This is a genomic window from Flavobacterium sp. KS-LB2, assembly GCF_036895565.1.
Classification (GTDB): domain Bacteria; phylum Bacteroidota; class Bacteroidia; order Flavobacteriales; family Flavobacteriaceae; genus Flavobacterium.
Genome location: NZ_CP145904.1, coordinates 3,287,270 through 3,344,940, shown reverse-complemented (window position 1 = coordinate 3,344,940; position 57,671 = coordinate 3,287,270). Strand labels below are relative to the sequence as shown.

The 57,671-nt window shown below is 35.0% G+C and carries 51 protein-coding genes and 1 pseudogene (2 of these 52 running past the window's edge); 22 read left to right on the top strand and 30 right to left on the bottom strand.

Going from position 1 to position 57,671, the window contains the following annotated elements; all coding sequences use genetic code 11:
• The 10 genes from V5J73_RS14345 to V5J73_RS14300 form a co-directional block, all read right to left on the bottom strand.
• Positions 1 to 202: the 5' portion of a CoA transferase subunit B gene (locus V5J73_RS14345; RefSeq protein WP_338646664.1), read on the bottom strand. 458 nt of this gene lie to the left of the window's left edge; only the first 202 of its 660 coding nucleotides appear in the window; its start codon is at positions 200 to 202; the stop codon falls past the left edge of the window.
• Between the two features lie 2 nt (positions 203 to 204).
• Positions 205 to 906: a CoA transferase subunit A gene (locus V5J73_RS14340; protein ID WP_338646663.1), complete on the bottom strand. Its 702-nt coding sequence runs from the start codon at positions 904 to 906 to the stop codon at positions 205 to 207.
• 162 nt (positions 907 to 1,068) lie between these two features.
• Positions 1,069 to 3,378: a penicillin-binding protein 1A gene (locus V5J73_RS14335; protein ID WP_338646662.1), complete on the bottom strand. Its 2,310-nt coding sequence runs from the start codon at positions 3,376 to 3,378 to the stop codon at positions 1,069 to 1,071.
• A 9-nt stretch (positions 3,379 to 3,387) separates the two neighbouring features.
• The gene (locus tag V5J73_RS14330) at positions 3,388 to 3,867 is read right to left on the bottom strand and encodes a gliding motility lipoprotein GldH (protein ID WP_338646661.1); all 480 of its coding nucleotides are present in this window, start codon (positions 3,865 to 3,867) and stop codon (positions 3,388 to 3,390) included.
• Positions 3,851 to 5,155 carry a PSP1 domain-containing protein gene (locus V5J73_RS14325; protein ID WP_338646660.1) on the bottom strand — a complete coding sequence of 435 codons (1,305 nt, stop codon included), beginning with the start codon at positions 5,153 to 5,155 and terminating at the stop codon, positions 3,851 to 3,853. The genes V5J73_RS14330 and V5J73_RS14325 overlap by 17 nt, the downstream gene beginning before the upstream one ends.
• 185 nt (positions 5,156 to 5,340) lie before the next feature.
• The gene (gene trhO, locus V5J73_RS14320; protein WP_338646659.1) at positions 5,341 to 6,708 is read right to left on the bottom strand and encodes an oxygen-dependent tRNA uridine(34) hydroxylase TrhO; all 1,368 of its coding nucleotides are present in this window, start codon (positions 6,706 to 6,708) and stop codon (positions 5,341 to 5,343) included.
• Between the two features lie 151 nt (positions 6,709 to 6,859).
• Positions 6,860 to 7,270 (bottom strand): BrxA/BrxB family bacilliredoxin, encoded by a 411-nt coding sequence (locus V5J73_RS14315; RefSeq protein ID WP_091172289.1) that lies wholly within the window; start codon positions 7,268 to 7,270, stop codon positions 6,860 to 6,862.
• Positions 7,271 to 7,371: 101 nt separating this feature from the next.
• Positions 7,372 to 8,523: a lycopene cyclase family protein gene (locus tag V5J73_RS14310; protein ID WP_338646658.1), complete on the bottom strand. Its 1,152-nt coding sequence runs from the start codon at positions 8,521 to 8,523 to the stop codon at positions 7,372 to 7,374.
• A 36-nt stretch (positions 8,524 to 8,559) separates the two neighbouring features.
• Positions 8,560 to 9,027 (bottom strand): thioredoxin family protein, encoded by a 468-nt coding sequence (locus V5J73_RS14305; RefSeq protein WP_338646657.1) that lies wholly within the window; start codon positions 9,025 to 9,027, stop codon positions 8,560 to 8,562.
• Entirely contained in the window at positions 9,027 to 11,273 is a 2,247-nt protein-coding gene (locus tag V5J73_RS14300) for a TonB-dependent receptor (RefSeq protein WP_338648628.1), read from the bottom strand. The genes V5J73_RS14305 and V5J73_RS14300 overlap by 1 nt, the downstream gene beginning before the upstream one ends.
• A 117-nt stretch (positions 11,274 to 11,390) precedes the next feature.
• Here V5J73_RS14300 and V5J73_RS14295 point away from each other — a divergent pair, with 117 nt between their 5' ends.
• The 3 genes from V5J73_RS14295 to V5J73_RS14285 all read left to right on the top strand — a co-directional run bounded on the left by V5J73_RS14295 (position 11,391) and on the right by V5J73_RS14285 (position 14,478).
• Positions 11,391 to 13,262: an Nramp family divalent metal transporter gene (locus V5J73_RS14295; RefSeq protein WP_338646656.1), complete on the top strand. Its 1,872-nt coding sequence runs from the start codon at positions 11,391 to 11,393 to the stop codon at positions 13,260 to 13,262.
• A 99-nt stretch (positions 13,263 to 13,361) separates the two neighbouring features.
• The gene (locus tag V5J73_RS14290) at positions 13,362 to 14,015 is read left to right on the top strand and encodes a metal-dependent transcriptional regulator (protein WP_338646655.1); all 654 of its coding nucleotides are present in this window, start codon (positions 13,362 to 13,364) and stop codon (positions 14,013 to 14,015) included.
• Between the two features lie 46 nt (positions 14,016 to 14,061).
• Complete coding sequence (locus V5J73_RS14285; RefSeq protein ID WP_338646654.1) at positions 14,062 to 14,478, top strand: hypothetical protein; 417 nt, start codon at positions 14,062 to 14,064, stop codon at positions 14,476 to 14,478.
• Positions 14,479 to 14,480: 2 nt separating this feature from the next.
• Here V5J73_RS14285 and V5J73_RS14280 read toward each other — a convergent pair whose 3' ends face one another.
• From V5J73_RS14280 to V5J73_RS14260, 5 genes are all read right to left on the bottom strand, one after another.
• A complete protein-coding gene (locus tag V5J73_RS14280) occupies positions 14,481 to 14,609 on the bottom strand; it encodes a FeoB-associated Cys-rich membrane protein (protein WP_338646652.1) in 129 nt (42 codons plus the stop codon).
• A gap of 64 nt (positions 14,610 to 14,673) precedes the next feature.
• Positions 14,674 to 16,902: a TonB-dependent receptor family protein gene (locus V5J73_RS14275; protein WP_338646650.1), complete on the bottom strand. Its 2,229-nt coding sequence runs from the start codon at positions 16,900 to 16,902 to the stop codon at positions 14,674 to 14,676.
• A gap of 120 nt (positions 16,903 to 17,022) precedes the next feature.
• Positions 17,023 to 19,122, bottom strand: a complete 2,100-nt coding sequence (gene feoB, locus V5J73_RS14270) for a ferrous iron transport protein B (RefSeq protein ID WP_338646649.1) — start codon at positions 19,120 to 19,122, stop codon at positions 17,023 to 17,025.
• Positions 19,122 to 19,361, bottom strand: a complete 240-nt coding sequence (locus V5J73_RS14265) for a FeoA family protein (RefSeq protein ID WP_338646648.1) — start codon at positions 19,359 to 19,361, stop codon at positions 19,122 to 19,124. Before V5J73_RS14265 ends, feoB begins: the two co-directional genes overlap by 1 nt.
• Positions 19,362 to 19,530: 169 nt before the next feature.
• Entirely contained in the window at positions 19,531 to 20,196 is a 666-nt protein-coding gene (locus V5J73_RS14260; RefSeq protein ID WP_338646647.1) for an SCO family protein, read from the bottom strand.
• A gap of 234 nt (positions 20,197 to 20,430) precedes the next feature.
• Between V5J73_RS14260 and V5J73_RS14255 the strand changes: the two genes are divergently transcribed.
• Positions 20,431 to 22,494, top strand: a complete 2,064-nt coding sequence (locus tag V5J73_RS14255) for a M13 family metallopeptidase (RefSeq protein ID WP_338646645.1) — start codon at positions 20,431 to 20,433, stop codon at positions 22,492 to 22,494.
• A gap of 250 nt (positions 22,495 to 22,744) precedes the next feature.
• Here the strand turns inward: V5J73_RS14255 and V5J73_RS14250 are convergent, their stop codons facing one another.
• The 7 genes from V5J73_RS14250 to V5J73_RS14220 all read right to left on the bottom strand — a co-directional run bounded on the left by V5J73_RS14250 (position 22,745) and on the right by V5J73_RS14220 (position 31,454).
• The gene (locus tag V5J73_RS14250; protein ID WP_338646643.1) at positions 22,745 to 23,215 is read right to left on the bottom strand and encodes a hypothetical protein; all 471 of its coding nucleotides are present in this window, start codon (positions 23,213 to 23,215) and stop codon (positions 22,745 to 22,747) included.
• 10 nt (positions 23,216 to 23,225) lie between these two features.
• Positions 23,226 to 25,133 (bottom strand): hypothetical protein, encoded by a 1,908-nt coding sequence (locus V5J73_RS14245; protein WP_338646642.1) that lies wholly within the window; start codon positions 25,131 to 25,133, stop codon positions 23,226 to 23,228.
• A 275-nt stretch (positions 25,134 to 25,408) separates the two neighbouring features.
• Complete coding sequence (locus V5J73_RS14240) at positions 25,409 to 26,338, bottom strand: DMT family transporter (protein WP_338646641.1); 930 nt, start codon at positions 26,336 to 26,338, stop codon at positions 25,409 to 25,411.
• Position 26,339: 1 nt separating this feature from the next.
• Entirely contained in the window at positions 26,340 to 27,143 is an 804-nt protein-coding gene (locus V5J73_RS14235) for an SDR family oxidoreductase (RefSeq protein ID WP_338646640.1), read from the bottom strand.
• Between the two features lie 12 nt (positions 27,144 to 27,155).
• The gene (locus V5J73_RS14230; RefSeq protein WP_338648627.1) at positions 27,156 to 29,474 is read right to left on the bottom strand and encodes a M28 family peptidase; all 2,319 of its coding nucleotides are present in this window, start codon (positions 29,472 to 29,474) and stop codon (positions 27,156 to 27,158) included.
• 103 nt (positions 29,475 to 29,577) lie between these two features.
• Complete coding sequence (locus V5J73_RS14225; RefSeq protein ID WP_338646639.1) at positions 29,578 to 29,928, bottom strand: hypothetical protein; 351 nt, start codon at positions 29,926 to 29,928, stop codon at positions 29,578 to 29,580.
• On the bottom strand, positions 29,925 to 31,454 hold the full coding sequence (locus V5J73_RS14220) for a bifunctional GNAT family N-acetyltransferase/carbon-nitrogen hydrolase family protein (protein ID WP_338646638.1): 1,530 nt from the start codon (positions 31,452 to 31,454) through the stop codon (positions 29,925 to 29,927). Before V5J73_RS14220 ends, V5J73_RS14225 begins: the two co-directional genes overlap by 4 nt.
• Positions 31,455 to 31,639: 185 nt before the next feature.
• Here V5J73_RS14220 and V5J73_RS14215 point away from each other — a divergent pair, with 185 nt between their 5' ends.
• Positions 31,640 to 31,963, top strand: coding sequence for a single-stranded DNA-binding protein (locus V5J73_RS14215; protein ID WP_338646637.1), 324 nt, complete (start codon positions 31,640 to 31,642; stop codon positions 31,961 to 31,963).
• Between the two features lie 342 nt (positions 31,964 to 32,305).
• On the opposite strand, the gene V5J73_RS14210 is transcribed toward V5J73_RS14215, so the two are convergent.
• The 6 genes from V5J73_RS14210 to metG all read right to left on the bottom strand — a co-directional run bounded on the left by V5J73_RS14210 (position 32,306) and on the right by metG (position 38,959).
• Positions 32,306 to 32,812 carry a ferritin gene (locus V5J73_RS14210; RefSeq protein WP_338646636.1) on the bottom strand — a complete coding sequence of 169 codons (507 nt, stop codon included), beginning with the start codon at positions 32,810 to 32,812 and terminating at the stop codon, positions 32,306 to 32,308.
• 40 nt (positions 32,813 to 32,852) lie between these two features.
• On the bottom strand, positions 32,853 to 33,482 hold the full coding sequence (locus tag V5J73_RS14205) for a chloramphenicol acetyltransferase (RefSeq protein WP_338646634.1): 630 nt from the start codon (positions 33,480 to 33,482) through the stop codon (positions 32,853 to 32,855).
• Between the two features lie 173 nt (positions 33,483 to 33,655).
• Positions 33,656 to 34,921 carry an OmpA family protein gene (locus tag V5J73_RS14200; RefSeq protein WP_338646633.1) on the bottom strand — a complete coding sequence of 422 codons (1,266 nt, stop codon included), beginning with the start codon at positions 34,919 to 34,921 and terminating at the stop codon, positions 33,656 to 33,658.
• Between the two features lie 346 nt (positions 34,922 to 35,267).
• The gene (locus V5J73_RS14195) at positions 35,268 to 35,954 is read right to left on the bottom strand and encodes an HAD family hydrolase (protein ID WP_338646632.1); all 687 of its coding nucleotides are present in this window, start codon (positions 35,952 to 35,954) and stop codon (positions 35,268 to 35,270) included.
• Positions 35,955 to 35,989: 35 nt separating this feature from the next.
• Positions 35,990 to 36,886 (bottom strand): DMT family transporter, encoded by an 897-nt coding sequence (locus V5J73_RS14190; protein ID WP_338646631.1) that lies wholly within the window; start codon positions 36,884 to 36,886, stop codon positions 35,990 to 35,992.
• Between the two features lie 12 nt (positions 36,887 to 36,898).
• A complete protein-coding gene (gene metG / locus V5J73_RS14185; RefSeq protein WP_338646629.1) occupies positions 36,899 to 38,959 on the bottom strand; it encodes a methionine--tRNA ligase in 2,061 nt (686 codons plus the stop codon).
• A 369-nt stretch (positions 38,960 to 39,328) separates the two neighbouring features.
• Here metG and V5J73_RS14180 point away from each other — a divergent pair, with 369 nt between their 5' ends.
• The 12 genes from V5J73_RS14180 to V5J73_RS14125 all read left to right on the top strand — a co-directional run bounded on the left by V5J73_RS14180 (position 39,329) and on the right by V5J73_RS14125 (position 50,629).
• Positions 39,329 to 40,051, top strand: coding sequence for a hypothetical protein (locus V5J73_RS14180; protein ID WP_338646628.1), 723 nt, complete (start codon positions 39,329 to 39,331; stop codon positions 40,049 to 40,051).
• A 123-nt stretch (positions 40,052 to 40,174) separates the two neighbouring features.
• Complete coding sequence (locus tag V5J73_RS14175) at positions 40,175 to 40,345, top strand: hypothetical protein (RefSeq protein WP_338646627.1); 171 nt, start codon at positions 40,175 to 40,177, stop codon at positions 40,343 to 40,345.
• A 68-nt stretch (positions 40,346 to 40,413) separates the two neighbouring features.
• Positions 40,414 to 40,953 (top strand): DMP19 family protein, encoded by a 540-nt coding sequence (locus V5J73_RS14170; protein WP_338646626.1) that lies wholly within the window; start codon positions 40,414 to 40,416, stop codon positions 40,951 to 40,953.
• 718 nt (positions 40,954 to 41,671) lie between these two features.
• Positions 41,672 to 42,451 carry a sensor histidine kinase gene (locus V5J73_RS14165; protein ID WP_338646625.1) on the top strand — a complete coding sequence of 260 codons (780 nt, stop codon included), beginning with the start codon at positions 41,672 to 41,674 and terminating at the stop codon, positions 42,449 to 42,451.
• 178 nt (positions 42,452 to 42,629) lie between these two features.
• Positions 42,630 to 43,901: a serine--tRNA ligase gene (serS, locus tag V5J73_RS14160; RefSeq protein WP_338646624.1), complete on the top strand. Its 1,272-nt coding sequence runs from the start codon at positions 42,630 to 42,632 to the stop codon at positions 43,899 to 43,901.
• A gap of 93 nt (positions 43,902 to 43,994) precedes the next feature.
• Positions 43,995 to 44,678 carry a hypothetical protein gene (locus V5J73_RS14155; protein ID WP_338646623.1) on the top strand — a complete coding sequence of 228 codons (684 nt, stop codon included), beginning with the start codon at positions 43,995 to 43,997 and terminating at the stop codon, positions 44,676 to 44,678.
• A 1-nt stretch (position 44,679) separates the two neighbouring features.
• Positions 44,680 to 46,455 (top strand): tetratricopeptide repeat protein, encoded by a 1,776-nt coding sequence (locus V5J73_RS14150; RefSeq protein ID WP_338646622.1) that lies wholly within the window; start codon positions 44,680 to 44,682, stop codon positions 46,453 to 46,455.
• 92 nt (positions 46,456 to 46,547) lie between these two features.
• Positions 46,548 to 46,859 (top strand): DUF4286 family protein, encoded by a 312-nt coding sequence (locus V5J73_RS14145; RefSeq protein WP_338646621.1) that lies wholly within the window; start codon positions 46,548 to 46,550, stop codon positions 46,857 to 46,859.
• Between the two features lie 198 nt (positions 46,860 to 47,057).
• Entirely contained in the window at positions 47,058 to 47,837 is a 780-nt protein-coding gene (rsmA, locus tag V5J73_RS14140) for a 16S rRNA (adenine(1518)-N(6)/adenine(1519)-N(6))-dimethyltransferase RsmA (RefSeq protein WP_338646620.1), read from the top strand.
• Positions 47,827 to 49,179, top strand: a complete 1,353-nt coding sequence (mgtE, locus tag V5J73_RS14135) for a magnesium transporter (RefSeq protein ID WP_338646619.1) — start codon at positions 47,827 to 47,829, stop codon at positions 49,177 to 49,179. Before rsmA ends, mgtE begins: the two co-directional genes overlap by 11 nt.
• A gap of 147 nt (positions 49,180 to 49,326) precedes the next feature.
• Entirely contained in the window at positions 49,327 to 50,103 is a 777-nt protein-coding gene (gene proC, locus V5J73_RS14130; RefSeq protein ID WP_338646618.1) for a pyrroline-5-carboxylate reductase, read from the top strand.
• A 145-nt stretch (positions 50,104 to 50,248) separates the two neighbouring features.
• Positions 50,249 to 50,629, top strand: coding sequence for a Dabb family protein (locus V5J73_RS14125; RefSeq protein ID WP_338646617.1), 381 nt, complete (start codon positions 50,249 to 50,251; stop codon positions 50,627 to 50,629).
• 109 nt (positions 50,630 to 50,738) lie between these two features.
• On the opposite strand, the gene nhaA is transcribed toward V5J73_RS14125, so the two are convergent.
• Positions 50,739 to 51,902: a Na+/H+ antiporter NhaA gene (gene nhaA / locus V5J73_RS14120; RefSeq protein WP_338646616.1), complete on the bottom strand. Its 1,164-nt coding sequence runs from the start codon at positions 51,900 to 51,902 to the stop codon at positions 50,739 to 50,741.
• A gap of 144 nt (positions 51,903 to 52,046) precedes the next feature.
• Between nhaA and V5J73_RS14115 the strand changes: the two are divergent.
• From V5J73_RS14115 to V5J73_RS14105, 3 genes and pseudogenes are all read left to right on the top strand, one after another.
• Positions 52,047 to 52,985 (top strand): annotated as a pseudogene (locus tag V5J73_RS14115) (2-hydroxyacid dehydrogenase); the annotation flags it as partial.
• Between the two features lie 459 nt (positions 52,986 to 53,444).
• Positions 53,445 to 53,828 (top strand): DUF4234 domain-containing protein, encoded by a 384-nt coding sequence (locus V5J73_RS14110; RefSeq protein WP_338646615.1) that lies wholly within the window; start codon positions 53,445 to 53,447, stop codon positions 53,826 to 53,828.
• The gene (locus tag V5J73_RS14105) at positions 53,803 to 54,267 is read left to right on the top strand and encodes a DUF2752 domain-containing protein (RefSeq protein WP_338646614.1); all 465 of its coding nucleotides are present in this window, start codon (positions 53,803 to 53,805) and stop codon (positions 54,265 to 54,267) included. Before V5J73_RS14110 ends, V5J73_RS14105 begins: the two co-directional genes overlap by 26 nt.
• Positions 54,268 to 54,328: 61 nt before the next feature.
• Here the strand turns inward: V5J73_RS14105 and V5J73_RS14100 are convergent, their stop codons facing one another.
• Positions 54,329 to 56,131 carry a lysophospholipid acyltransferase family protein gene (locus tag V5J73_RS14100; protein ID WP_338646613.1) on the bottom strand — a complete coding sequence of 601 codons (1,803 nt, stop codon included), beginning with the start codon at positions 56,129 to 56,131 and terminating at the stop codon, positions 54,329 to 54,331.
• Between the two features lie 116 nt (positions 56,132 to 56,247).
• Between V5J73_RS14100 and V5J73_RS14095 the strand changes: the two genes are divergently transcribed.
• Positions 56,248 to 57,009 carry an exodeoxyribonuclease III gene (locus tag V5J73_RS14095; RefSeq protein WP_338646611.1) on the top strand — a complete coding sequence of 254 codons (762 nt, stop codon included), beginning with the start codon at positions 56,248 to 56,250 and terminating at the stop codon, positions 57,007 to 57,009.
• A 183-nt stretch (positions 57,010 to 57,192) separates the two neighbouring features.
• Positions 57,193 to 57,671: the 5' portion of an OmpA/MotB family protein gene (locus V5J73_RS14090; RefSeq protein WP_338646609.1), read on the top strand. It continues 463 nt past the right edge of the window; the window shows 479 of its 942 coding nt (coding positions 1–479); it begins with the start codon at positions 57,193 to 57,195; its stop codon lies beyond the right edge, outside the window.

Sequence of the window (57,671 nt, the reverse complement as noted above, 5' to 3'; positions counted from 1 at the left end):
TGATGATGTCCGCATCTTCTTCGCCTTCAAAAGGGAAAGGCCCCATTCCAAGAACGCCGTTTTCACTTTGAAATTCAACGTCAATTCCCTCAGGAATATAATTGGCTACTAATGTTGGAATTCCAATTCCAAGATTCACGTAGTAGTTGTGTTTTAATTCTTTTGCAATGCGTTTTGCAATTTGATTTTTATCTAAAGCCATGGTTAGAAAATTTTTCTTACTGTCAGTTGTTCAATTCTTTTCTCATATTTTTCTCCTTGAAAAATTCTACTTACAAGTATTCCAGGAATATGAATTTCATTTGGATCTAAACTTCCTACAGGCAATAATTCTTCGACTTCTGCGATTGTAATTTTTGCTGCTCCCGCCATGCTAGCATTAAAGTTACGAGCGGTTCCTTTGAAAATTAGGTTTCCAGCTTCGTCACCTTTCCAAGCTTTTACAATAGCAAAATCAGCTTTATAGGCTAATTCCATGATATGCATTTTCCCGTTGAATTCGCGAACTTCTTTGCCTTCAGCTACTTCTGTTCCATATCCTGCAGGAGTAAAGAAAGCGGGAATTCCGGCTTGAGCTGCGCGACATTTTTCAGCGAGTGTTCCTTGTGGAGTCAACTCTACGTCTAATTCTCCTGAAAGCATCTGACGTTCAAATTCTGCATTTTCACCTACATAAGAAGAAATCATCTTCTTAATTTGGCGCTTTTTCAAAAGCAGTCCAAGTCCAAAATCATCAACACCTGCATTATTTGAAATACAGGTTAAATCTGTCGTTTCTTTTTTTACTAATTCGGCGATAGAATTCTCTGGAATACCACATAACCCAAAGCCACCAAGCATAATAGTCATACCGTTTTCAATTCCTTGAAGGGCATCTTGAACGTTGTTTACTTTTTTGTTAATCATAAAAATGAGTTGCTATTTATCGTATTTTAATCTATTGATTAATTAAGTTTTAAGTGCGAATACCTAAGTACAGATAGTCCCGATTTTTCGGGAGAGATTCTGTTATTAAGAAGAACGAAGCAACCTCTCGATATGTGATTGCTTTGTTCCTCACAATGACTTTTATAATTCAAATTCTTCAGTATCTTGTTCTACAGCAGTTGTATCTACTACTTTTTTAGGGACGTAACAATCTACTTTTATAGAAAGATTGGCTGGTCTTTCAAAAGATTCTTTAGAAACTTTAAGGGCTGGATCTTCGTAACATAATTTCATGAAATACCCCCAAACCGGCAATGCAGCTGTGGCTCCCTGACCATACGTGATACTTTTAAAACGAGCGGAACGATCCTCGCAACCTACCCAAACTCCAGTTACAAGATTAGGAACCATTCCCATAAACCAACCATCAGACTGGTTTTGAGTAGTACCTGTTTTTCCTGCAATAGGATTTTTAAATTGATAAGGATAGCCTGTCCAACGATTATCACCGTTACCGCCACCAGTAGTACGCAAACGATCTCCAGAACCGCCTTCGGTTACACCTTCTAGTAATTTGATGACTGCATAAGCGATGTCTTTATTTAAAACATCGTGAGATTCTGGAATGGGTTCGTAGATGATAACGCCACTCTTATCTTCAATTTTAGAGATAAATTGTGGTTTCATATATACCCCTTGATTCGCAAAAGTGCTGTAGGCTGCAACCATGTCTTCTACGGTTATTTCTACAGCTCCAAGTGCAATAGATGGTTGATTTACAATTTCGGATTTAACACCTAATTTATGGGTTAAATCAATCACGGCTTCTGGTCCTACTTTGTCAATTAATTTGGCTGAAACTGTATTTATCGAGTTAGCCAAACCTCTTTTTAGGGTAACCATTCCGCGGTATTTATTGTCAGAATTTTTAGGTTCCCAATCTTCGGTAACATGATGGCGGCCTTTTCTAATCATGAAAGGTCCATCAACAATAGAGTCACACGGAGACATGTTCAACTGTTCGATAGCAGTTGCGTAAACAAATGGTTTGAAGGTTGAGCCTACTTGTCTCGCCCCTTGTCCTACGTGGTCGTATTGAAAGTATTTGTAATTGATACCACCTACCCAAGCTTTTATATTACCAGTTTGTGGTTCCATTGCCATTAATCCGGATTGCAAAAAGTGCTTGTAATAACGTATTGAGTCTAATGGTGTCATGATGGTGTCTTTTTCTCCCTTCCAAGAAAAGACCGTCATTTTTGCTTTTTCGCTGAACGATTTTATAATTTCTTCTTCGCTTTTATCCATTGATTTCATCACAGCCCATCGGTTAGATGATTTCATTGCCTGATTCAGAATTCGTTGTGTTTCTACCGCAGAAATATTAACAAACGGAGCGTTTTTATTGTCTTTAGATTGATTAAAAAATTCTTCTTGAAGGTTTGCCATATGTGCAGTAACCGCTTCTTCCGCATGCAATTGCATTCTAGAATCAATGGTAGTATAAATTTTCAGACCGTCTTTGTAAATATCGTAATCTGAGCCATCCGGTTTTTTATTTTCTTCTGCCCATTTTTTCATGTAATCCCTAAGGTATTCTCTGAAATAAGTAGCGGTACCGTCTTTATGCGTTTCTAATTTAAAGTTTAATTTGATTGGTAAACTTTGTAATCTTTCTTTTTCTTCTTTTGAAATGATTTTTCCTTTTTCCATTTGCAAAAGCACAACGTTTCTTCGGTTTTTTACACCTTGTGGGTTTCGAACAGGGTTGTATAAACCAGAGTTTTTAAACATTCCCACTAATATTGCCGATTCGCTGATGGTTAAATCCTTAGGTTCTTTGGAGAAATAGGTTTTAGCGGCTGAACTTACTCCAACAGAATTGTTTCCAAAATCATACACGTTACAGTACATCGCAATGATTTCATTTTTAGTGTATTGTCTTTCTAGTCGAATGGCGATAATCCACTCTTTTATTTTTTGTACAATTCTAAAAGGCAGGAATTTAGATCCTTCTCCGTGGAATAATTGCTTGGCTAATTGTTGTGTCAACGTACTGGCTCCACCGCTGGTTCCTAAACTAGAAATAGCTCTTAAAGTTCCTCGTCCGTCAATACCAGAATGCTCATAAAACCGAGCATCTTCAGTAGCGATTAATGCTTGTACGAGGTTTTTAGGTAAGTCTGAATAGCGTAATTGAGACCTGTTTTTTTCAAAATATTTACCTAAAACCACCCCATCAGCTGATATAATTTCGGTAGCCAAGTTAGAATCCGGGTTTTCTAAATCTTCAAAAGAAGGCATCGAACCAAAAAGCCCCCAGGAAGCAAATAAGAAAAACAAACCGACCGCACCCATTCCATAAAAGAATATTTTCCAAAATTTCTTTTTGTAGTAAGTGATGTCCTTATCAATGTTTTTTGTCTGATTGTTATTTTTTTTGATAGCCATAATACTATTTTATTCTTTTTTTTCTATTCTAAAGCCTACTTCTGTAATTCCATCTAAAGCGGTAACTCCGGGAACTTTCCCGTTTTCTCTAACAGCATGTTTGATAGATACTTTGTATTTTGATTTGAACCGTACATTTTCCTTGTAAAAAAGCTTGCTTTCTTTTATGTCCGAAAAACCATTACCCAAAAGTGTTCCATCAGGATCTGCCATTTGGTATTCAAGCGTGTCTACTTTTGTGAAGCCATTTGGTAATTCCATTGCCACAATCAAAAAAAGATTGTTGTATTGATAATTGTTATTGTCTCTAACATTTATAAACAAATTATACCGTTTTGTTGAATCTAATTCCGGTAAATTGAAGGTTACAATACTGTCCTTATGCCACGCATTACCCACAGATTTATATTCATCAAAAACTCTTTTTTTATCACATGAAGAAAAGAGAATCACAACTAAAAGAAGTAAAGCGCTATTTTTTATCCACATTTTTTGTAATAATTATAGGTTTTCTAGGCTCAGCAGGCTTTTTATCAGCAGGAGCTGGCCGATTGTTGTTTGCGGGTTTATTGGTGTTTTGTGTTTTGTTGCTAGTTATTTTATTATTTGCCGGTCTATTGGCATTAGCAACAATTACATTTTCTCCAGCAGGTTTGCGTTTTTTATGTTGTTTTTTCTTTGGTTTTGGCTGATCAAAACGGGTTAAACTTTCCTGACCCATTGCGTTATTGAAGTTTTTCTCTGGCTCAGCAATAATCTCGATAGCATAATCTTCTAATGAAGAAACTTTGTTTTTTAGTTTGTTTTCGGCTACAATTTCTTTGACTTGCTCAATTTTCAGCACATGCCAATTAGCGAAATTATTGGTGTAGGCAAACCACATTAATCCTTTGAAAATATCTTGTTTCTGGCAAATGGCATCTCCTTTTTCAGTCACTAATTTTGTTTCGAAATCGGGGAAATCTTTCAACGCATCCATGTACGTATCCAACTCGTAGTTCAAGCAGCATTTTAATTTTCCGCATTGTCCCGCCAGTTTTTGTGGATTCAAAGACAGTTGTTGGTAACGTGCAGCTGAGGTGTTTACACTTCTAAAATCCGTCAGCCAAGTAGAGCAACACAGTTCTCTTCCACAAGAACCTATTCCGCCTAAACGAGCTGCTTCTTGTCGGAAACCAACTTGTTTCATTTCGATACGTGTACTGAATTCTTTAGCGAAATCTTTAATTAAGGCTCTAAAATCAATACGATCATTTGCGGTATAATAAAACGTAGCTTTTGATCCGTCTCCTTGAAATTCAATATCCGAAATTTTCATTTCCAGCTTTTGAGCAATCGCTAGTTCACGGGCACGAACCTTCATTGGCTCTTCGCGGTCGCGGGCTGTTGACCAAATATCAATATCTTTTTGAGAGGCTTTTCTATAGATTTTTGGAATTTCATTGCTTGCAGGATTGGCTCCTTTTTTCTTCATTTGGATGCGAACTAACTCACCCGTAAGTGTTACAATCCCTATGTCATGACCTGGCGAAGCTACGGTAGCAACAATGTCGCCCATGCTTAACGTTAGTTTCTCTGTATTGCGGTAAAATTCTTTTCTTCCGTTTTTGAAACGTACTTCAACACAGTCAAAAGGGGCGTCGCCATTAGGCAAACTCATATTTGAAAGCCAATCGAAAACCGTTAATTTATTGCAGCTATCGGTGCCGCAAGTCCCATTATTTTTACAACCCTTTGGTGCACCACCATCAGAAGTTGAACAACTTGTACATGCCATAATCTTATATGTAGTGTTGCGACGAGCACAACTTAAGTTCTTAAAACGTTTAATGTGTAAAGATAGTATTTTTTAATTTTATGGAACAATGCCTATTTGCGCTAATACATCATAAATTTATACTAAAATAACCCATTACAAATCAGATTGTAATGGGTTATTTTTATTGAATTTTATTCTAAATATTAGGCTATTATCTTATATAATTTATCCGATAATCGAATTCTAAATGGCAATTTGAATGTACAGGTATCTCCAACAATTGCTGTTTCTTGTACTAAATCATTCACTAGCATTTCTTCGATTACTAGTTGTTGTTCGCCAGTTGTAGTTCCTTTTATTAAAATGGTATCGCCAATTTTAATCTCGTTTTCTTCAATTAGAAACTGACCAATACTTGGTTTTGGAAAAAAATGAGTTCCTTTTCCGATATATTGTTTTTTAATTTTTACCTCTTTTTTAACGCCAGTTCTAGCATTTTTAGATGGTTTTTCAGCAACAAAAACACCATGCGTTTCTTCATTGTTTTTGAAAGTCAAAACGTCTGATTTTCCTTTTTTGAAAATCTTATTGCCGTTTTTAATGCCTCTTCGAATTGCTTTTTGTTCATCTTCTGGCAAATGAATCACAGTCACACATTCCGCAGAACAGCAGCCTTCCATTTTTTCCTTGCACGAATCACATTGGATAAAAAGCAAGTGACAACCTTCGTTCGCGCAATTTGTATGCACATCACAAGCTTCACCACATTGATGGCATTGTGAGACAATATCGTCAGTGATTCTTTCGCCCAAGCGGTGATCAAAAACAAAATTCTTACCTATAAATTTACTTTCCAGGTTTTCTTCCTTTATTTGTTTGGCATAATTTATAATTCCGCCTTCCAGCTGATATACATTTTTAAAACCTTGGTGTTTAAAGTAAGCCGAAGCTTTTTCGCAACGAATTCCTCCGGTACAATACATGACTAGGTTTTTATCTTCTTTAAAATCTTGTAATTGCTCGTTGATTATAGGCAAAGATTCTCTAAAAGTATCTACATCTGGCGTAATTGCTCCTTTAAAATAGCCAATTTCACTTTCATAATGATTTCTAAAATCAACTACAATAGTGTCTGGATTTTCTAAAATTTCGTTGAATTCTTTCGCCTTCAAATGAATTCCAATATTGGTAACATCAAAAGTAGCATCGTTCAAACCATCAGCTACAATCTTATCACGGACTTTTACAGTCAGTTTCAGGAACGAATGATCATCTTGTTCTACGGCAATATTCAGACGGATTCCTTTCATGAAATCATAGACTTCAATCGAATCTTTGAATGCATAGAAATTATCGGCAGGCAATGATAATTGGGCGTTGATTCCCTCACTGGCTACATAAATTCTGCCCAGAACTTCAAGAGAGTTCCACGCCAGAAATAATTCGTTACGAAATTGTGTTGGATTTGAGATTTGCGCATAAGCATAGAAAGACAGCGTAAGACGTTGTTTTCCGGCATCATCAATCATGATGGCTCTTTCCTCTGCGCTTAATGTGTTATACAGTTGCATGCTATAAACAGTTTTAAGTTGAGAAATATATTTTTTGCAAAAGTAAATAATTTAACCACAAAGTTCACAAAGAAGTCGCAAAGTTCATAAATAAAAAACCCTTTCAGAGTTCTAAACTCTGAAAGGGTTAATACATTCTAAAATGTAAATTTTAGCAATACTCGTTGAAAGCGTCTTTCAAGTTTTCAGCAATTAGTTCTGCTGGGCGACCTTCAATGTGGTGACGCTCTAGCATGTGTACTAATTCTCCGTTTTTGAACAAAGCCATACTTGGCGATGATGGAGGAAAAGGGAACATGTGTTGTCTTGCAGCATCAACTGCATCTTTGTCAACTCCTGCAAAAACAGTGATTAAATGGTCTGGTTTTTTAGCGCCATCTAAACTCATTTTTGCTCCTGGACGTGCGTTTCTAGCAGCACAACCACAAACCGAATTTACAACTACAAGTGTTGTTCCTTCTAATTTCATTGCGTTTTCTACTGCTTCAGCACTATGTAAATCTTGAAAACCTGCAGCAGTTAATTCCGCTTGCATTGGTTTTACCATTTCTTCTGGATACATATCTTTTTATTTTAAATCAAAATTAATTTTATCCTGCAAAGTTACAAAGTTTACAGTCAAGAATAGAAGTTCAATTATAAAGTTTTGTTATAGTTTGATTGTTATTTCATTGCTTTGAAAGCCACGTGAAAAATTGCTTTTATAAATAGCATTTTTGGACATTTTAAAATCACCTGAATATCTTCTTTTAGCGAGGTTTCTTCGTCCAGAAATTTAAAAATCAAGCTTGGATTTCCTTTTTTGAACATTGAAGAAAAGATGTGTGAACCCAATTCGTTTTTTCGGTCTAAAATGTCTAACAGAAGCAAATCGTAAAACCAGAATTTTGTCTTTCTATGAAATTTCGTAAAATCAGTTTCCCTTTGCAAAAAGGCTACTAATTCACTTGATTTTTTATCGGAATTTTTGAAAGTATAGCCCGTGCTCGCTTTTGTCCAACCGCCGGAAGTTCCTATATTGAGTACGTTTTTAGTATTCGCTTTCCAAAAAGGATAACACGTCATCGGGATGCTGCCTTGCTCTTTTTCGACAATTTCATAATTCGTTATCCCAAGTTTTTCAATGTATTGCTGGATTTCGTTTTCGTATTCTTCTTTTTTTAAATGCTGGTGCGAAAACAAGGTGTATTCCAGTAAAGCTTCAGTTTTTGATGTGGGTAACACGTACATAAAGCGCGTATTTCCTTTTTGTTTCACCGAAAAATCCATGAAAGTAGCTTGCTCTGAATTGAAAACAGGCTGCTCGCTTTTGATAAACCAACCAATAAAATGCTGTTGTAAAACTGGATATTTTGTCTGACTTTCTGCTTTGTGTTTGTTGTAAATACTATTGAATAATTTTGAGCACGAAAAGGATTCACTTTCGGTTTGTACCAGAATTATAGTTTCGGATTCTTCGATTTCCAACACTTTCTGGTTTACGAATGTGATGTTTTCTTGTTTCGAAAGCAAGTCAAATACCTGGTTGTAAAAATCCAGTCCTTTCACCATATTGTAGTCGTACGGTTGCAAGTCTAAATCCCTGCGAAAGTTTTCATTGGCAAACAAAGCCGAATCCCATTTCTTTGAAATTGATTGTTCCCAAACCGAATCGTTGGTTTTCCAAAAACACCAGGTTCTATCGTTGGTTTTTTTTGTGTTTTCATCCAATAATAAAATACTTTTGTCCGTAAACGATCCTGATTGAATCATTTTGTATACCGTCATCAAACCCGATAATCCAGCGCCGGTAAAAATATAATCGTAGTGTTTCATTTGGGAATTTGACATTTCCCCCAAAAATAGGCAATTTTATTCTTTTAGTTTTGCTAAAATTAGCTTTAATTCTTTTGGTTTTAAGTAGCCACTGTGCTGAAAAATAATCTCGTTTTCACTGTTTAAAACACACAAAACAGGAAAGTTCAGTTGTTTATTTATTGTTCCTAATGCGATGGCCAGTTCATGCGTTCCGGAAGTATTTCCTCTGGGTTTGAATTGAAAAGTGGTTTTATTGAAAACTACTGTTCGCTTTTCTTCGGCATTGAAATCAACAAAATAAAAAGTGTTGTTGAGTTCCTTGATGATTTCCTCGTTTTTGAAAGTGGTGTTTTTCACCGCATGGCAAAATTGACACCAATCGGTTTGAATGAAAACTATCGTTTTTCTCTTTTCGATACGTTGTAAACTGTCGATTTCTTCGAATGAAACTGAATGCAACTGCGCAAATCCAGCTGGAATCGCACAGCATAAAAGCAACAATAAATAAAGATTTTTCTTCATTATTTTAAGGAATAGCGAAGGCCGAAAAAACTTCTGATTCCTTGGTTAGGTCCATACACATAAGTCGTGTCAAATGTTAATCCATAAGGGTTTTCAGGTGTTGCCAGCACTTGTCCGTTCGTATCGTAGATTACATTTTTATCAAAAGGATCATTGGTTCTGGCAATTAAAAATGGGTTATTTTGTTTAGGCAAAAAGTTCAATAGGTTTTTAATTCCGGCATAGAATTCAAAGTTTTTCAAGCCAGAATACGTAAATTGAATGTTTTGCAAACTGTACCAAGGTGATTCTGGAGCACGAGGATCTAAAGCGCTTAAAAGAGGCAATTGCATCGGGCTATACACATTTCCAGTGTAATCTACATTCAAATCAATAGCTTGAATTTTATACGAAATACTCCAAGTTGCCGTGAATTTTTCGGTTAGAAAAGGCGTTTCTTTTCGGCCATTTCGAACGTTTTTATTGTCAAGCAAAGAGGCGCCAGTGATAATCTTTAATCCATTTGGAAAATTGAAATCGATGTTCGTACTGATTCCTTGGCTTATCGCATAACCGTTGATGTTGTCATAAATGATTTGATTTGGATCAGTATCATAATCCGAAACAATTTTATTACTGAATCGGGTATGGAAAAAGGAAGTTTCGATACCAATAAAGGTTCCGTTATTGAAATTTATTTTCTTTATATAATTCAAATTGGCATTTATGGATTGTTCTGGCTTTAGGTTATTGGCAATTATAATTTCACGAGCGCCTGTCAGAGCAGCGTGATCTTCTGTAAATAAATTCACGACTCTAAAACCCGTTCCTGCATTCAAACGAATGATGTTATTGTCGTCTAATTTCCATTTATACGCGATTCTTGGTGTTAAGATGCTTCCGTGAATGGAGTTGTAATCGTAACGCATTCCCAGTAACAGCTTGTGTTTTTCAGTAAACGTGATTTCATCTTGAATAAAAATTCCCGGTAGCCAGGTTTTCTCTGGGTTGTTGGTTCCCAGTTTAGAAGTTGCCGGCGTGTTGTCATCGTAATAATTGTATCGGGTGGCAATTCCGGTAAGCAAATCATTTTTTCCTATTTTCTTGTCCCAAGTCAATTGTAGAAAACCAATTTTTTGATTCGCAATATAACTCGTCGTGCCGTATCGGCTGTCTTGAAAATGTACGTTTCCTGAAAAGGAAAGCATCAGTTTTTCCTGAAAAGGCAATTGGTAACTTCCAATCAATTCTGCTCGTTTGGTATAAATACTTTCGCCATAGATTTCGTCTCCGCCACGGTGTTTTTTCTCCCAACGCACATCGCCTCCAAAACGGTCTTCATAGACACCACGCGCCGCAATGGTAAACAATCGATTTTCTTTTCTGTTGAAAGTCCATTTTTGAAAAAGGGAAATTCTGTTAGAAAGGGAAACATCTGTAAAACCATCGTTATCGTTATCTGTTTTTTGATTGTATCTGAAATAATTTAAACCTAAAAGTGCTGTGGCTTTCTTACCAACATTGAGTTTTACTCCTAAATCAACATTGGTTTCCAACCAAGAAGTAGAAAACACATCAGCGGAGAAAAGGGGAGCGTTTGTTGGATTTTTTGTGATGATATTAATCAAACCGCCCACGGCTTCACTACCATATAATGAGGAAGCGGGACCTTTTACGATTTCAATTCGTTCCACCAATGAGTTTGGAATTCCCGATAATCCGTAGACTGTTGATAAACTACTCACAATAGGCATTCCGTCGATTAAAACCAAAGTATAAGGACCTTCTAGCCCGTTGATGTGGATGTCGCCGGTATTGCAAACGCCACAATTCAGCTGCGGTCGCACACCATTTACATTCTGTAAGGCTTCATAAATACTGGCGGTTGGGTTTTTTTTGAAGAATATTGGAGAATAAACCTCTACTGGAACGGCACTTTCTAATCTTTTTACTGCTTTTAAAGTTCCCGAAACAACGACTTCGTTGAGTTGGTTTTCAGTACTTGAAAGTTCAAAATCCAGAATGTTGTTTTCCTTACTTTTGACAGTTATATTCTTTTTTAAAGTTTGAAAACTAGTTGCGATAATTTGTATTTTATAATTTCCTTCAGCAACATTTTCGATGTTGTACTTTCCTAAACTATCCGTTTGGGCTGTGTATTTTGTTCCAATTAAAAAAACACGGGCATCCGAAATCCCTTTTTTTTCTGATGAAATGAATCCTGAAAGGCTCGTTTTTTCTTGGCTGTAGCCAAAGTTAAATAGCATAATAATAAATAACACGCATAAATTTTTCACTATACTTAAATTAAATTTAGACAAAGCTAAAAATTATATTTTGCAAAACAAATTTTTTAATTACATTTGTATCAATAACTTAATATCATGAGTAAATCTTTAGAAGAAGTAAACCAATCCGTTTCTACGCTAAACAAGAAATCAGTATTCCGAAAAATCCTCGCTTTTTTTGGCCCAGCTTATTTAATTAGCGTGGGTTATATGGATCCGGGAAACTGGGCTACAGATATTGCAGGCGGAAGTCAATTTGGGTATGCCTTACTTTGGGTTTTATTGATGAGTAATATTATGGCTCTGTTGTTGCAAAGCTTGAGTGCCCGACTGGGGATTGTTACCCAACGTGATTTGGCGCAAGCCTCCCGAGAAACCTATTCGCCATTTATCAATTATATATTGTATTTCCTTGCCGAAATTGCCATCGCAGCCTGCGATCTTGCTGAGGTTTTAGGAATGGCAATCGGTATTAATTTACTGTTTGATATTCCGTTGATTGAAGGAGTTTTGATTACTGTTTTGGATACTTTTTTGTTGTTATTCCTAATCAATAAAGGCATCCGAAAGATGGAAGCGTTTATCATTGTATTGGTTGCTATCATTGGATTTTCCTTTATTTTTGAAATGATATTTGCCCAGCCAGAACTGGATAAAGTATTGTTTGGATTAATTCCGTCGATGCCCAATGAAGCAGCATTATACATCGCCATTGGTATTATTGGCGCTACAGTTATGCCACACAATTTATACTTGCATTCCTCATTGGTGCAAACCAGAAAATTCGAAAGAACGACAGTCGGAATTAAGCAGGCTTTGAAATACAATTTCATCGATTCTACTATTGCATTAAACTTGGCTTTTTTAGTGAATGCAGCTATTTTAATCTTGGCAGCAGCCACATTTTATAGAAACGGAATGTTTGAAGTGGCAGAAATTCAAGATGCCCATCGCTTTCTGGAACCGCTTTTAGGAAGTAAATTGGCACCTATATTGTTTGCGGTAGCGCTGATTGCTGCCGGGCAGAGTTCCACAATTACAGGAACATTGGCAGGTCAAATTGTGATGGAAGGCTATCTTAATTTACGTATTCAGCCATGGGTTCGAAGAATTATTACCCGATTGATTGCTATTGTTCCTGCGGTTATCGTAATTACAATTTATGGAGAAAGTGTGACGGGAAAATTACTGATTTTGAGTCAGGTTATTTTGAGTTTACAACTGGGTTTTGCCATTATTCCGTTGATTCATTTTGTAAGTGATAAATCAAAAATGAAAGGATTTCATATTGGGAGAATTACCCAAATCGCTTCTTGGATTATCGCAACCATTATTGTTTCACTTAACGCCAAATTGGTTTTTGATGAAATAGTTGGCTGGCTTGAAACTTCCGAAAATCCACTTTTACTGTGGTTAACCGTTGTGCCACTGGCCATAAGTTTTTTGATTTTGTTGCTTTATATCGTGTTCAAGCCTTTTATTGCTAAATCTAAAATAGACATCCAAAATCATTCGCCTCATAGTTTAAAATTGCAATTTTCTAAAGTGGGAAGTTATACAAAAAAGAATATTGCAGTTTCCGTAGATTTCTCGAGTGCAGATGAGGTGGCTTTAAATAACGCTTTTGAACTAGGCGGAATAGAAGCGCAATATACTTTGATTCATGTGGTAGAAACCGTTGGTGCTATGATTTATGGAGAACACATTGACGACCACGAAACGTTAGTAGACGAAAAATTATTAGAAGAATACAAAGCAATACTGACTGAAAAAGGATTTAAAGTAGCGATACAATTAGGCTTTGGAAAACCAAACAAAGTGATTCCGGTGCTAATCAATTCAGGGAATTTTGATATTTTAGTTATGGGAACGCACGGTCATACGGGATTCAAGGATTTAGTCTTTGGAACTACGGTTGACAAATTGCGTCACAAAATTTCTATTCCGCTACTTATTGTAAAAAAGTAGTTCTCAGTTGCAGTTTCTATATTTGGTACCTCTGCAATCATAAATCGTAACCCGAGAGCTTTGCTCTAACTGGCGAAGCCATCATCAATCAATAATCCTATGACCTTTTCAGAAGAAAATTATCTTAAAACCATATACCATCTTACCATTATTTCAGATTCAGAAATAAGCACCAATGCTATTGCCGAAAAAATGGAAACTAAAGCGTCATCAGTGACTGATATGCTTAAGAAATTAGCGGAAAAAGACTTGGTAAATTATAAAAAATACCAAGGGGTTTCATTGACCAATCACGGTAAAATAGCCGCAAAAATGATTGTGAGGAAACACCGGTTGTGGGAGGTTTTTTTAGTTGACAAGTTAGATTTTTCCTGGGATGAGGTTCATGATATTGCAGAACAATTAGAACACATTAAATCCGAAAAACTCATCAACAAACTAGATGATTTTCTGGGGAATCCCACCGAAGATCCGCATGGAGATCCCATTCCCGATGCAAATGGCCAAATAGTTAAAATCGAAAAACAGTTGCTCTCTGAGTTACATGAAAACCAAACGGGTATTTGTGTGGGCGTTAAAGATACTTCGTCAGAATTTCTAAAATATTTAGACAAACAAGGAATCGCATTGGGTTCTAAAATCGAAATCATAAGCAAGGAAAGTTTCGATTTGTCTCTGAAAATAAAAGTAGACCAAAAGGAATTAACAATTTCGAATAAAATTGCAAGCAACCTTTTTGTGAAGGTGTCATAAGTGTTTAGTACTTATCTTTGGAGAAACCATTTTAAAAGGAAAGAATATGAAAAAATCATTACTACTGTTTTTTTTGATTTTTAGTATGATAACTTTCGGTCAAAAAACCAAAATTGAAAAGGTTCGATTTCTAAAAATAACTCAGAAAATGTGCCTTAATAAAAAGGGATATACTCTGGTTTTAAAAGCGATTGTTAATGATTCCCGTTGCCCAGAAGGTGTTGCATGTATTTGGGCTGGAGAAGTTTCTACTGTAGTAGCTGTTTACAAAGATTCAAAATTATTGGAGGAGCATATGATGGTTTTTTCAATAAAAGATCAAGAGGGAAATAAACAATGGTTTTCTAAATATTTGCCTGAAAAACAGAAAAATGTAAAAAGTGTTAGTGTTTTTCCTTATCCAAAAGAAGGGGTTGAAATTAATCCTAATGAATATAGGATTAAAATAGGCTACTACAACTAGTCTTAACTACAACCACAATCGCCACTGCCGCAGTTTTTATCTGATTTTTTCTTTTTGATAAAGAATTTTTTAATCAAAAATGCAAGGGCAATTCCAAGTGCTAAAAAAGCCAAAATTTCTTGAATATCCATACTATAAATATAAGAAAAAGCAACCCAGAATGGTTGCTTTTTGCGTTAAACTAATTACAAATTTTTACAACTGAGCCATGATTCCAAAGTTAATTCCAAAAGGTTGACCTGGTCTTAATCCCGCTGGAACTCTTGAAACAGCATATTCTTTGTCTAATAAATTTATAATGTTACCCATCAAACTGATGTTGTTTGTAAGATGGTATTTAGCTGAGAAATCAATAATAAAGTTTGAAGGTACTTTATTAGCAGCTGGAATCGTTCCATTTCCGGCTAAAGTTCTAAAAGCATCAACATATTTTCCGCTAAGGGCAAAATTGAGTTTTTCAGTTTCAAATGCTGTGGTAATGGCAATTTGATTTTTGGCAATGTATGGAATTTCATCTCCATTTTCTACAGTTCCCCAAATCGTGCTGTTAAAATTGTTTTTCAATTCGGTATCCGTTAAAGTGTAAGAAACGGTTACGGGTACTTTAAACCCTTTTTCTCGGTTGTTGATAACGTCATAGGTTGCCAGTAATTCAATTCCTTTTACGACAGCTGCACCAGCATTGAATAAGTCACCAGTGCCTGTTCCACCACCTGACATGGAATCTGAACCTTGAAGATTTGAAAAATTATTATAATACCCAATGATTTCTCCTTGTAATGCATTTTTACGGAAGCGAAAACCTAATTCCGTGTTTAAGCTATTTTCGGCATCTTCACCTGCGGTTATGCCTGGAGGTGAAAAGCCTTTGTGAATACTTGTAAATACATTATAATCATCATTTATCTTGTACAAAATTCCCATTCCTGGAATCCATACATTGATGTTGTTATTGGCTTTGGCCAAAGCTGTACCAACTCTATTAACGTCATTTGTACCGTAATTCAGTGAATTTAATTTAATATCTTCATAGCGGATTCCAGGTGTAAAAGTAAATCGATCAATGTTCAAATTATAAAGTACATGTGCAGCAACGGCTTGCGCTTTTGTGATTCTGTTAGCATCAGTTCCAGGAATTCCACTACTCGTTCTATTCATCACTCCGTTTTGGATGGCGTATCCATCTACCCATTGAAAACGATCTTCATAATCCTCATGGTAGCGAATACCAAAATCAATATCATGTTTTACTTTCCCTGTTTCAAAAGTATAGTTTGCAACGGTTTGTATCCCTTTTGCTTCGTATTCTCTATTGTTTGCTTTTACCAGTAAAGCATTATCAATCGTATTGTCAACTCCTGTTACTGCTCTATATTCTGCATTAAATCGAACGGGATCTTCTAGAATACTATTAATACTTACTCTAGATGTTCCTAAACGTAAAGCATCTAATTTGTACCAGTTTCTAGCAAAATCGTTTTTGTAGGCTTTTGTGGTAATGCTAAGATTTTGAGAAGGTTTAATTAAATGTGTTAACATGATTTGACGGTGTTCAGTATCGATATAATCTTCATTGGAGCCAACATATCTTCTAAAGGGATTTGCACCATAATCTGTATCAGTTAGTCCAAGGTATGTTTCGTTTGCTAAGTCTTCGCTGTACTGTATTTTTGCCGTAAGTGATTGGTATACTTTTGCATTAGCATTTGTATTTACTCTAAATTTAGCCACATAATCATTTCCTTGAAAACCGGTGTTTTTTGAGCTATTGTCAATTTTTTTGAATCCATCTGAATTTCGGTTGTTGTATTCTAATACGTAACCAAAGTTTTTATGTTCATCACCAATGTTTACATAGGTTTTTTTAGTATTAAAGCTACCAATACTAGCGATAATTCGTCCCGAAAAACGGCTTGGAATTTGGGTCGAAACCATATTTATAGCGCCTCCTGTTGTATAAGGACCATATTGAATTTGGCTACCGCCTTTCAATATTTCGAATGATTGCATTCTGTTTACTGTTGGAAAATAATAAGCTGCTGGAGCGGCATAAGGAGCTGGAGCAATTAGAATTCCATCTTCCATCAAAGTGATTTTCTCACTTCTATTTGGGCTAGTTCCTCTCATACCAATGTTTGGTCGTAAACCAAAACCATCTTCTTCCTGAATTGTAACTCCTGGAACTGTTCTTAAAATTCTAGAAACATCATCATAGTTAAAGCTTTTTAATTCTTTTGGAGAAATAAAATAAGTGGAACCCGCTTTGTTTTTTGCTTTGAATTTACTTCCTACAATAGCATCGGTGGTAATAATAACTTCATTTAAACTTTCGATACTATCTTTTTGAGTTTTTGAAAGCTCTTTTTTTTGTGCAAATACAAAAGTAGTAACTAGTAAAGAAGCGGCAAGTAAACTATTTCTCATTTTATTTAGATTGGTTCTACGGTGCAAAAGTAAAACACAAATCTTATTTAGACAAATTAAAAATAATATAATAACCAGATTTAACGTTTGTTCAGTGCTGAAATTTGAAGCTGAAATGCTCTATTTTAGAATTTGATAGGCTATCAATGCTACCACATATGCAAACCCAGACATGAAGATTAATTGTCCTGCTGGCCATTTCCAAGAATTCGTTTCTTTTTTAGTAACTGCAAGCGTACTGGCGCATTGCATGGCAAAAGCATAAAACAACAGCAATGATATTCCAGAGGCAAAGTTGAAAATCTTTTCTCCAGTTACAGGATTGATCTCGGCGGCCATTTTGTTCTTGATTGTCACTTCATTTTCGCTTCCGCCCACACTATAAATTGTAGCTAAGGTTCCAACAAAAACTTCTCGTGCCGCAAACGAACTAATAATCGCAATTCCTATTTTCCAATCGTAACCTAAAGGAGAAATGGCTGGTTCAATGGTTTTTCCCATTAAGCCAATATAGGAGTTTTCGAGTTTTTGTGAAGCAACAGCATTTTCAAATTCGGCTGTAGCCAAAGGATTTTTCAAGTTATTTTGAATGACAATGTTTTCGGCATTATTGAACTTTTCACCCGGCCCATAAGAGGCTAAAAACCACAATACAATAGAAATCGCTAAGATAATTTTTCCCGCACCAAAAATAAAAGCTTTCGTTTTCTCGATAACATTGATTCCGACGTTCTTGAAAAGCGGTAATTTGTAATTTGGCATTTCTACCACGAAGTATGTTTTTCCTTTTATTTTAAGGATTTTATTCAAAATGTAAGCAGAAAAAATAGCCATTCCAAAACCTAGAAGGTACAACAACATCAAGGTCATTCCTTGCATGTTCAGAAAACCAAAAACGCGAGTATCTGGAATTACTAAGGCAATAATAATAGCGTAAACCGGAAGTCTTGCAGAGCAGGTTGTAAAAGGTGTTACCAGAATGGTGATTAATCTTTCTTTCCAGTTTTCGATATTTCGAGTCGCCATAATTGCTGGAATAGCGCAGGCGGTACCAGAAATAAGCGGTACCACACTTTTACCTGATAAACCAAATTTTCGCATGATTTTATCCATCAGGAAAACTACTCGGCTCATATAACCACTTTCTTCAAGAATCGAAATAAACATAAACAGGAAGGCAATTTGTGGAATAAATATCAAAATTCCTCCTATTCCGGGAATGATACCCTGCGAAATTAAATTGGTCAAAACTCCAGCTGGCAATTCTTCGGCAGCAATTGTGCTCAATGATGCAAAAGAAGCATCGATAAAATCCATTGGAATTTTAGACCATTCGAAAATAGATTGGAAAATAACAAACAAAATCAGGAAGAAAATTACATATCCCCATACTTTGTGTGTCAGAACACGATCCAGTTTGCTACGGAAATCTTTAGCAATAGTGGTGTCAATTTTTAGTCCTTGTTTCAAGACATCATTGATGAATTGATAGCGTTTTATGGTTTCTTTTTGTTGCAAACGCTTTAAATCAGAATGCGATTTAGTGAATGAATTTCGAATTTCATTTCGATCTAAATTCAAGAAGTTAACATCTTGAGTGATGACCAACCATAATTTATACAAAAGCTGGTTGGGAAATGTTTTGCGGAGCGTATTGAAATATTCTGGATCTATACTTGAAGCATTCAAACATGGTTCACTTGAGATGGTTTTGTAACTGACAATCAATCTTTTTAATTCATCAATCCCAAACCCTTTTCTTGAACTAATAAGCGCAATTTTTGTTTTTAAGTGCTCTTCAAGATACGGAATGTCTAGAGTGATTCCTTTAAATTTCATTCTATCGGCCATGTTGATGACTAATATTGTTGGAATTTCAAGATCTTTTATTTGGGTGAAAAGCAGTAAATTTCGTTTTAGATTTTCAACGTCAGTAACCACAAGTGCTACATCAGGATATAATTTATCGTTTTTATTGAGTAATAATTCAATGACTACATTTTCATCAATGGAGCTAGCATTCAAGCTGTATGTTCCAGGTAAATCCAGAATGTTTGCTTTTACATTATTGGGTAATTTACAAAAACCAATCTTTTTTTCAACCGTAATTCCAGGGTAATTTCCCACTTGTTGATTCAGTCCTGTCAACTGATTAAAAACGGAAGTTTTACCCGTATTAGGATTCCCGATTAAAGCAACATTGATATTTTGATTGGTCATTATAAGTTGGTTTTTAGTATTTCAACTTCAATCTCACGAGCAGTTTCTACTCGGATAGCAACATGTGAACCATTAATGTTAAGGTATAAAGGATCGCCAAAAGGAGCAATTTGAAGGAGTTCAACCATATTTCCTGGTAAACAACCCATTTCCAATAATTTTAATGGAACAAGGTCAATATCAAAATCTTTGATAATGGCCTTTTCACCTTTTTTTAGAGAATGTATCGTTGTTTGCAAGTCTTATTTAGATTGAATTAAGATTGCAAAAGTACATATTATAATACTAAAAAAAATGATAATTCTCAATTTTGTAGTTTTTTTGGATAAATTTTAAGACTAGGCCTTTAGTTTGTTTTGCGGGCTTTTCAATCAGATTATAAGTGATTTATCATCAGTTAAAAGGACTTTATTCGTTACTTAAAAAAGTAATGTCTTCGATTAGGCGCTTGATGTCCTCTTTATTAGTTCCGTCATAAAATCCACGAACTCTTTTTTTGGTGTCTACCAAAACAAAATTTTCGGTATGAACCATATCGTAAAGTTCACTTGGTTTGCCCAGCTTTACTGCCAAGTATGATTTTCGGGCCATCGTATAAATTTCTTTTTTGTCTCCAGTGACTAAATTCCATTTTGTATCATCAACCTGATGTTTTTTGGCGTAAGCCTTCAAAACTGGAACGCTATCCGTCTCAGGGAAAACGGTAAATGATAGCAATTTTACCTTTGGATTATTGACAAACGCTTTTTGCACGTCAGATAAATTGGTGGTCATCTTAGGACAAATAGAGCCGCAAGTGGTGAAGAAAAAATCAGCCACATATATTTTGCCTTCATAATCTTTTTGGGTTATGGTTTTTCCGTTTTGATTGGTAAATGAAAAATCAGCAATCGTGTGGTATTTGCTTATGTATTGAACGGTACTATCTACTAGTTCTGGATTTACATCTACTGGATTGTAAATAGGTAGTGTTTTTTTTGGCTTTAAAGCCGAATAAAATAAAGATAAAATGATTGCTGAAAGAACAATGAAGACTCCGAAAAAGATTCGGTATTTTTTGAGAAATTCTAACATAATGCTATTTTCATGCAAAAATACGAAAACGAGTTTTATTTTTAATTCAAATTAACACAATCTTATTTTAGGTAGATTTCCTTAGAAATAAAGGATGTAAAATTAATGTCTTTTTTGATTAAACCTTTTATAAATTTTGGAGTCAAAAAACATGTATTAGTAAATAATAGATTTTAACTAAAAATCAAATTATTTATTAATAGCTTTGTTAAGATAACTAAAAAACTAAAAAAAATGAAAAAAACCAGCAATAAGCAATTGCTTTTTGTGATTCCCGCAATCATGGGTTTTGCGGTGAGTCAAGCTCAGAATGCTCCGGCAGCTAAAGAACCGGGAATCAATGTGAATTACATGGATAAAAACGTGAAACCAAGTAACGATTTCTTTCGTTATGTGAATGGAACTTGGTTGGACAATACGGAAATTCCAGGAGACAGAACTCGTTGGGGTAGTTTTGACGAATTGCGTCAAAGAACAGATGCAGATGCATTGGCAATTTTAAAAGAAGCCACTACCAATCCAAGCTACAAATCGAATACAGACCAAGGGAAAGCCATTAATTTATACAAATCTATTTTAGATACTGTAGGAAGAAATAAGATGGGTATTGCTCCTTTGAAACCGTATCTTAAGAAAATTGACGCAGTTAAAAACGCTAAAGATTTAGAAGCATTATTAATTGAAATGGAACCTTTTGGTGGCATCGGATTTATGGGTGCTGGTGTAGGAACAGATGCAAAGAACAGTAGTAGAAACGTGATTAATTTAGGTCCAGGTGGCGTAGGTTTGCCAGATAGAGATTATTATGTTTCTGATGATGCCGATTCTAAAGAGAAACGTGCAAAATATGTTTTACACGTTGCTAAAATGTTGCAATATCTAGGTGATAAACCGGCTGTTGCCAAACTAAATGCGGAGAAAATACTAGCTCTTGAAACTGCAATGTCTAAACCAAGATTGGATAGAGTAGAACGTAGAGACCGTCGTAAGTCATACAATCCAATGACTTTGGCTGAATTGAGTAAATTAACTCCGTCTATCAATTGGAATAATTATTTCACAAAAATTGGACTAACAAAAGTAGATACCGTGATTGTATCGCAACCTAAATACATGACGGCGCTAGAAAGTATGTTGAAAGAAAACAAAGTAGACGAATGGAAAGCCTACATGCGTTGGAGTTTGTTGAACAGAGCTTCTAGTCAATTATCAACTGAAATTGAAAACGCCAACTGGGAGTTTTACGGAAGAACGTTAACGGGTGCTGTAAGCCAGAGACCACGTGATGAAAGAGCACTTCAAACCATCAATGGAGCAGTTGGAGAAGCTTTAGGGAAATTATATGTAGAGAAAAAATTTCCGGCTGAAGCCAAAGTAAAAGCTGAAAAAATGATTAAAAACATCTTCTTGGCTTTCGAAAACAGAATCAATAATTTATCTTGGATGTCTGCAGAAACAAAAGTAAGCGCGCTTGCTAAATTGCATAAATCAAGAATTAAAATTGGTTATCCTGACAAATGGAAAGATTATTCAGCCTTGACGATTAAAAGTCCAGAAGAAGGTGGAACCTATTTTGAAAATGCTAAAAACATGGCAAAATGGCGTTTTGAAGAAAACTTAGCCGAGTTGAAAAAGCCTGTTGATAAAGAAAGATGGGGAATGTCACCACAAACGGTAAACGCGTATTACAATCCATCAAACAATGAAATTGTATTTCCGGCAGCTATTTTGCAACCGCCTTTTTACAATTACCAAGCGGATGAAGCCGTAAATTATGGTGGAATCGGTGGGGTTATTGGGCATGAAATATCTCATGGTTTTGACGATTCAGGTTCCCGTTACAATGCTGATGGAAACTTAGTAGACTGGTGGACTGCCGAAGATTTGAAACAATTCTCAGCTTTGACTGGAGCACTTGCTGCTCAGTACAGTGCGTTGGAACCAATTCCAGGAACTTTCGTAGATGGTAAATTTACATTGGGTGAAAATATTGGAGATTTAGGTGGTGTAAATGCTGCTTATGATGGTTTACAATTGTATTTGAAAGAAAACGGAAATCCGGGATTAATCGACGGATATACTCCAGAACAACGTTTCTTTATTTCTTGGTCAACTATCTGGCGTTCAAAAATGCGTGATGAAGCCTTGAAAAATCAAGTAAAAACAGACCCGCATTCTCCAGGAATGTATCGTGCTTATGTTCCTTTGCAAAATATAGATACGTTCTATAAAGCGTTCGATATCAAAGCAACTGACGGAATGTATATTGCACCTGAAAAGCGTGTAAGAATCTGGTAATTGACTTCTATTTATAGCAAAACCCATTCGCAAGAATGGGTTTTTTTATGAACTAATTGTTCTGCACTGTAATAGTGATACATAAATTTTATCGTTGCAGAAAAGACCCATTAAGTCACATTACAAACCCTAAAGCTTGTTTTCATAATACTGAATGCTACTTGTTCAATAGGCGAAAGTTGATAAATCTGTATACTTATGTTGTAATTATAGCGGTTGTAAATAAAATTTAAAACCGCTTTTTCTTTGTTTAAGAATTAATTTCCCTGTTTATAATACCATAGGCAATATAAAAAACGATCAAGCCCACAAAAAAAATCCAATCTTTAAAAAAATATTGACCTCCTGTTTTTTTGATTAGATAGACGATTGACATTACTATTAAATTAATTATAGTCATAATTGCAAAATAAGCCGGAAAAAGAAGCGCTAATGCATCTTGATAGATTATACCCCAGTAGCTAAAAGATAAAAGAGAAGCAATTAGTAGAATATAATTGAACCAACTCAGATAAATAAATTTGTCTTTTTGAATATCTGATAAAATAAAGAATGAATATAGTGAAACTATGAAAATAAAAAACAATATAGTTTCAAATGCCATTAGATAGCCCTTAATATCATGAACAAGTAGTTTGTTTTCGTGCAGTAAAAATAAAATCAAAGTCAAACAACCAAATATTAAAAATGTATTTTTTAAACGATTTATATATTTTTCCATGATCAAATTTCTAATTACAGCCTAAATTATTTATCGATACCTCTCCTCTTAAAACTTGACGAACTTTTGTCCAATCTGGTCTATAAATTTTATTTTGAGAGGTTGTTGGCGCTACGGAATTACCTCCGTTATTTTGTACAAAGTTAAATATTTTTGTCTTTAAACTATTCCACAATATATCAGGTTTAGCAAAAGGACTTCCAAAAAATATGTTACCGTTTTCAGCAATAGTTGAGTCAAACCCATCAGTCATTCTATCCACTCCACGAGTGTAGAAAGTAAAGGTGCCGTTTGAATTTTCTATTAAGCCGAACTCCCTATTTCCACTCACAGGATGAATACCATCGTCGTTGTTGTTGTTTCCTGGCCAATAAGGGACTTCAAGTGTTGTAAAAATCCAATGATTAGGGTCTGTTTCAGAACATATAACAGAGCCGTCACCAGCAGGTAAGGGTATGTTAATATGAATGATAGCACCAAGGGGATTTGTAGAGTTCCATAATTGTGTTTCATTAGTCCCTGTACTTAATGTTGTTGGGCTAAAACTTGAAATGGTAGTGTCTACAAAAGAATTAATTTTTAAGCGAACATAATTTAAAAATTCTTTTGGTGAGAATTTTTGCCCAGTATTTGGGTTTGTTGGTAAACTGTTAATTGTAACCGGAAAATAATCTAAATTTATAGCTGCACCTTTTGCATGTTCTAAATATTGAATTTTGTAATCAGTAAATAATGATTGATTATCTAGAGATTGTATTTTATTTTTTACTGATTGAGGTGGTGTGAACTGTATTAGTTCTTGCCATTTCGGAATTTCACTGCAAGGGATATTAAGTAATAGGGCAGGTCTTAATAGTAGTTCTTTTTTTATACTAACCCAGTTTTTTACAATTTCATTTTTTAGTGGATCTGAACTATTGGTAAGATAATCATGTATTTCTTTATATTCTTCCCATGAAACATCAATGTTGTTTTGTTGAAAACTTAAATTGATTTGCTCCATAGCAATAACTTTATTTTCTGGCGTAACATTATTTAAATATAAATTAAGAATAGTAGTGTATTGATCTACATTATCAACTGCCCATGTTTTTAAAGTATCTGGAAGTTCAGCCCAAAATGCTGCAGCGTACTCTGCCTTTTGTAGCATAAGATAAGCTCTTGGGTCAGTTAAATCAAATAAGTTAGGGTCTATAACATAACCGCTAGGATCAGTTAAATTAACGCCATTTCCACCACCACCTTGAGATCCAAAATTTGGAGATTCTACAAGAGCTTCTACAGCTTCACCTTGTACAGGTACTCTAAAAGCGTAATAGTCTACACAGCGATTACAGTTGTCACAGATGCCGCTTAAGCAATCTCCGTCACGTGTGCAATGCCTATTTCCAGTCACAAAAATGGTAGTGTAGCCGGTACCTATATCTGACGCTCTTTCTGATAATTTAGTGCTGTTTTTTTGATTTTGAGTTGACTGATAAACAAGTCTCATTTTACCTCTAAATTGTTTTGTATTACCTGTAATAAGGTCTTTTAAATTTTGTTTTGTAGGTATCATTTCGATGATTGATGTCTCCCAAACGCCATCCTTATTATACACGACAAGATTAAAAATACTATTTCTGGTAATTATTTTTGGAATAATTTTAAAAGTGTATGTCGTTTTATTTTGTATTATACATTGTTTAATATAAGTAGTATCAATATTAAAATCATTTAAAACGCTATGATTTTGACCAGTTTTTTTTGCTTGGTCGTTTAGAGATTCTCCTGGTAAACTAATGGTTTTTTTAAAATTTTTTAATCCAGTTTTGTTTTTAAACTCTTTGAATGAGATTTCATTTTTTGAAGCTTCAATAGTAGAGTTTTCATCTTTGTCTAAAGTATCTTGAGTGCAATTACTCAGCGTAAAGGCCACAACAAATAAGAGTAGTAACTTATTAATGTAGTTTTTTAGTTTGTGGTTTGTGGTTTGTGGTTTGTTTCATAATTTTATTCAAAAGTTATTACTTCTTAAGTAAATACAAACCTATAAAAAATAGAATGTAAATAAAATACCCACTTTTAGTGATATTTTGTAAAAGCATTACTATTTATATACTACGACTAAATATAATTGTTGTATTTGGTTACTAATCAAGACAATTTATAGCTTTGAACAGCGAAGACTTTGATTTTTTAAATAGAAGTTTGCTATACTATTTTCCGGCCTTTCCTCAACGAATAATTCACCAGATACAATCCAAACAATGTAACGCCACCGCCTATTGCAATGGCAGCATTGAGGACTTCACCAAAAATCACAGCACCTAGAATCACGGCTATAATTGGGTTGATATAGGCATAAATACTGCTTATTTCAGCAGGAAGATTTTGAAGCGCATAGATAAAGGCAATGAAAGTAAGTACAGAACCAAAAACAACTAAATAAGCAATAGACCACCACGAAATAGCTGGAATAGCACTCAAACTAACAGAAGTTCCCGTTGCTCCATTGTACGCAAAAATTAAAATACTGGATATAAACATTTGCAGTCCCAAACTAAAATAAGGATTAAAACTAGCTGCTTTTTTCTTTGTATATAACGAGCCAAATGCCCAAGTTAACGTAGCTATTAATGACAATATAATCCCAAATCTAAAATCAGGAATCATAAAATCACTCAAATGATCATAAAAGATAACGCAAACGCCACCAAAACTAATAATTAAACCAATAACCGTTAATCGAGCCAATCGTTCTCCCTTAAAAAAAGTAATAATTACAATCCATAAAGGAACAATAGCGCCAATGATTGCTCCAAGTCCGCTACTGATGTATTTCACTCCCCAAGTGCTTAATCCGTTACTCAAAACAAAATTAAGGATGCTTAAAATAATAATGGTTTTCCATTGTTTTCCTTTTGGCCAAGGTGTTTTTTTGAATAGGAAAAAAGAAATATATAGCAATCCGCCAATGAATTGTCTAATGGCAGCGAGCTGTAAAGCTGGCATGTGTTTTACGCCCTCTTTTGAAGCAATCCAAGTAGTTCCCCAAAAAAAACTAACCCAGCACAAAGCTAAAATAGGCAATCCAATAGCATTAACTTTAGACGAAACGGCATTTTTAATTTTAGTTCTCACGTTATAAATTTGGTTGTGTAAAAGTATAATTTAAAACGGTTTCTATTTTAGTACTCAAAATTGTTTTTCCTATAGATGGATTTTTATGATTAAATTTTGGCAAAGCCAAATTCAAGTCTAGTGCTTTCTGAGTATAATACATTTCTCTTGAAGGATGAGATGGAGCGACCGCATTGAAGGTTTCATTCCACACATCATTTTCAATGATTTTTAGAATAATACCCACACAATCTTCCTGATGAATTAAATTAATCGGTGCATCAGAATTGTCTAAATTTTCACGGCCAGCTAGGAATTTTATCGGATGACGGTCTTCGCCAATTAAGCCGCCAAAACGCAATACCGTTGTTTTGAAGTTTATATTGCTTTGCAAAAGCTGTTCGGTTTCCAGTAATTGTTTGCCGCCTTCAGTATCCGGTTTCGGGATTGTTTCTTCAGTAACAAAAGCACCATCATCATTATAGACCGATGTTGAACTGATGAAAAGCACTTTTTCGACTGATGATTTTTCTATAAACGGAATTACATTTCTAATCTTCGAAACAAAATTTTCTGTTCCTGAACCGCGAAGTTTTGGCGGAACATCGATGATTAAAATTTCAGAATTCTCCAGAAAATCAGTTAGATTCCCAGTCGTTTTATTTTCTGAAAGCGCAATTAAAAAAGGTTGAATTCCTGCATTTTCCAATACGGCTAATTTCTCTGTCGAAGTCGTCGAACCGTTTACTGAAAATCCTTTTGAAAGTAAAGCTTTCGCCAAAGGAAAACCCAACCAGCCACAACCCAGAATACTAATTTTTGTCATTTTGTGTTTAAATTATTTGACTTTCAAACTGTCTTTCACAACTTTCAAACTATCTTTAGCCATAGGATTGATAGCTGTATCCAAAGCATTTGCAACCACAACTGGTGTTGGTTTTATTTTTTGTTTGATTACTACCGCATCATTCAAAACAAAAGGTGTTGGCATCATCCAATTTTCTCTTTTGGCTATTCCAAATAAAGGATTAGTCATTAAATCAAAAGAACTTTCCATCAATTCCATATCAAAAACCGTTGAGGAATTTACACTGAACTGCATTTCCAAAGGTGCGTTTCCAACGACATAATAACTCAATATTTTCTTCCCTTTACGTTGGTAAAGTGAATTTTTCTGGCCTAATGTGGTCACGCCATTCGCTTTGAAATTATGAATCGCCATTTTTTCATTGGCAAAAATATCATAGCGGTTGACGTTTCGATTCGGGGAAATTTTTATTCTCAAATACCTTTGATTGCCTACAATTCTGTCTTCAAGAAACGCTATACTTGGTTTTAGAATGTCTTTTTTAGGAGCTTCGGCAGCATACGTAAAACCAGAATTATATTTGCTGAACAATGGTGTTTCGTTCAAAATGGATGCGTCTTTTGGGTTTTCACCTAAATAGCTTTTGGTCCAGGAATCAAGATTGGTGTCATACGTAACCCAATTGGCTTTGTCCGTATCTGCATCATAGACATACAATAAGCTGTTTGATTTGGCTTTTCCATATTCGTAACCAGATTCAGAATGCGCTTTCACAAAAAAGCCAATGGCAAGCACAAAAAACACTAAAGACCAGATTCCTTTTTTGGCGAAAGTCCCAAAAACAGGCAACAATAATGTGAATGTCAAAACGGTAAGAATTGCACTTCCAAACAACACTTTTAATCCCAAACCAATAGGAAACATCTGTATGAATGGCGCTATGATTATCAAGGCCGGAATGCTAAAAATAAGACTTAGTATTTTGCGGGATTTTTGGGTAATAATAAATGCAGCGAATAAAAATAATCCAAAATAGACCGGAATAATCAAAAATCCAGCTCCTTGTAAACTGAAAGCTAGCCCTCCATTAATCACAATCCAAATAAATAATGGTGCTACATAATGATTCATAGTCACTTTCTTGGCAGAAAAACGGTTGTAAAACACTAGGCTTATCGCCAAAGCCAGAAGTACAAATGCTGCAATGTAAGCGTGTCCGTTATATGTAAATCCGTTGAGTAAATCATTGTATTGCGGGTAAACGGCTAATAATCCTTTCCATCCAAAAAAAGTAATTAATCCAGTAATAATCAGGGAACCAAAAAACGGAATAAATCCTTTTCCAATTTCGCGGAAAGATAAGATGCGCTTGGCTCGTCCTAAAAAAAGTAGAAAAATAAATAGTGCTAATGCGATTACCACCATTGGTAAAACCCAGCTGAAAGGATAACTTATAAATGTATATGGAATGGTAAAATAGACGTAATCTTCGCTGGCTTGAGTCGTATTTAAATCGGCATTTGAGAAATAGTTCAGCAATGGCATTAAATACGTGCCTTGATGTGCTAATGTATTTTTGTTCAAATGATTGATGTCGTCCTGAGCAGTATGATAATTAAAATGGTCATCAATAAAAGCAAAATTATACCCTTGAATATTTCCTTGTTCTCTGAAAACAGTCAAATCAGTATCGTTTGGTAACATTTTATAAATGCTGTACATCAAGGAATTTGAAACGGGAAAAGTCGCTTTTGCAGCAGCAAACTCTTTTACTAATCCTGCATTTCCCTTGTTGGTTTCCATCAACATATAGCTAGGTCCGGATGAACCACGCGCTTCAAAATTAAGCACCAAACCTATTTCTTTTGCCCAATGGTGTTTGGTTACAAATAATGCTGCGCCATTTAACCCTAATTCTTCCGCATCTGAAAACAGAATAATGATATCGTTTTTATGTGGGGTTTTGGAATATAAAAAAGCACGAACACTCTCCAGAATCGTCGCTACGCCGGAACCTGCGTCACTTGCGCCCTTAGAGTAAGAATGTGGTGCGCTGTCATAATGGGAAAGCAATAACAACGCTTTAGAATTAGAAGTTCCTTTTATTCGAGCCAATATGTTTTTTGATTGTACTAAATTTCCCCAATCACTCAAGGTATATCCTTCTTGAACAGAAGTTTCCAGTCCTAACTTGTTCAGCTCTTTTACGAGATAATTAGCAACCACTTCATGTTCTTTGGAACCAACATAATGAGGTTGTTTTGAAATGGCTTCTACTTGGTTTAAAGCTCTTTTGGTCGAAAATTCAGAAAGAGAGCCTTCTTCATCTGAAGTCCAATGTGGCATCATGGTAAAGTAAATCAATCCTAGAATTCCTAGGAGAAATAAACTGGCAAAAATTGAGGAATAATCTTTTTTCATTTTTGGTTAGATAGGTTTGGGGTTGTGGTATTTAAATGTCTTTTTTGACTAGCATATAAAAATCATTGTCCAAAAGCATATAGCCTTGGTCATATAGGAAATAGTAGGTATTTCCAGTTTTGGTTTGTAAAATATTCGTAAAAAATTCAAAATCAAAGCCTTTGCTCAGGAGTTTTGCCCGAGTAGTTTTGGACTTTCCGTCGATATTAATTTCAGATAGAATGCGGTAATTTTTGCGCAACTTATTGTTGATGTTGCGCATAAAATTAGTACTGTCTTTGTTTATTTTATTATTATAGGCATTTCGGCAGCCGTCACTGCAGAATTTTTTGTCTTCCCGTCCTACAATCTTTTCTCCACATTCTAAGCAGGTTTTGTTCATGGATTTATTTTTTTGATGTCGTATAAATCAGTTCTACGATCTTTTAGAATTCGTACGCTTCCATGTTCGTGAAGTTCTTTCAGTAAATCTAAATCTACGTCTACAATCAGTGTCATTTCTGTATTTGGTGTGGCTTCGGCTTTGATTCCGTTACTTGGAAAAGCAAAGTCAGAAGGAGTAAATACTGCTGATTGTGCATATTGAATGTCCATGTTGTTCACCTTTGGAAGATTTCCCACACAACCTGCAATAGCTACATAACATTCGTTTTCTATCGCTCTTGCTTGTGCGCAGTGTTTGACTCTGGTATAGGCATTTTGAGTATCAGTTAAGAACGGTACAAATAAAATATTCATTCCTTCATCTGCCAATAATCTTGAAAGTTCTGGAAATTCAACGTCGTAACAAATCATGATTCCTATTTTTCCACAATCGGTGTCAAATGTTTTAATTTGAGATCCGCCAGTCATTCCCCAATGTTGCACCTCGTTTGGAGTAACGTGAATTTTGGCATACATCTCTGAAGTTCCGTCTCTTTTGCAAAGAAAACCAACATTATATAACGTGCCGTTCTCTAAATACGGCATGCTTCCCGTAATGATGTTGATGTTGTAAGAAATAGCTAATTCTTGGAAACGTTTGTGAATAGGCTCTGTATGTTTGGCTAATTCCCTTATCGCATCGGCTTCTGATAAGTGATTGTAATCCGCCATTAAAGGTGCCGTAAACAGTTCTGGAAACAGTGCAAAATCACTTCCATATCCTGAAACGACGTCTACAAAAAATTCGCATTGTTCAAATAAAGCTTCTAGATTATTCAGTTGACGCATTTGCCACTGCACCAATCCCAAGCGGATGACGCTTTTTTTGAGGTTTATTAATTTTGGACTTTCGTCATAATAGATGTTATTCCATTCCAATAAAACAGCAAATTCCTTAGAGTCTGTGTCTCCTTCCAGATAATTTTTCATTACTCGAATCACGTGGAAATCGTTACTCAATTGAAAAGAAAGAACGGGGTCGTGTAGCTCTTTTCGTTTTACTTTTTCGATGTAATTTTTTGGAGTGAGTTTTTCAGCATGTTGACCGTAATTAGGTATTCTTCCGGCAAAAACGATGGCTTTTAAATTCAGTTGCTCACACAACTCTTTTCGGGCATCATATAAACGTCTTCCAAGGCGTAGTCCTCTGTAATTTGGATGTATAAAAACATCTATTCCGTATAAAACATCTCCTTTTGGATTGTGAGTCGAAAAAGTATATTTTCCAGTTATGTCAGCGTAATTATGGTTTTTATCCACTAAACTTTCATCAACAATTAGCGATAATGCTGAGCCAACTACTTTTCCATCTACTAAAATCACGAGTTGTCCTTCTGGGAAAATGCTCAATATTTTTTCTATGTGATGTTCTCTCCAGTACGAACCTACCATTTCTGGATAGGATTCAACCATCGAATTTTTAAGTTCTTTGTAATCATCAAAAGCTAGATTTCGTAATTCTACTTTGTTTATTTTGGCTTGCATAAAAAGTTGATTTTCAACAAATGTAACTAATTTTTCCCATTTACAAACGTTTACAAATAGTTACAACCGAAAGTAAGTAGTTAGCAACCGAATAAAGATTTGAACCTATCGCATCTTTGCCATGTTGATTCGAATGAACGTTTTAACATATAAATTATATACACTAATATTTAAATTTACACGCCATGAAAAACAGAGTACAATTAATCGGAAGAGTAGGTCAAGATCCAGAAGTAAAAACTTTAGACGGAGGAAAAAAATTAGCAACCGTAAGCATAGCCACTAATGATGTCTATTATAAAGAAAACGGGGATAAAGTAGAACAAACCGAATGGCATCGTGTTACCGCTTGGGGGAAAACGGCTGATATTATTGAAAAATATGTGATTAAAGGAAAGGAAATAGGAATCGAAGGAAAGCTAACCCATAGAAGTTATGACGACAAAAATGGTGAGAAACGCTATGTTACTGAAATTGTTGCTAATGAAGTTTTGCTCTTGGGAAAATAATATAGTATTCATTTTAAGGCTGTTATAATGCTTTAAGCTGTGTCAGAAGATCAAACAAAAAAACCATCGAATTAGCATCGATGGTTTTTTTATGGATTACCAATACCGATGCTATTGCAGGCACTGTTTATTTTGCTTTTTTGATTAGATCAAATTTAGGACAGTTTTCACAACGATTATGTTCTCCTTTTTTATATTTTTCACAACACTTGGACTTCAGGTTTTCTTTATCAGATCCATTTTTAAGGAACTTTTTTTTATCCTTATTTTTATCCTTATTTTTCTTTTTTTTACTCAATTTCTAAAAAATTAAAATCAAGTTGTAGTCTAGATTATATTTGATTATTTGGATGTAGTATCTAAAGTTAGTTGTTGCATATCTCTGTCAAATAAATACAAACCACCTTTGTCGTCTCCTATTAAGTTTATTTTATCCAAAATAAGTTTTGCTTGAGCTTCTTCTTCAATTTGTTCGGCTACATACCATTGCAAGAAGTTGTGTGTGGCATAATCTTTTTCAGAAAACGAAACGTCAACTAGTTTGTTAATTGAATCAGAAACAAAAACTTCATGTTTATAAAGTTCTTCAAACATTTCCTTAAATGTTCCATAGCTAGTTTTCGGTGCTTTTAATTCACTTACTTTAGCATGACCACCTCGATCGTTTACGTAGCGGATTAGTTTTAGCATGTGTGCTCTTTCTTCATCAGATTGTGCATACATGAATTTTGAAATTCCTTCTAAACCATGAGTTTCTGCCCATGAAGCCATAGAAAGATAGGTTTGTGATGATTCAGCTTCAATTCGAATCTGATTGTTCAGCGCGTATTCTATATTTTTTGATAGCATGGCAGTATGTTTTAAGTAAAGTTACAAAAAAAAACATAAATTACTGATTCATAATGTTTTGTAAAAAATCTACAAATTGACCTAAATGCAAACCGTCTATTAATCCATGATGCACATGAATGGACAATGGCATGGTTCTCTTACCGTTTTCTGCAATTTTCATTTTTCCAAAAGAAATTTTTGGACAACTGTCGGGAAAAGTATAGCTTCTAGCGTGTGACAATGAAGTGAAATCCAACCACGGAATCGCCGAAAAGTGAACCACGTTGTCTTCATTAAACGTTCGGGTAAAAAGTCCGGTTGTGTTTTGTATTCTATCGATTTCTGCTAAGGCATTTGCGGTAAAAATCTCAAAATTTGCATTGTATTCGATTAAAGAGAATCCAAAACTCCCGTCCTCTCGGCCAATAGTAGCAGAAACATCAATCTGGTCACAAACATATATTTTATCATCGGAAATCCTATAGCGAAACGATTCGGTAGCATTAACGGCAACCAAGGTTTTGTGTAAATAATAGATGAAAAAGGATACATTTATATCCTTTGCAATAGCATAAGCTTTTGTACAGTCAATTTCAACTGTGGCACCAAAGAAAGGTTCTTCAAATTGTCTGAAAAAATGAAAGTGTTCTTTTCTAGGCCAATTTTCTATATCTAAAAGGGTTTTCAAAATGGGGAATTTATTTATCTTCAAAAGTAAGGCTAATCTTTTAAATCTTAAATCCGTTTCAGTATAATCTTTAGTTTAAAGCATGGGGAAAAAAATTTTCATGCGGTATGAAAATGTATAAAAAAAACCCTAAAAGAATTTCCTTTAGGGTTTTTGAACTTATTGAGAAAGAATTATTTTACTATAAAAGTAACTCTTCTTACTAATTTTCTTGCAGCGTCAGAATTTTTATCTACTGAAGTATCTTCACCAGCAGCAACTACATTCAGTCTTGATGCATCGATATTAGCTTTTACTAAAGTATTTTTTACATTATTTGCTCTTGCAGCAGATAATTTATCATTGTATGCAGATCTTCCTAATTCGTCAGCGTGACCAATAATGTCAACTGAAGCAGTAGGATTATTTCTTAAGTACGTTAAGATGAAATCAGTACCTTCTGTAGAAACATTTGTTGGTGTTGATTTGTTGTAATCAAAATAAACTGCAACATAACCACCGTTGATTAAACTTTTGATCAAATCATTGTTGTAAACAACAGAACCATCACCAGTATTTGCAGCATAGTTTTTCAAAATGTATGCTTCAGTATCATCAGCAACTTTGTTGTTGTTCTTGTCAATTGATCTTCCTTTAGTATCAACCATTGCACCTGCAGGTGTATTAGCTTCTTCATCTAAATAATCTGCTACACCATCTTTATCCGTGTCTAACATTTTATTTTCGATAGCCATGAATCTTGCGTCAATTGCATCAAACTTATCCTCATTATCGAAAACCCAGTCAGCATGTTTTTCGTTTTTACCTAGGTAAACTGTTAAACCTACTGTACCATTGAAAAGAGGTCCAGAAATTCCTTTAGAACTTCCTGAACTAGCTCCGTCAAAAGCATAAAATTGTCTACCATGAACTATAGTTGTGAAATCACCCGTTAATGATACTCTATTAGATAATTTGATTTGACCTGTAATACCAGCCATCAAGTTACCCATTCTATCTTTTGCATAAGTAGGGTCTTTTCTTTCTAAAAATGACAAACCAACTCCAGCATGACCTAATAAACCAATAGATTTAGTCCAAGTTTCAAAACTCATGATTCTTCCTAAGTTAGCAACACCTTGCAAGTCTACTCTGTAATATTTTGTATCAAATGCAGCTGAGTTATCACCTTCTGTGAAACTGTTGTATCCAAAATCAGCTTTAAAACCAAATTTGTTATTAACCATGTATCTAACTCCAAGATCAGCAACATATGGGCTTACTACTGACGTTCTATATCCTGGCGTCATTTTTCGGGTTGGCTTATTAAAACCACCAGCTAACTCAATAGACCATTTGTTAAAGTCATTTCCTGTACTTGCGCTTTCTACATTTTCTGTTTGAGCACTCAAAGTTGTCATTGCAGAGGCAAAAACTAACGTAAGTATGATTTTTTTCATAATTTTATTCTTTAAATTCGGTACAAATTTACATCACAATTTTTAATTAAAAAACCGTAACTGTTAATTATGTAAACATTAATAATAATCTTATAAAAAATGAAATTTCTTTTTCGCAATAATAATCTAAAAATCAATGTTTTACCAAAAATATAAGAAAAAAATTATTTTTTTAAAAAAATGTTAAATAAATAAATAAACGCTCATTTACTTTAGTTAAGTCACTTTTTTCTATTAAAAAGGAGTAATTTAAATTAAAAAAAGAATTGGTATGAACGATGTTTTTAAGAGGTTTAATGGCTTAGTTATAAGTAAGTTTAGTAGTTTTTTTATTAATATTTTTTAATTATTCCAACATTTTCAAAACTTCTGTTATTTTTTCAAAAGAGCTGAAATTTTCGTGTTCCACTTTATGGTCAATTTTTTCATGTGCCCATGTGGTATGAAATGGAATATGAACTGCGTGACCGCCAATAGCTAAAACAGGCAAGACATCTGATTTTAAGGAATTGCCAATCATAAAAAATTCCGAAGGTTGTATTTCTAATCGTTTTATCAAGTCGGTATAATCAACTTCTTGCTTGTCAGACATGACTTCGATGTGATGAAAATAATGACCCAAACCTGAATTGTGTAACTTTCTTCGTTGGTCTAATAAATCGCCTTTGGTGGCAACTACTAATTTGTATTTTCCGTGTAAAGCGGCTAAAGTTTCCTCAACACCTTCCAACAAAACAATCGGTTTTTCCAGTAATTCTTTTCCGTATTGAATGATTTTTTCAATAATTTCTATAGGAAGTGTATTATTCGAAATAGTCATCGCAGCCTCAATCATCGAGAGAATGTAGCCTTTGATTCCATAACCGTATAATTTCAGATTGTCAATTTCAACTTTAAATAATTCTTTGGAAATTCCTTGATGTGACAAATAATCTTCCATCAAACCACAGAATTTCTTCTCGGTTTCATCAAAATAAGTTTCATTGATAAATAAGGTGTCGTCAGCGTCGAAAGCAATTACTTTTAGGTTCATTTTTATTTTATTTTGATAAGTATTGAGTTTTACTTTTAACTTTCCCCTGCTTTGGAAAAGACTTTTTTCATTGAAATTGATTTAGAATAAAAGGTGATTCGGATTCCCAAAAGTAAAATAATTCCTCCGATAATCATTTGCAGTGTGATTATTTCATCTAAAAACAACCAAGCTAAAATAGAAGTCAAAACGGCTTGACTGAGCAAACTCAAAGACACTCTTGTGGCGCGCATGTGTTGTGTTGCATAACTGAGCGATAGCCATGCTAATAATTGGCAAACTATTGCCTGGATCAACAGGACCAGCCAACCAGCATCAGAAAATCCGGAAAAAGGTTCTTCTAGCATTAAACAGAGAATTCCTAAATATAGGCTTGAAGAAATGAGACTGATGGTCATGAACGAAAGGACATCCACTTTAGAAAGTACTTTTTTGCTGACCAGTAAGTAAATAGCATATAAAATACCCGACAGTACTGCTAAAAGAAAAGCGGTGTCGAAATTCAGTTTGATAAAAAACTCGAAACCAACCAGCATAATCATTCCGAATAATGAGACTAGGGTTCCAATCCAGAAATTAAGAGCGGGTTTAGTTTTTAAAAATAAGAAGGAGCCTATGCCTACCCAAAGCGGCGATAAATTAGTAAGCAGTGAAGCCTGAGTAGCGCTAGATTCTTGGATGGCAATATTCCAAACGGCAACATCTGAGGCAAATAAAATTCCGCAAATTATAGCAGGAATTAAGAGCTTGATTGTTGGGAGCTTGAATTTTTTTGTAATTATGACATAAGGCAGTAGCAAGGTTGCTGCAATTGCCATTCTATAAAAAGCCGAAATTAGCCCGGGTGTTAACCGAAGTTTTATTAATATTGGAAATATCGAAATGCAGATTATTCCAACAATTAAAGCTAATTGCGGCTTTTTTATTTTCATTTTATAAATTCCTTAATTTATTGTCTCTCCGTTTGCAACGCCATCGGTATCTGGATTTACAAAAACCAGTTTCCCTTCAGCATTCGTAGTCATCAAAATCATTCCTTGACTTTCTACGCCACGAAGGTTTCTTGGAGCCAAATTCACTAAAACAGTAACTTTTTTACCAATAATATCTTCTGGTTTAAAACTCTCGGCAATTCCTGAAACAATAGTGCGAACATCAATTCCAGTATCTACTTTTAAAATCAAAAGTTTGCTGGCTTTTGGCATTTTTTCCGCTTCCAAGATGGTTCCTGTACGAATATCCATTTTGGCAAAATCCTCAAATTGAATCGCTTCTTTTTGTGGTTCTGCTTTTTTGTTTTCGGCAGTATTGGCAGTTTTAGTTGCTTCCAGTTTGTCGATTTGTTTTTGGATTTCCTCGTCTTCAATTTTAGCAAACAATAATTCCGCTTCGCCAATTTGGTGTCCTGCTGGAATCAAATCAGAATTTTGAGCAATCGTATTCCAGTTCAACGGACTTTCTATTTTTAGAATTCTTGATAATTTTTTAGCGGTAAAGGGTAAGAAAGGTTCGCAAAGTGAACTTAAAGCCGCAGCAATTTGCAACGCCACATACATTTGTGTTTGAACGCGTTCTGGATTGTCTTTGATCACTTTCCAAGGCTCTTCATCGGCTAAATATTTATTTCCTAATCGAGCTACATTCATCAATTCGCTCAATGCTTCACGAAATCTATAACGTTCCACAGAACTCGAAATCACAGCTGGATAGGCTTTCAATTCTGTTAAAGTCGCTTCGTCTACTTCCGAAAGTTCGTTCGGCTGCGGAACAATTCCGTTGTAATATTTATTGGTTAAAACCACGACACGATTAATGAAATTCCCGTAAATCGCCACCAATTCATTATTGTTTCTCGCCTGAAAATCTTTCCAGGTAAAATCATTATCCTTGGTTTCAGGAGCGTTTGATGTCAACGCATAACGCAAAACATCTTGCTGATTTGGGAATTCTTCTAAATATTCGTGCAACCAAACCGCCCAGTTTTTAGACGTAGATAATTTGTTTCCTTCTAAGTTCAAGAACTCATTTGCAGGCACATTATCCGGTAAAATATAACTTCCTTCAGCTTTTAACATCGCGGGGAAAATGATGCAATGGAAAACAATATTGTCTTTCCCAATAAAGTGAACCAGTTTCGTATCTTGATCTTTCCAGTACGGTTCCCAATCCTTTCCTTCGCGCAAAGCCCATTCTTTGGTAGATGAAATATAGCCAATCGGCGCATCAAACCACACATATAATTTTTTTCCTTCGGCACCTTCAACAGGAACGTCAATTCCCCAATCTAAGTCACGAGTTACCGCACGAGGTTCTAATCCGCCGTCAATCCACGATTTTACTTGCCCGTAAACATTCGGTTTCCAGTCATTTTTATGTCCAACGAGAATCCATTCTTTCAAGAAATCTTCATAACGATCCAAAGGCAAAAACCAGTGTTTCGTCGATTTCAAAATCGGAGTTTCTCCAGTTATTGTCGATTTTGGATTGATTAAATCCGTAGCGTTCAGGGTTGAACCGCATTTTTCGCATTGGTCACCGTAGGCTTCTTCGTTGCCACATTTTGGGCAAGTTCCTACCACAAAACGGTCTGCCAAGAACTGATCTGCTTTTGCATCATACAATTGCTCGGTTACTTCCTCAATAAAATCACCTTGTTCATACAGTTTTCTGAAAAATTCTGAAGCCGTATCATGATGAATTTTAGCCGAAGTTCTGGAATAATTATCAAACGAAATTCCAAAATCAGAGAACGATTTACGGATTATTCCATCATATTTATCGATTACTTCCTGTGGCGTAATGCCTTCTTTTTTGGCTTTCATCGAAATGGCCACGCCGTGCTCGTCACTTCCGCACACAAACAAAACGTCTCTTCCTTGCAAACGCAAGTAACGGGAATAAATATCAGAAGGCACGTAAACCCCCGCCAAATGGCCAATGTGAATCGGTCCGTTCGTATAAGGCAATGCCGCTGTAATTGTATATCTTTTTGGATTCTGTATCATGATTCAATTTTATTGAGTGCAAAAATAAGTAATTATTTATTGTCATCCTGAGCGAAGTCGAAGGATTAGGAGCTATTTCCCGCTATACGTTACAATCTTATTGTTTTTGGCAGCAAAAACAATAAGGATTTTCACTGCTATCGGGGCTAGGGCATTTAGAATTCCTACAACATTTGTCATTCCGGCGAAGGAGAAATCTCATCAAATTGATCTCGTAATAGAGATTTTTTCTTTAGCAAAGCAACAAACTGATCATAAATTTTTCTAATGAAAATGAGGAAAACCGTAAGGAAATGCTTTTTAGTCTTGATAAATTTGACAAACAAACAGTAATAGTTGCTGGGTTGATAAAATAACACAATTTGAAAAATGAGAAAATTAATTACATTTCTGATAATCGTACTCCTATTGCTTCCTAAAAAAGCGGACGCTCAAAATAATGGTACTGCGGCCGTTGCTGCTATTGCTGGTATCGCGGCAATTGGTGCTGGTATTATTGCAGTTGAGCAAATGAAAGAGCAGGCGGAATTAAAAGCGACGCAATGGATACTAAATAATCACCCTGAGTTGACTAGCTTCTCATTAAAAACATTAGCGTTTGATGGAAAGAAATTAAAAGATATGTCTTCAGTTTCTGTTATACTGTATAATATTCAGGAGTTTAAGCCACAAGAAAAGCCTGTTCTCGATGGTAAAAAACAAGTGTTGTTTGGGTTTACTAGTAATGGCTGGGTAAATGAGAATGGAGTTAATTTTGATAAAGTGAAATGGTATTTAGTAGATGAAAGCGAATGGATAAATATGATGACTTCTTACGTTAAAGTGGCTTCTGGCGTTAATGATAATAAATTAGTGAAAGACAGATTAGTTGAAGGCAAAATAGTAAATAAAGGAGTTAAAGTTAATGGAAAGCTTGTTGTTCCATTTTTTGAATTATCTGGCGATATGTACGTTGTTACAGATTATTCAAATGAAATGAAATTTATCTATAATGAAAGGTCTTTAGGGATTTTTCTAAAAGAAACTAACGATTTAGTTCAAATAGGAAGAAATGAGATAATTGCAATACATGAATTCTTTTTTAGTAAGTAATTTTTTTCGAGGAAGTTTGAGTGCTGTGCTCATACTATTTTGTGGTTATCAAATCAGTTGAGAAGCGGCTTTATTTAAGTCGTTTTTTTATCTTTGCAAACACAATTAAAAAGATTTCAACTCATGCCCAAAGGACCCGAAAAAAATACCAAAAATAAGGCTTTACACACCAAATTGCTGAATCGGAAAAAGGCGAAATTGCAAGAAGAAAAAAAAGAAAAAGCAGCACGTTTGAAAGCTTTGGTTACAAAAATGAATCAGAAAAAGAATAGTAACGAATCTGATAGCATATAAATCGCATTGTATTTCATTTCTGTTTTTATTTACCCGAAATTTGCAGCACATATTCAAATACAAAACAAATGGAATTCGGTAGAATAATTATTTCAGAAACAGCCTTTAACAGTGAGAACCCCCAAGATGTAATTCACTCTAATATTTCGGTAATCAACTTAATGCGCGAGGAAGGCGTAAACGATGATTTGATTCACGAAGACGCCATAATGAGTTATTATTTAGATTATTATACTTCACAATACACCGAAGGAAATTTTGCGCAATTTGTGTATAATTCCCGTTGGAATAAAGAACTAAACGAATTAATAGAAGAAGGTTTGGCATTAATTGGCGCGGAAAAGCATTTGGAATTGTTCCAACAACAATCCAAAAAAGTAAAATTAATGAGTAGCGTAAAAAGAGAAAAATTCTTCAAAGGAAAACTCGAAGGCGTAAACCCGATTAGAGATTTGCTCAACAACGACACTTTTTTTGAACTGGAAGAAAATCTAGTGAATTTGAATGCTGATTTCTTAAAAACCCATCCTGATTTAGAAGTGCTTTCGGTTGACGATATGTTTGCAGTTTTGGAAGAATTTGTGGGTCATGAAATCAAGAGGACTTAGTCGTTCTCGTTCTGTTAAATCAGTTGATAAATAGTTTTTTAATTTCATTTTTGTACGTATAATATGCTTAATTTTGTAAAGACCGATATGTTTTTTAATAACTATAAAAATGGAAGTTCTAAATCAAATTTTAAAATTATTTACGCTTGACATACGGAGTGCAATGGGTTTTTTATTTTGGGGAAATTTTACCCTTGCCATTCTTGTATTTATTTTTTTACTTTCTAATTTTCGTAACGATACTAGAAAACACTTTTTAATATTTGGTTTTTCCAAGATTTTTCAAGCTGTTGGGTGGCTAGCCTTTTTTGTAAGGACAGATACTGTGAGTTATAGTCCTATCAATTTCCTAGTACCCAATACATTGTTTTTTGTGAGTTATTATTTTGAGTCTATTGCTATGTTAATGATTGTCAAAATAAGTACTAGAAAAAATCACTTAATACAACTAGTGCTTTTTATCATTGCTTTGCTAGGTTTTTATATTGTAGTTTGGCTCGAATACGATAGTAATATAAGGGTGTCTGCAGCATCTTTTTTCTTTTTTATTTTGTTAGTGATGCCTACGTATCTATTTTTTAAAGAATTGCATACTAGTTTGTTTAGGAGATTATTAGCGTGCAATTACGGGATAATCTTAGTGGTCTTGCTCTTTAGGATCATTTACCCTTTGATTAACACAACTACAAGTTTATACTCGACAGACGTTACTCAGAAAATGGTTTTTCTCATTACTTTTCTGGTTCTAATAAGCAGTGGAGTAGGATATTTATTGTTGCTGCAAGAGGAAAAGGAGATTCAAATAAAAAAACTATTGAGCGATAAAGATGCTTTTTTCTCTATAATAGCACACGATTTAAGAGGTTCTTTTAATGGAATTTTGGGTTTGTCTGAAATGTTACTGGAAAAGGAAAACAACATTGTTAATGAAGAACGTGAGGAGTTTATTCAGCTGATTTACCAATCCTCAAAGAATACATTTTCTCTCTTAGAAAACCTGCTTTCATGGGCACAATCACAAACCGGACGTATTGATTTTAACCCATCAAAAGTTGAAGTAAGTGCCATTGTTAATAGAACCATCTCATTACTATCGAAACATGCCGAGTATAAAAGCATTACCATCAAGTCTGAAATTCCACTAGAACAATTTGTTACGGCTGATGCTAATATGCTTGAAACTATTTTTCGGAATTTAATTTCGAATGCGATAAAATTCACCAATACTAACGGCCAAGTAACGATCTCGATGGACAAAGAAAGAAAACAATTCGTGTTTTATGTAAAAGACAACGGTATTGGTCTATCGTCTGAAAATATCAATACGCTTTTTGATATTAACAGTAAAAAATCGACTACAGGAACTCATGAAGAATTGGGCACAGGTCTTGGTCTTATGTTGTGTAAAGATTTTGTAGAGAAGCATCAAGGCTCTATTTCGGTTCATAGCAAGGAAAACGAAGGATGTACCTTTATGTTTAGTATTCCTAATGAATAATAGCAAACTACAAATGCTTTTTAACTAGCAAATACGTTCGATTTATAAGCTCTGTTTTTTTTACTACAGCGAAATCGCTTTTCCTCTCAACTTTGTTCCGTACTTTGTTCCGTTACTATCAAACATTTCCTTAAATTTGCTTCCATTATTAAAAAAGTTAGCGCAAAAAAATCAAGCTATGTTACAAATCGCATTTATTAGAGAGAATCAAGAAAAAGTAATCAAGGCTTTGGCAAAGAGAAACATCGATGCTACAAGTGTTGTTGAAGAGGTGGTACAACTGGATGAAAAACGTCGGGCTACGCAAGTGGAACTTGACAATATTTTATCCGAATCTAATAAATTATCCAAAGATATTGGTGAATTGATGAAAAGTGGCGAGAAAGCCAAAGCCGCAATCTTAAAAGAAAAAACCATTTTAAACAAAGAGAAAAGCAAAGTGCTAGCGGAAACTGCTGAAGTACTTGCCGCTGAACTTTTAGAAAAATTATATACATTGCCTAATCTTCCTGCGGATATTGTTCCTATTGGAAAAACACCAGAGGAAAACCTAAACGTTTTTGAAGAAGGAGAGATTCCAGTTTTGTATGAAGGAGCACAACCACATTGGGAATTAGTAAAAAAATACGACATCATCGATTTTGAATTGGGTGTAAAAATCACGGGTGCAGGATTTCCGGTTTATAAAGGAAAAGGAGCACGATTACAACGTGCCTTGATCAATTATTTCTTGGATAAAAATACGGCTGCAGGATACAATGAAGTTCAGGTTCCGCACATGGTAAATGAAGCGTCGGCTTATGGAACGGGACAATTGCCAGACAAAGAAGGGCAAATGTACCATGATAAAACCGATGATTTGTACTTGATTCCAACGGCTGAGGTTCCTGTGACGAATTTGTTTCGTGATGTAATTTTAAACGAAAGTGAATTGCCAGTTTTAACTACAGCTTACACGCCATGTTTCCGTCGTGAAGCAGGTTCTTACGGTGCGCATGTACGTGGATTGAACCGTTTGCATCAATTTGATAAAGTCGAAATTGTACGTGTTGAACATCCTGATAAATCGTATGAAGCGTTGGACGGAATGGTAGAACACGTTAAAAATATATTACAAGAATTGAAATTACCATATAGAATATTGCGTCTTTGTGGTGGTGATATGGGTTTCACATCGGCTTTGACGTATGATTTTGAAGTGTTTTCTACAGCGCAGGATCGTTGGTTAGAAATCAGTTCGGTTTCTAATTTTGAGACTTTTCAAGCGAATCGTTTGAAATTGCGTTTCAAAGATAAAGACGGAAAAAATCAATTGGCACACACTTTAAACGGAAGTGCATTGGCTTTGCCAAGAGTTTTAGCTGGAATTTTAGAAAATTACCAAACTCCAGAGGGGATCGTAATTCCTGAGGTTTTGCGTCCGTACTGTGGGTTTGATATTATAAATTAATTAGTGTTCAGTCCTCAGTGATCGGTGTTCAGTTAGCTTTTTGGACAATACACCGTTTAGCAAACTGAACACTGAATACTGAACACTTTCAAGATGAAAAATATTTTTTTGTATGGTACTTTGTTTTTCTCGCTATTTGCTTTCGCCCAAAACGAAATGGATTTCGTGCCTAAAAATTGGAAGGTAATTGCTAAAACACAAGGAGATTTAAATGCGGATAAAATAGATGATTTAGTTTTAGTCATAGAAGATACAAATAAAGAAAATTTTATTGCGAATGACGGTTTAGGAGAAACTACTTTAAATACTAATCCAAGGTTTTTATTAGTTTTATTTAAGAATAGTGAAAACAAGTTTTATTTAGATAAAAAAAATAAAATTGCTATTCATCCTGAAGGAGATATAGAAAGTACTTGTCTTGAGGATCCCTTTTTGAGCGGTAAAGGCATTCAAATTTCTAGAGGTTTGTTGAAATTATCTCTAAGATATTTCTTGAGTTGTGGGTCTTGGGAAATAAACGTTAATGATTATACGTTTAGATTTCAAAACAATCAATTTGTACTTATTGGATATGATACTTTTTCAATTCATAGATCATCGGGAGAAATTGAAGAATCAAGTTATAATTTCTTAACCAAAAAGAAAAGTATCACTAAAGGAGAAAATGAGTTTTTTCCTAAAAAAAGCAAAGCCAAGACTCAATGGTCTAAAATCGATGCTAAAAATGAATTAACCTTCAGTAACATAGAAAAAAATATTGATTTTGGATGGCAATAATATGAAAAAACTCTTTCTACATATTACCCTGTTTTTTTCATTGGTTTGTTTTTCACAAAACGAACAATTAGCACAGTATTATTATGACAAAGGCGATTTTGAAAAAGCAAAAATTAGCTACGAAGAGTTACTGCAAGAGATTCCATTAAATTCACAGTATTTTTTAAGAATAATCGATTGTTCCCAGCAATTGCAACAGTTTGAAAGTGCCGAAAAAGCGCTTCAACAACGACTTATAAAATACAATCAAGGAAACATACTTGTAGAATTAGGCTATAATTTTCAGTTGCAAAAAAACGATGCTAAAGCCAAGACATACTACGATCAGGCCTTGGATAGAATTAGGAAAAATCCAAATGAAGTGTACGGAATTTCAAATGCTTTTGAAAAGAAAGTGTTGTTAGATTATGCGCTGAAATCCTACCAAACTGCAACAGAACTAGAACCAAATTTTAATTTCAATTATCAAATAGGGTTGCTTTACGGTCAATTGTCTAATATGGAAATGATGATTGCTACTTTTCTGGATGAAGCGTTTGCCAATCCTCAAAACTCTATTCGAATCCAAAACCAACTGGTTCGTTTTATGGTTGATGAAGGAGACGCAAACTTCAATGAACTCTTGCGTAAGGCACTAATTCTAAGAACCCAGAAAAATCAAGATATATTCTGGAATCATTATTTAAGTTGGTTTTATGTACAGCAGAAAGAGTTCGAAAAAGCATTTATTCAGGAAAAAGCCATTTACAAACGCAATCCAGAAACGCTTGCCAATATTGTGAATTTAGGACAACTGGCGATTGAAGAAGAGAATCAGGAAGCAGCTAAGGAAATATTAGGCTTTGTATTAGAAAATACACAGGATTTAGAATTGATTATCCAAGCGAACTCGTATTTGCTTACGATGAAAATTGAAAAAGCGTCTGAAAAAGACTTTACATCTATCAGCACAGAATTAGACGCTTTATTAAAGCAATTTGAAATAAGTCCTTTTACCTTATCTTTGCAGCTGATTCAGGCACATTTCACAGCATTTAGCTTGAAAAAACCAGAAGAAGGAAAGGCAATTGTCAAGAGAGCGCTGGAATTGCAGTTGAACGATTATCAAGTGGCTTATGCCAAAATGGAACTTGCAGATATTCTGCTTTTCGAGGAAAAATTTAATCAGGCTTTGATCTATTATTCGCAGATAGAATTGGATTTGAAGAATGATGTAATGGCCCATGAAGCCAGTTTGAAAGCCGCAAAAACAAGTTATTTCAAAACTGATTTTGCGTGGGCATTGAAACAGTTTAAGGAATTGAAATCAGCGAATACGCAGTTGATTGCGAATGACGCTTTGGAATATTTTCTATTGATAAACGACAATACTGCAGCTGATTCGACACAAACGGCTTTGAAACAATTTGCAAAAGGAGATTATCTGTTGTATCAAAACAGGAATCAGGAAGCGGTAACGCAGTTTCAGACGATTTTGAAAAATCATAAAGGACAAGAAATTGAGGCTGCGACCTTGTTGCGATTAGGTAAAATATACGAAAAGAAAGGCGATTTTGCTTTGGCTTTAAGCCAATACCAAATGATTATAGACCAACATAGCGACGGAATTTATATAGACGAAGCCTTGTATTTTTCGGCAGAAATTTACAATAAACAATCACTGCCTGAAAAAGCAAAACCGCTCTATGAAAAGATATTGTTCAATCATCAGGACAGTATTTATTTTGTAGAAGCAAGAAAGAAATTCAGGCAGTTGCGAGGAGATACGAATCTTTAAAGAGGATTTTAGATTTATGATTAACGATTTTAGATTGCAGATTTAGAAAGAAAGAAAAATTAGCAATCTATTTAAATTTATACTACAAAAAAATGATACTATACAACGTTACCACAAACATACACGAAAGCGTTCACGATCAATGGATGATTTGGATGCAACACAAGCACATTCCTGAAATTTTGGCTACAGGAAAATTCACCGCGGCCAGAATGGTTCGTGTTTTAATTGAAGAAGAAATGGGCGGCGTAACGTATTCGGTGCAATATACAACGGATAGCAAAGAAACTCTGGAGAGATATTATCAACAGGATGCGCCAGGTTTTCGTGAAGAAGGAGCGAAATTATTTGGAGATAAAATGCTTGCTTTTAGAACAGAACTAGAATTGATCGCAGATTATTAGAGTCATTGCGAGGAAAGAAGCAATTACATTCAGGTTGTCTTTTGAATTACAACTTGAATTCACAATTTGCAAAGTTGAGATTGTAAAAACAGTATAATTAAAGGGCGCAAATTACGATCCCCAATTCAGAAAATAGATAAAAAATACACTTTGAGCCTTAGTTCCCGAAGCTTCGGGATTCGTGGAAAAAAATAAAAAATGGAAAAAGTAACAGCCAAAAAACACCTCGGACAGCACTTTCTTAAAGACGAAAGCATTGCAAAAGATATTGCCGACACGTTGAATTTAGAAGGATATGATGATGTACTGGAGATAGGTCCGGGAATGGGTGTTTTGACAAAATATTTATTGGATAAACCAGTGAATACCTACGTTATTGAAATCGATACGGAATCAGTGACCTATTTGGATCAAAATTATCCAAAATTAAAAGACAGAATCATTTCTAAAGATTTCCTGAAATACAACGTTAACGAAATTTTCGAAGGGAAACAATTCGCAATCATTGGGAATTTTCCGTATAATATTTCGACACAAATTGTGTTTAGAACTTTGGAATACCGCGATCAGATTCCCGAATTTGCTGGAATGTTCCAGAAAGAAGTGGCGCAGCGTATTTGTGAAAAAAAAGGAACAAAAGCCTATGGAATTCTATCGGTTTTGGTTCAAGCCTTTTACGATGCCGAATATTTATTCACGGTAGATGAAAATGTTTTTATTCCGCCACCAAAGGTAAAATCAGGTGTTTTACGTTTGCGCAGGAAGAAAGATTACAGTTTGCCATGTGGCGAAAAGTTGTTTTTCACCGTAGTAAAAACCGCTTTTCAACAACGACGTAAAACGTTACGAAATAGTTTAAAAACCTTAAATTTGTCCGATAGTTTGAGAGAAGATGAAATTTTCAACCTTCGACCAGAACAATTAAATGTAGAACAGTTCATTGAACTTACCCAAAAAATAGAAGCCGATGGAGTTTAAAATCAGCAAAGTACTAATTCAGGAATTAGAGCAACTCATTCAAAGCAAAAACGACCAGCAGCTGGAAGTTTTATTGAATGACATGCACCATGCTGATATTGCTGAAATTCTAGATGAGCTTGATTTTAATGAAGCAACCTATATTTTTAAAGTTTTAGACAGTGAAAAAACCGCCGAAATTCTTCTGGAATTAGAAGATGATTTGCGCGAAAATATATTAAGCAGGCTTTCGCCAAAAGAGATTGCGGAAGAATTAGATGAGCTGGAAACCAATGATGCAGCTGATATTATTGCAGAGCTTTCACAAGATTTGAAAGCTGAAGTAATATCAGAACTTCAGGATGTTGAGCATGCCAAAGATATTGTTGACTTATTGCGTTATGACGAAGATACCGCAGGTGGAATCATGCACAAGGAATTGGTTAAAGTCAATGAAAATTGGAATGTGCTTACGTGTGTAAAAGAAATGCGAATTCAGGCCGAAAATATTTCCAGAGTGCACTCGATTTATGTCGTAGATGATGAGGACCGACTCAAAGGACGTTTGTCACTTAAGGATTTATTGACCACTTCTTCTAGAACGCCTATTAACGATGTTTATATCAGAAAATTGAACTCAGTTAAAGTAGATACTGAAGATGTTGAGGTGGCGCGAATCATGCAAAAATACGATTTAGAGGCCATTCCAGTTGTAGATGAGTTAGGACGCTTAGTAGGCCGAATCACCATTGATGACATTGTAGATGTAATCAAGGACGAAGCCGATGAGGATTACCAGTTGGCTGCGGGTATCTCACAAGACGTAGAAGCAGATGACAGTATTTTTGAACATACAAAAGCACGTTTGCCTTGGCTAGTTTTGGCTCTTTTAGGTGGTTTTATTTCCGTAAAAGTGCTAGGATTATTTGAAGGTGCGATGCTTGAACATGGCAATTTGTTCTTTTTTACGCCATTGATTGCCGCCATGGCAGGAAATGTTGGCGTACAATCCTCAGCAATTATTGTGCAGGGTTTGGCAAACAATACGTTGAGTGGATCGTTATTTAATAGATTGGTAAAAGAAGTATCACTAAGTTTATTAAACGGACTTATTTTGGCTACAATATTATTTTTAGGAAGTCATTTTCTGTTGAATGTTGAAATTATAATTGGAATTATTGTTACCGTAGCATTGATGTCGGTAATTATTATTGCTTCATTAATAGGAACTTTTGTTCCGTTATTACTGGATAAATTTGGTATTGACCCTGCTTTGGCTACTGGACCGTTCATCACAACGAGCAATGATATTTGCGGAATTCTGATTTATTTTTCGATAGCAAAAATGATTTTAGGGTTTTAAGAGAAAGAGGATAGAATAAAGAGAATAGAATATTGAAAGGGAATTAAAGGACGAACTAATACAACTATAACTACACAACCAACACTTTTCCCTAACAGAACGCTACCTTTTGGATAGGGGTTAGGGAGAGGAAAAACCACAACCAGCATGAAAGTACACATCATTGGCGGAGGAAACTTAGGTGTTTCTATCGCATTAGGATTATCAAAATTTTCACCAGAAAATCGAGTTACTATAACCCGAAGAAACACATCCAGTATTCTGTATCTTGAAAAATTAGGTGCAACAGTTTCCACTAATAATATTCTCCAGATTCAGGAAGCTGATATCATTATTTTAACGATAAAACCGTACCAAGTCGATACTGTTTTAGCCGAAATCCTACCTGAAATTTTCAATAAAATTATCGCTTCCGCAGTGAGTGGATTGTCTATTGAAAATTTGCAAAACAAAATCGGTTCGGCTAATAGTGCGATCAGAATCATGCCTAATATCGCCGCACAATTTGGCGCATCAGCTACCTGTATTGCATTCCATGAAAAAGACAAAGAGAAAGCACAAGACGTAGTCGCCCTTTTTCAGAGTTTGGGAACCGCTCCTATTATTGACGAAAAATTAATGGATGCGGCAACCGTTTTGGCAGCCAGCGGAACAGCTTTTGCGTTGCGATATATCCGCGCGTCGATGCAAGCGGGAATTGAAATAGGATTTGACTGGCAAACTGCATTAGCCATTTCAGCGCAAACTGTAAAAGGCGCTGCCGAAATGCTACTAGAAGAAAAAGTACATCCAGAACAATTAATTGACCGTGTCACCACACCACAAGGCTGTACCATTGCTGGATTGAACGAAATGGAAATGCACGGATTCAGTTCGTCTTTGATACGAGGAATCAAAACTTCATTAAAACAAATCAAGGGATAACGGTAAAATGACCCTTTTTGTAATACGTTCAGGCTATACGCGCTACTTCGGTAGCTTGCTTCTATCCTTCACGTGAATACGATTATTAATAAAGAGTCACTGGAACAACAAGAAGATTAATGTGAAATATTTAAATAAAAAAATCATGAAAAAACTACTGCTTTTAACCCTTATTTTAATTTCAAGTTATACTGTGAATGCCCAAGAAGATAAACCAAAACAACAACTTAGACATGTAGTACTATTTGGTTGGAAGGAAGGAACGGATCCTGCAGCTATTGGTAAAGTAGTGACTGCTTTCAAGAATTTGGAACATAAAATTACACTAATCAAGGCTTTCGAATGGGGCATTAACAACAGTCCTGAAAACTTGAATAATGGTTTAACACATTGTTTTACCATAACGTTCAATAGCGAAGCTGATAGAGATGCGTATCTTATTCATCCAGAGCATAAAGCTTTTGTAGCTGTTTTGAGTCCGGCACCAGATAAAGTTACCGTTGTTGATTATTGGACTAATAAGTAAACAAAAATTAGTTTAAAAAAGATTAACTGATAATATAAGATAATTATTTATAAAAGCAAAAAGCCTCTCTTACAATTGTAAGAGAGGCTTTTTTAGTAAATGAAAACTTTTAGTTGGCCGGTTTTTTTATTTTAGCAGGTTTTAATGTGAACTTTAACCATAAAAAACCAAGTGTTCCTGCAATAAACGAAGCAATCAGAATCGCAATTTTAGAAAAGGTGATAACTTCTTCACCATCATTTTTAAACGCAAGGAGTGTAATGAAAATAGACATTGTAAATCCTATTCCGCCTAGCATTCCTGCTCCTAATATGTTACTCCATTTCAAATCTTTAGGTAAGGTGCAAATCCCTAAACTTACCGCAAGGAATGAAAAAAGCCATATCCCTAATGGTTTTCCTATGACAAGGCCCAGTATAATTCCAATTGTATTGGGGTGATTCAATCCTTCATGCCAATCAGAATTTATGGCAATACAAGTATTCGCTATTGCAAATAAGGGAAGGATAAAAAAAGCAACTGGTTTATGTAGAAAATGCTGCAATCGATACGAAGACGTTTTTTTACCTCCATTGCCAAACGGAATTACAAAGGCTAATAATACTCCGGTTATCGTCGCGTGAACCCCTGAATTTAGCATGAAATACCACATAGCTGCTCCACCAATTAAATAAGGAATAAGATTGTGTACTTTTCTTCGGTTCAAAATAAACAAACCACCCATAATGGCAAAAGCAATCAACAAATTCATATAGGCAATAGTGTCTGTATAAAATATGGCGATAACCATAATGGCGCCTAAATCATCAATTACGGCAAGTGCAGTTAGAAATACTTTTAGCGATGTAGGAACGCGATTTCCTAAAAGTGATAAAATACCAATTGCAAAAGCAATATCTGTAGCCATAGGGATTCCAGCTCCATTTTGTGTGATGGTTCCAAAATTTAATAGTAAAAAAATTCCAGCTGGAACTACCATTCCGCCTAAGGCTCCAAAAATAGGTAAAGCGGCATTTTTTATACTGGATAATTCCCCTTGATACATCTCCCGTTCTAATTCTAGACCAATCAGGAGGAAGAAGATTGCCATTAAGCCATCATTGATCCAATGGGTTATGGAATGACTACCAATATTAGTTTCCCAAAAAGCAATATATTCGGTTTGAACGGATGAGTTGGCCAAGAAAAGAGAGAGAATCGTTACAAAAAGTAATAAAAGACCACCTGCTTTTTCGCTTTCAAAAAAAGCATTGAATGTTTTTGTTAATTTCATTTGTCGGTTTTCATTTATTATAAGCATACCATTTATAATAAAAAATTAAGAATGCTAATTTACGAATTACAACTCTAATTTCCGATGTTAAAGCAATAAACCGTAATTTTTTTGTTAATTTGAAGTATCAAAAAAAGAATAATTATGGATATTAAAATCCTTCATATAGACAGCAACCATCCCGTTCTTTGGGACCAATTACAGCAATCAGGATTTATAAACCACAGCGATTTTAGGTCGTCAAAAGAAGAAATAGAAACTAAAATTCAAGATTATCAAGGGATTGTGATTCGAAGTCGTTTTAAAATTGATAAGACTTTCTTGGACAAAGCTACTAATTTACAATTCATAGCACGAGTAGGTGCTGGATTAGAAAGTATCGATTGCGACTATGCGGAGTCCAAAAACATTACACTTATTGCTGCTCCGGAAGGAAATAGAAATGCTGTTGCTGAGCATGCATTGGGAATGATTTTATCCCTGTTCAATAAATTAAACGAAGCTGATAGTGAGATACGTGCAGGACACTGGAACCGGGAAAGCAATCGTGGTCATGAACTCGATGGTAAAACAGTTGGGATTATTGGCTACGGAAATATGGGAAAATCATTTGCTAAAAAACTGCGTGGCTTTGATGTAGAAGTTTTGTGTTATGATATTCAGGATAATGTAGGTGATGCTAATGCAAAACAAGTTTCATTGGCAGAACTGCAACAAAAAGCAGCTGTAGTAAGTCTTCATATTCCATGGACTCCAGAAACCGATAAAATGGTGAATACTGATTTTATCAATGGGTTTACTAAGCCTTTTTGGATTATAAATACGTCTCGTGGCAAGAATATTGTTACTGCCGATTTAGTTTCAGCTATGAAATCTGGTAAAATTCTTGGAGCTGGTTTGGATGTTTTGGAGTATGAGAAATTATCTTTTGAAACCCTTTTTCAAGATAAAAATACGCCAGAGGCCTTCCAATATTTGCTGCAAGCTAAGAATGTGATTCTGACGCCTCATATTGCTGGTTGGACTTTCGAAAGCCACGAACGATTGGCACAAGTGATTGTAGACAAAATAAAAGCAAAATATTTTGGTCAAGCCAAAGCTATTGAGCCGGAAAAACGAGTTACAGGAATTGGAGGTTTCTTTTTTAAATCAAAAAACTCAAAAGAATTGGTGGCTTGGTATGGAAAATACTTGGGCTTTAAAACCGATGAGTATGGTTCCACTTTTTGGTGGAAAGATAAAGAAGGGAATGATTGTTCAACCCAGTGGTCGCCTTTTACAGCGGATACTACTTATTTTGCGCCAAGCGAAAAACAGTTCATGCAAAATTTCAGAGTGGAGAATTTAGAACGTTTGTTGCAAAAATTATCTGATGAAGGTGTAACAATTGTGGGTGATATGCAGACTTATGAGTATGGAAAATTTGGCTGGATTTTGGATATCGAGGGGAATAAGATTGAACTCTGGGAGCCAATTGATACAGTTTTTCAATAAATTTTTTATAATTTCAATATTTACTAACTTAAATTTAACCAAACCAAAATGGAAGAAATTGTTCAAGAAACTTGGAATACTCCAAGAAAACCTATTCCAGTATTTAAAGTAGATCCAGTATTAGTATTAATTTTTGGGTTTTTGACCTGTGGATTGTATTTAATCTATTGGAATATTAAAGTTGCAGAAGTTTTTAATGCAGTTTCTGAACGAGAAGTCATCTCACAACCCATCGCCATATTTGCAGGTTGTTGCTATCCTGTAAATATTTATTTCTTTTATTTGGCAGGTAGAGACGGACTCCCAGATGTGTATCATAGATCTGGAGCAGCTCAAAAAGATGATACGGTTTTATTACTTATTTTAGGGCTTTTCTTTCCAATGATTGCTGCAATGATAGTTCAAAATGACATCAATAAATTATACAATTAATAGAAAAGATAAACGTAAAATTTACGGAATTATAGGCGCTGTTCTAACGCTGATGATTCCGTTTTTTTTAATGTTTTTCAATGGCGATAATCATCTTGAGACAGATCAGTCTTTGTGTCCTTTCAAAATGGTTACAGGCTTTCCATGTCCAGGTTGTGGGATTACAAAATCATTAGTTTATTTTTATCAGGGAGATTTTTACAAGAGTATAAGCTATCATCTATTAGGCCCTTTTGTGATTGCATTTAGTATTGTCAGCATTGTTATATTGACCACGGAATTAATTACTAAAAAAGAGTATTTTAATACTTTTATGTACAATAAAAGACTAGCCTATGGTTTAGGTGTTTTTCTTGTTGGATATCATATTATAAGATTGGTTTTTTTTATAAGAAACAACTCTTTAGATTCCATTTTGAAAGAGTCAATTTGGAGGTAAATTAGTTTATATAAAAAATCCCGTTCATAGAACGGGATTTTTTATGTTTTTCAACTTGGTATTAATCTTCTTTATCGGCTAATTTTCGTTCTAATTCCGCTTGAAACTCTTCCATCACAGGTTTCATGGTACTTTCTGGAATATCAGCAATTCGAATGTACATCAATCCATCAACAGCATTGTTAAACAATGGATCCACATTAAAGGCAACTACTTTTGCATTTTGTTTGATGTATTTTTTAATCAAAACTGGCAAACGCAAACTGCCCGGCTCCAGTTCGTCAATAATTTTATCAAATTTATTCAAATCTGATTCCGCTTCATCAAAAATGAAATCCTTGTCAGCATCTTTCAGTTTTACTTTATAGGCTTTCTTCGGGTGAATATATTGCGCAATATATGGATCGTAATAATTGGACTTCATAAATTCAATCATCAAAGATTTTGAAAAATCAGAAAACTGATTACTGATACTTACGCCTCCAAGTAGAAATTTGTGCTCAGGATAGCGCAAAGTTGTATGCATAATTCCTTTCCAAAGCAGAAAAAGTGGCATCGGTTTTTGTTGGTATTCTTTAATGATAAAAGCACGGCCCATTTCTATGGATTTATGCATCATGTCATATAATTCCGGTTCAAATCGGAAAAGATCGTTGAGGTAAAAACCATTTATACCATACTTTGGGTAAATTTCTGATCCCAATCCCATTCGGTATGCACCCGCAATTTTATTAGCATCAGCATCCCATAAAAATAGGTGATGATAGTATTGGTCGTGTTTGTCTAAGTCAATAGGTTCATTTGTTCCTTCGCCTACCTCTCGAAATGTTATTTCTCGTAAACGACCTATTTCATGAAGAATATTTGGGATTTTAGAGGCTCTTGCAAAGAAAACCTCATAGTTTTTACTTTGTAAAAGTCGGCAATCAGTGCTGCGCAACGCATCTACTTCCTTAATCATCTTGTCCTGATTAGCGGCAGTAACAATTTTCTTCGGGCTTTTAGGAATTTTTAAAGTAGGTGTTGGTAAAAAATGACTTTCTTTTTCAAAAGGATTCGCCAACATATACGTTTTCTTTCTTAAAAATTCGGAATACTCCTCAATCGTTGTGTGTTCATTTTGTTCACTTACGGAAATGGGTTTGCCAATACGCACTTTAATCACGCGACGTTTTTGGCTAAACACTTCCGAAGGCAGCTTTGCCGTTCTAAACGTGCCGCTTATCTTAGAAAGTAAATAAAATAATCGGCTGTTTTTAGCATGAAAATAAATAGGAACAACAGGAACTTGTGCTTTTCTAATGACTTTAATAGCACCTTCTTCCCACGGTTTGTCTACCATTAATTTTCCGTCTTTATAAGTAGAAACTTCTCCTGCTGGGAACATTCCTAATGGCTTTCCATCGCTCAAATGGCGCAGAGTTTCTTTTATCCCTACTACACTTGATTTCGCATCCTTATGATTTTCAAAAGGATTTACCGGCATAATGTATTTTTTAAGGGGTTCAATGCGATGTAAAAGAAAATTCGCAATAATTTTGAAATTAGGTTCTCTCTCCAGCATTAATTTCAGTAACAAAACACCATCAATTCCTCCTAAAGGATGGTTTGAAATGGTTATATATGCGCCTTCTTTTGGCAAACGTTTTAAATCCTCTTCTGGGATTTCGAATTTTATTTGTAAATCATCAAGGACGCCATTCAAAAATGAAACATCTTTCAAATGTTTATTTCTGTTGTATACTTTGTTTAAGGTAGATATTTTTAGCACCTTCATTAACATCCAGCCGGAAAAAGTCCCCAGAACTCCGTATTTGTCTGCATTTATTGCTTTTGCAACTTCTTTCGCGGTTACTAAACCCATGTATTTTTTTCTTTTTTTAGAGCAAGAAACAAAGATAGCAAAAAACTCCATTTTCTCTATTTTTCTGAATCAAACTTCTAGTTTTTTGTTACATTTGAATTTCAAAAAAATATTCAATGAGAATTATTTCATACAACGTCAACGGAATCAGAGCTGCCATTTCTAAAGGATTTATAGACTGGTTGCAGCATGCAAATCCGGATATTATTTGCCTTCAAGAAATTAAAGCTACTGAGGATCAAATTCCAGTAGACGACATTACAAAGGCTGGTTATCCTTACCAGTATTACTATTCAGCAACAAAAAAGGGGTACAGTGGGGTAGCGATTCTTTCGAAAATCAAACCCAATAATGTCGTTCATGGCACCGGAATTCATCACATGGATTTTGAAGGAAGAAATCTTCGGGCTGATTTTGACGGATTCTCTGTGATGAGTTTGTACTTGCCATCAGGAACAAATATTGACCGATTAGGCCATAAATTTATGTTTATGGATGATTTTCAAACCTACATCAACGAACTTAAAAAAGAAAATCCAAACCTTATTATTTGCGGAGATTACAACATTTGCCACGAGGCAATCGATATTCATGATCCTGTGCGCAACAAAAATGTTTCTGGGTTTTTACCACAAGAAAGAGCGTGGCTTGACGGATTTATGAAGTCTGGATTTGTGGATAGTTTTCGCCACTTTAATAACGAACCACACCAATATTCTTGGTGGAGTTATCGCGCTGGAGCAAGGGGAAACAACAAAGGTTGGCGCATTGATTATAATTTAGTTAGTGATTCTTTAAAACATAAACTTAAAAGAGCCGTTATTTTATCAGATGCCGTACATTCAGATCACTGCCCAATTTTGGTAGAAATAGAGTAACATTTTCAGGAGCTTTTCCCGCTATCCGTTGCAAATGAAATTCACTGAACACCAAAAAAATAGTAACTTGGTGGAGTAATCTTTTCCCTCGAAACGTAGCGATTATCGGGGCTAGGGCATTCGAATACAATTTGAAATTTTGTTTTCAAAACAACATTAGAAACAACATAAATACAAACAAAAATGATTAGAAGAGTTTCCATTGGATTATTAGTATTGGCCCTTTCAACTTCTTGTGTATCTAAGAAAATATATAACGACTTAGAGAGTAAATACACTGATTCCAAGAAAGAAAACAGAAGCTTAGCAGATGAAAATGCCGATTTGCTAAAAGCTAAAAACCAATTAGAATTAGACCGCGATGGTTTAAAAAATGATTTGAGTAAATCCAAAGCCGAACTGGATAAATTGAAAGCAGATTACGCCGCAGCGCAAAATAAATTCAAAGTCTTGCAGGATTCTTACGCCGCTTTAGAAAAAAATAGCGGTGATGCTTTGCAAAGCAACATGAAGAAAAACCGTGATTTACTGGATCAATTAGACGAGAAAGGAAAAGCATTGGCATTAGAACAAGAGCGATTGAGCAAAAGCGCACAACGTTTGCAAGAATTAGAAGATTTGATTGCCGCCAAAGAAGCCAGCATGAAAAAACTAAAAGAAAC

Excerpts from the sequence above, each read along its gene's own strand:
- trhO (WP_338646659.1), bottom strand. The coding sequence starts at position 6,708 with ATGCAACTGTATAACACATTAAGCGCAGAGGAAAGAGCCATCATGATT.
- V5J73_RS14300 (WP_338648628.1), bottom strand. The coding sequence starts at position 11,273 with ATGCTATTTAACTTTGGCTACAGCCAAGAAAAAACGAGCCTTTCAGGA.
- V5J73_RS14255 (WP_338646645.1), top strand. The coding sequence starts at position 20,431 with ATGAAAAAAACCAGCAATAAGCAATTGCTTTTTGTGATTCCCGCAATC.
- V5J73_RS14215 (WP_338646637.1), top strand. The coding sequence starts at position 31,640 with ATGAAAAACAGAGTACAATTAATCGGAAGAGTAGGTCAAGATCCAGAA.
- V5J73_RS14155 (WP_338646623.1), top strand. The coding sequence starts at position 43,995 with ATGAAAAATATTTTTTTGTATGGTACTTTGTTTTTCTCGCTATTTGCT.
- V5J73_RS14325 (WP_338646660.1), bottom strand. The coding sequence starts at position 5,155 with ATGGCATGTACAAGTTGTTCAACTTCTGATGGTGGTGCACCAAAGGGT.
- V5J73_RS14095 (WP_338646611.1), top strand. The coding sequence starts at position 56,248 with ATGAGAATTATTTCATACAACGTCAACGGAATCAGAGCTGCCATTTCT.
- V5J73_RS14260 (WP_338646647.1), bottom strand. The coding sequence starts at position 20,196 with ATGTTAGAATTTCTCAAAAAATACCGAATCTTTTTCGGAGTCTTCATT.
- V5J73_RS14305 (WP_338646657.1), bottom strand. The coding sequence starts at position 9,027 with ATGAAGAAAAATCTTTATTTATTGTTGCTTTTATGCTGTGCGATTCCA.
- proC (WP_338646618.1), top strand. The coding sequence starts at position 49,327 with ATGAAAGTACACATCATTGGCGGAGGAAACTTAGGTGTTTCTATCGCA.
- V5J73_RS14235 (WP_338646640.1), bottom strand. The coding sequence starts at position 27,143 with ATGACAAAAATTAGTATTCTGGGTTGTGGCTGGTTGGGTTTTCCTTTG.
- V5J73_RS14295 (WP_338646656.1), top strand. The coding sequence starts at position 11,391 with ATGAGTAAATCTTTAGAAGAAGTAAACCAATCCGTTTCTACGCTAAAC.
- V5J73_RS14175 (WP_338646627.1), top strand. The coding sequence starts at position 40,175 with ATGCCCAAAGGACCCGAAAAAAATACCAAAAATAAGGCTTTACACACC.
- V5J73_RS14190 (WP_338646631.1), bottom strand. The coding sequence starts at position 36,886 with ATGAAAATAAAAAAGCCGCAATTAGCTTTAATTGTTGGAATAATCTGC.
- V5J73_RS14250 (WP_338646643.1), bottom strand. The coding sequence starts at position 23,215 with ATGGAAAAATATATAAATCGTTTAAAAAATACATTTTTAATATTTGGT.
- V5J73_RS14180 (WP_338646628.1), top strand. The coding sequence starts at position 39,329 with ATGAGAAAATTAATTACATTTCTGATAATCGTACTCCTATTGCTTCCT.
- V5J73_RS14105 (WP_338646614.1), top strand. The coding sequence starts at position 53,803 with ATGACATCAATAAATTATACAATTAATAGAAAAGATAAACGTAAAATT.
- V5J73_RS14285 (WP_338646654.1), top strand. The coding sequence starts at position 14,062 with ATGAAAAAATCATTACTACTGTTTTTTTTGATTTTTAGTATGATAACT.
- V5J73_RS14315 (WP_091172289.1), bottom strand. The coding sequence starts at position 7,270 with ATGTATCCAGAAGAAATGGTAAAACCAATGCAAGCGGAATTAACTGCT.
- V5J73_RS14165 (WP_338646625.1), top strand. The coding sequence starts at position 41,672 with ATGGTTTTTCTCATTACTTTTCTGGTTCTAATAAGCAGTGGAGTAGGA.
- V5J73_RS14110 (WP_338646615.1), top strand. The coding sequence starts at position 53,445 with ATGGAAGAAATTGTTCAAGAAACTTGGAATACTCCAAGAAAACCTATT.
- V5J73_RS14230 (WP_338648627.1), bottom strand. The coding sequence starts at position 29,474 with ATGATGCCACATTGGACTTCAGATGAAGAAGGCTCTCTTTCTGAATTT.
- V5J73_RS14100 (WP_338646613.1), bottom strand. The coding sequence starts at position 56,131 with ATGGGTTTAGTAACCGCGAAAGAAGTTGCAAAAGCAATAAATGCAGAC.
- feoB (WP_338646649.1), bottom strand. The coding sequence starts at position 19,122 with ATGACCAATCAAAATATCAATGTTGCTTTAATCGGGAATCCTAATACG.
- V5J73_RS14150 (WP_338646622.1), top strand. The coding sequence starts at position 44,680 with ATGAAAAAACTCTTTCTACATATTACCCTGTTTTTTTCATTGGTTTGT.
- rsmA (WP_338646620.1), top strand. The coding sequence starts at position 47,058 with ATGGAAAAAGTAACAGCCAAAAAACACCTCGGACAGCACTTTCTTAAA.
- serS (WP_338646624.1), top strand. The coding sequence starts at position 42,630 with ATGTTACAAATCGCATTTATTAGAGAGAATCAAGAAAAAGTAATCAAG.
- V5J73_RS14145 (WP_338646621.1), top strand. The coding sequence starts at position 46,548 with ATGATACTATACAACGTTACCACAAACATACACGAAAGCGTTCACGAT.
- V5J73_RS14125 (WP_338646617.1), top strand. The coding sequence starts at position 50,249 with ATGAAAAAACTACTGCTTTTAACCCTTATTTTAATTTCAAGTTATACT.
- V5J73_RS14275 (WP_338646650.1), bottom strand. The coding sequence starts at position 16,902 with ATGAGAAATAGTTTACTTGCCGCTTCTTTACTAGTTACTACTTTTGTA.
- mgtE (WP_338646619.1), top strand. The coding sequence starts at position 47,827 with ATGGAGTTTAAAATCAGCAAAGTACTAATTCAGGAATTAGAGCAACTC.
- V5J73_RS14170 (WP_338646626.1), top strand. The coding sequence starts at position 40,414 with ATGGAATTCGGTAGAATAATTATTTCAGAAACAGCCTTTAACAGTGAG.
- V5J73_RS14330 (WP_338646661.1), bottom strand. The coding sequence starts at position 3,867 with ATGTGGATAAAAAATAGCGCTTTACTTCTTTTAGTTGTGATTCTCTTT.
- V5J73_RS14210 (WP_338646636.1), bottom strand. The coding sequence starts at position 32,812 with ATGCTATCAAAAAATATAGAATACGCGCTGAACAATCAGATTCGAATT.
- V5J73_RS14290 (WP_338646655.1), top strand. The coding sequence starts at position 13,362 with ATGACCTTTTCAGAAGAAAATTATCTTAAAACCATATACCATCTTACC.
- nhaA (WP_338646616.1), bottom strand. The coding sequence starts at position 51,902 with ATGAAATTAACAAAAACATTCAATGCTTTTTTTGAAAGCGAAAAAGCA.
- V5J73_RS14335 (WP_338646662.1), bottom strand. The coding sequence starts at position 3,378 with ATGGCTATCAAAAAAAATAACAATCAGACAAAAAACATTGATAAGGAC.
- V5J73_RS14225 (WP_338646639.1), bottom strand. The coding sequence starts at position 29,928 with ATGAACAAAACCTGCTTAGAATGTGGAGAAAAGATTGTAGGACGGGAA.
- V5J73_RS14220 (WP_338646638.1), bottom strand. The coding sequence starts at position 31,454 with ATGCAAGCCAAAATAAACAAAGTAGAATTACGAAATCTAGCTTTTGAT.
- V5J73_RS14200 (WP_338646633.1), bottom strand. The coding sequence starts at position 34,921 with ATGAAAAAAATCATACTTACGTTAGTTTTTGCCTCTGCAATGACAACT.
- V5J73_RS14280 (WP_338646652.1), bottom strand. The coding sequence starts at position 14,609 with ATGGATATTCAAGAAATTTTGGCTTTTTTAGCACTTGGAATTGCCCTT.
- V5J73_RS14340 (WP_338646663.1), bottom strand. The coding sequence starts at position 906 with ATGATTAACAAAAAAGTAAACAACGTTCAAGATGCCCTTCAAGGAATT.
- V5J73_RS14310 (WP_338646658.1), bottom strand. The coding sequence starts at position 8,523 with ATGAAACACTACGATTATATTTTTACCGGCGCTGGATTATCGGGTTTG.
- metG (WP_338646629.1), bottom strand. The coding sequence starts at position 38,959 with ATGATACAGAATCCAAAAAGATATACAATTACAGCGGCATTGCCTTAT.
- V5J73_RS14195 (WP_338646632.1), bottom strand. The coding sequence starts at position 35,954 with ATGAACCTAAAAGTAATTGCTTTCGACGCTGACGACACCTTATTTATC.